Here is a 54,688-nt window from a genome sequence, read left to right on the forward strand (position 1 = left end):
CAGGGCCCGTGCCCCGCGCTTGTTTGCCTTGTTGGTGACCTTCCACAGCGCCGTCTCGCCGACGGTGGCGTCGCCGATCGCGGCGCGCAGCTGATTGTCGACCGCGTCCACAGTCTCTTTGCTCGAAGCCATGGACGACTTGAGCTGCTCCCGTGACTCGAGCAGCGAGTCGAAACTGCCAGGTAGGTCGATTACCTCGCCGGTGTCGTCAGGGTAAAGGGCCCGCAGTGCGGCGGTCGTGGCGCTGGCGCCGTCAGTCTCGGGTGCCTCGTCACCGATCACGTGCTTCTCCCACCACTCGATCAGCAGCGGCTCGATCGTGTCGATGGCCTCTTGGTCCCGCTCTATGCGCTTGTAGCCAAAGGCGTGTCCACCGATCAGATAGGCAAAGTAGACGTATGGCCTGTTGAGCACGTACATGTAGTGCTGCACCTGGAGCTGGTACGGGACCGGCACCTCGTCGTCAGCCCACTCGGCCGACTTGTACTCACTGGCCGTCTTGATCTCCAGGAAGCCGGGCTCCCCAGCGATGTCGCGGTCGATGTTGGCGCGTAGGAAGGGGTGCTCCGGGTCGAAAAACGTCTTGTTCTGGCGGTAGACCTTCTTGCCAGTCGCCGCCTCGAACTCACGGGCCAGGATCGGCTCCATGATGGTGCCCCAGTGCATAAACTCGTTGTCGCCCTCTGTGATTGGCAGGCGGCCCGTCTTGTCGGCCCACACACTGAATGGTGAGCGCCACGGCGACAGCCCCAAAATGGCTGCCACGTCGCTACCGCCGATGCCCTTGCGCCGCTCAAGCAGCCACTGCTCGTGGGTCATGCTGGCGGTGCTGACAAAGTTGCTAGTCTTCATACGCATCCTCCTTCACGCCCCAGCCGTCTCCGTCTTCGGCCTGGTGCTGCTTCTCCAGATCGTGCTGGTCCAGCATCTGATTGATCTCCCAAGGCGTCATGTGTCACACCTCCCCGATCTTCTCGAGATAGTCGATGCAGGCCAGCTTTGCCTGCCAGATAGTCAGACCGTCATCGAAGTCGGTCTCGTCGCCGTCCGAGTAGTCGAAGTACCAGCTGGCGCCCTCGCACTGATTGAGCTCGCCGACTTCGGTGCCGTCGACTTCGACCCGCCAGATGCGATCCTCAGATGAGATGCGAATGAATTTCACGTTGTCTTTCACTGGTCTTCCTCCTCGTCCATGTCTGCGTCTGTGATCACGAAGCAGTCGCGCCAGCTGCGCTTGCCTTTTACTGCGGCGATCAATGCAGCAATGCCTGCGCCAGCCAGAAAACTAATTGGGTCAATCGGAATCATGTGGCCATCCTCCTCTGGTGATCTGGTCTAGGTTGTCTTCGAGCCACTTGCTCATCACGGTTGCGCGGAACAGATACTTGCTACCACCACCCCGCTTACCGTTGGACCAGCTGAGCACAGCGCCGATTGATTCGAGCTCCTGGCGTTTTGGCTTGAGCACATGGTTGGTGAAGTCCGAGATTCGCATACCGCCACCCTTCAGATGGTCGATGCAGTCTTGTCGCGTCCATCGCTGGCCCACTAGGCCATCAGAGGTCAAATGCTCCCACTCGTCACGATCGACCAGCACCTTGTCCGCCGGGATCGTGACACTGAACTTTGCTGTTACGTCGATCGTGTCCATGGCTATGCCTCCACTAAATTCATCTGCTCCGCGATTGGGCGGATGCCTTGCTTCGCGAGCTCGTCGTAGATGAACTTCTCGCCTCGCTGTGTCCACTTGAGTAGCGGGTGAACGGCTTGGTTCTCAATGTCACCCCACTTGTCGTAGCCGGTGTAGCCCTTGGCTGCATACTTCGCTTTGATAACCCACTGCTTGCCCTGCTTGAAGATGATGCCCATCTCACTCAGCTTGGCGTTGAGCCACTTAGCCGACTTACCGTAGGCCTTCTCAATAATCGTTGTGGTCATCAACCCGGGGTTATGCATCTGTGTGTCGAAGTACTCGACCTTTGGCACCATCTTGGCGTTCTCGACCTTGAGCTGCTTGTTCTCGTCCAGCAGCAACGCATAACCGCGCCGGATTACCTCAGCCGGATCGTTCCACTTGCGCTCCACATCGATTAGGTAGGCTCGATACATTGCACCCCGCGCCGTCTTGCTCATCAGTGCTAGGTTCTTCGCCATGTCGATGGTCAGTGCGTAATCTTGAAGCTGCTGTTGCTTGCCTTTCGGGTAGTCCGGATTGAAGGGTGTAGTTTGAACTACGCCCTCGAAGTCTTCGTGTTCATCAAAGCTCTTGAAATTCTGTTCAACCCACAGGCTGAAACGTGTCTTGATCTCGAGCCCCTTGTATAGCTCGCGTGCTGAAACGACCTGCTGGTGCTGATCGTTCTCTGTCACCTGAATCAGCTCGTTCATGACTGGGCCTCCTTCGTCTCCGCTGCGCGCAACTTGACGTAAGTCACCGCACGCTTCCAGCGGTATTGATCCTGGGTAGAAGCCGTTAGACCCTGGCCATCGGTCATCTTCTTGACCAGCTGCGACATCGTTACGTCGCTGACGCCGAGAAACTTCGCGACTTCGGCTTGTTGAAGTTTGATGTGGTTGAGGTAGTTACCCCAGTCACCACGATCAGTAGTCCAGTTGAGTTGAATCGTTACCATGTGTTCACCTTCTTTTGCAGTTAATTAAGTTGTGGGATAATCACCTCAGGAAGGAGGTGATCTAATGTCCAAAACGGATAAGGAACTAGCCGTTGAATTGACAGTTGCTTTGCTCAACCACAATGCCCAACTGCACAACTTGTCCAACACTGAGGGCGCTATTGGTCAAAGCAAGGCCAGCGTTGTCACCGGGAATACGGTTGGCAGTAACTATCAGTACCTACTGGGTGTTATCGAAGGTCGCATTGATGCTCTGAAAGCCCCAGCAAAATCCGATACGAAATAGTTAGATTGTACTTTTCACCGAGAGTTGCTACTTCCGCTAGCAGCTCTTTTAGTTCTTCAAGGTTTTGTGGCGAAGCTGAAATCTCTAACTGGTTCATCACTTGCTCGCCTCCTTCCTTCCGAATTAATCAGGTAATTAAGTGGTTGCATTCTTGTACTGAACTCAGTACAATGTGGGCATAGCAAATAACTTAACCGTCATACTCCTACCGGCCTTCCTCGCCAAAGTCAGCGCCGATATGGGTTTGTTAAGTCGTTGCTTAATTACTTGATGAACCCAGAATAACTGAACTAGATACAAACGTCAAGCTAAAAATATCGACTTCAGTTATTTTGTGTCCTCATGCTCAGGAGAACGTTGATATGGCGCTAGTTGAGCGTATTAAAAAAGTCGCGAAAGAAAAATATGGCTGGAATCTCAAGGAAACTGCCACACATGCCGGAATCGGCATTAATAGTATCTACCGTTGGAAAGATCAGACGCCAACCGCCGATTCATTAAAGGCCGTTGCTAAGGCTCTAAACGTCACCACGGACTATCTGCTTGGCAACACGGACGACCCGAATCCCGCCAAGTCTGACCCGTCCGCCCCGGTTGACCTGGCTGACGATGTCCCAATGACCTTCGAAGGTCGCCCGATCGATAGTGCCACCATCGAGATATTTCGCGCGATCCTGCGCAACCAGGGTGGTGACGATAAGTGAATGAGGACATCGACGAATGTGTCACCCGACTATTGAACTACGCCTACGATCACAATGTAGGCTTTGCGCTAACAGGAGACGTTGAGCCCGACCAGCCCTCGGCAGCTTACCCAAGCCGTCGCTTCATCATCGTCAACACACAGTGGCGAGACCACCAACAGCTCCCCTACACCATCGCACACGAGATTGGCCACGTGATCAACGGCGACCCAGACGTTGCCTACTTCCACCCAGCACGCAACAGCATCGAGGGTGAAGCAAACAGGTTCGCCGTCCGCCTTCTACATAGCCTGTTCGAAGTCGAAGATCCGCAGCGCTTCATGGAAAACTTTCACATACCAGGCTACATGTCGGACTACGTGCACGAGATCTACGCAAAATAAAAAGCCCTCTGGGAGGGCGGGAAAGAAGAATGGTGATTAGATATGGCTAGCGATTTTGAAACGCAACGTAACGATGCAACGATAACAAGGCTTCGACTTTCTCAGCAGGGGAAAGCAGTTCATGTAATTGATATATCCTCAACAAAAACCACCTTTGAATTATCAACCGACATACTTCTTTTAGGCTATGGCCATCCAAATAAGCGAGTGCTTGTGAACCTTTTTTCTCTTGGCGATCAACTTACAGGCCACGAACCAATTCTGTTGGACAGCCGTGGCTCACAGACAATTGACGGACTTGGAACAATCAACTTGGAAACCGAGTTTGAATTCGATTCTTCGAGTGTTGGCCCAGAAACGACCAATCTGCTTGGATTGCAATTCAACTTGGAAGTTGAATCAGGCAAAGACGGAAGCTTTATCCCACATCCTATTTTCAGTACTATAATTCCAGCAAAGCGAGGAAAGTGATTTGTCCGCAGACGTCACAGATATATTTGCATACAAGTCCGAGAAGATGCACCGCGTTCCTCTTGAATCCAGCGATGGTAATTTTCGTGCTACAATCAAGGCGGCGGACCCCGACAATAAAGATGGAGATGGTCCAATGGATCCCAGATACGTAAGCAAAGATGATTTCAATCGCTTCTCCGACAAAGTTGACCGACGTTTCGACAAAATTGACGACAAACTCGAAAGCATCGACAAAACTCTGACGAAATTGTCTGCCCAATTTGATACAAACGCGACGTCGATGGCCGAACTAAAGACTACTACGTCAAACAGCGTAAATTCTTTAACAGTAATTAGCGAGAATACCAAAAACAATACTCGTCGGCTTGACTGGATTTTCGGGATAGTAGCAGCGGTTGTCGCAGCAATTCTACTCAAAGTTTTCTTTCATATCGGCTAGTCGCAAACAAAAAGCACCTACCCCACATCTTGGCGGACCGTGGGTAGGTGCAAGGAACAAATCACACACACGAGGTGCGCTCTTTGCGTGCCTCCAGTATATCACAGGAGGTTCTAATCATGGCAACGGTGAAAAAAACAAACGATGGTAAGTGGTCAGTTCGTAAGCACCCAATAATCGACCGTCTTGCAAACTGAGAAGGGCCGCAATCCTATTTTTGGATTGCGACCCTTCATTGCTTACGCGGTTTCGCTAGTTGCTGGCTTTAGATGCTGATTCCAAGGTAAATAAGCCTCAGCTTGTTCCCTCGTTGGTGAGGCAGACAGTTGTGACAGCCCATGCAGAAGTCGCTCAATGTAACTTCGTGGATCCAGTCCGTTGGCTTTGGCAGTCTCAACGATCGTCATCCAGATCGCATTGGCTTCGGCCCCCTTTGGGCTGGTGGCGAACAGCCAGTTCTTTCGTCCAATCACGAAGGACTTCATGTTCCGCTCTGATGCATTGTTGCTCAAATCAATCTCGCCAAACTCCAAGACTCGATTAAGCATGCACCGCTGATTCAAAGCGTAGGTCAGAGCGACACCCAGTCGCGATTTCGGCGCCGGCGCGGCCTGATCACACCAAGCCCAGAACTGATCAATCAGAGGTTCTAGTTCTGCCTGTCGACATTTCAGACGCTCGGCCGGTGATAAGAGCGCCCATTGTGTCTCAAGGTGGAACATCTGGTTGAGCAGCTCTAGCGGTTTCGTGCTGGTAAATTTACCTTTAACCTTCGCTGCGTCGTCGTAGAATTTACGCCGAACGTGCGCCCAACAACCAACACGGATGACGCTGTCGCCAAGAAGATTATATCCGGCATAGCCATCACACTGCAGGACCCCAGTATAGCCTGAGTATATTCGCTGCGCGAACTTACCAGAGCGGGTGTTGCCATAAGCGTAGTAGACGACCTGCTGGTCGGCGAGGCGAATACTGCGTTCTACCCAGATGTATGATTTACTCTTTGCCGACTTACCCGGTTCTCTCAGCACTTGGAACGGTGTTTCGTCGCCTTGCAGGAACCGCTCTGACAGGAGGTACTCGTGCATCAGGTCATAGACTGGTCTGACGATTTCTGCCGCGTTGATTACCCAGTTTGTCATGGTCGTCTCACTGAGTAGAAGACCCGCTCGGCGCCATTCTAATATCTGACGATAAAGCGGTGTACCCAGCATGTATTTCTGATAGAGCAACTCAGCGACTAGCGACGAGGTCGCGAGACTGTGCGGGAACAACGCCTGCGGCGCTTGTCCTTGATACAGGTGACTCACACCATCCTCGAGCTCACATTCCGGACACTTGTATGTCTCTTCAAAGATACGTTCAACATACAATCTGCCTGGTATGTGTTGGACCACTTCACGCACGAGATGCTTGCCCACTTTAGCCAGCTGATGACCATGATCACACAGCTCACTTTTTCGAGTGATCACGGTTTCTTCGATGGGCAATTTTGGATCGATTGATTCACCGCGACTGCTTTTAGGCTTGCGCTTGGCTTTTACTACGACTATTTCTTCGCTTTGTTGCCCAGTCTGCTCTGGGTCGGTAAAAACACTGTTATCTCCCAGAAGAGACAGCTGATTAGGATCGGTCATCTTCTCCGAATGGGAGCCGTAGAGTTTCCGAGTTAAATACGCGACCTGCTCGGTGAGCGCCTGAACTTGTTTCATGAGTTCTCGATTTTGCTCGAGTGCCTGTTTGAGCAGATCTTCAGTCGTAGTGACCATGGGCGTAGCCCTCGATTCATTGATGTTGGGTTGAGTGTACCACTGGTGCGACGGGCGTTCTACCATTATTTCTTGGACAAAACTGGTTTACCGTCGACTCCAATCCCCAACCAGATAAAAGACGCTCTAATTGCTTAGCGTGGAGTTTCTTAACCTCATTTTGAGTCGTTGGCCACTGTAGCCGGCCGTCCTCAATTCGCTTGTAGAGCAGGATAAATCCATCGCCAGCCCAATATAGGGCCTTAAACCGATCCTTGCGGGTCCCGCAAAATAGAAACAGTGCCCGACTGTACGGATCCAGATGATATTCCTCTTGGATAACTCCAGCCAAGCCTTCAATACCACGACGCAAGTCGGTCTTACCACAAATCAAATAAATGCCGCTGAGCTTGTGGATATCAATGAGCATTGGCGAACACCGCCTTCATCAAGGCATCCAGGATATAGCCCTGGATATGGTTATACACTACAACCGTTTTGTTGGTGTCAATCTTAACTTGAAAGGCCTTGGTGGCAGTGCTCAGTGGCGCCCGCCGCTGGTCATCCTCTAATTTGATCCGAACAATCTCAGGTTTCTCATCCATAAAATTACCTCACCAATTTAGATTTGATGAGGCAATCATACTGCCCGGCAAGGGGCAATCATATCCGGTCTGTTATTGGGTGCTTACGTCAGTTCGTGGCATCGTCGGGACTCGAGCTGCAGGAAACCGCAAAGACGTACGGCGAGTCTTCGACAAAAAGAAGGACGCAGTATCTTTCGCGGCGAACCTGGACCTAGATGATGGGCGCCGCGCCGAGGAAGAGAAGAAGATCACCCTGCCCGCCTACTACGACAAGTGGATCGCCGCCTTCAAGCTAGGGCGTGCGTCAGCTTCCACCGATGAGTGGTATCAGGTCGTAAGCGGCTATCTTCATGAGTGGTTTGATGCAGAGCGCCCGGGCATGATGCTGTCAGAGGTCGATAAGACCACCTATCAGGCGTTTTTGGACTGGTGTGCCACGAATCCCCGGGGCAAGCGTAGAACGCCGCTAACGCGCTCTACGGTCGATAAAATCAACTCGCAGGTGCGCGGTATTATCAGTGACGCTGTGGAAGACGGCTACACGACCCGTGACTTCACCCGACGAGCTATCATTGACGGCGCCGCCAGCAAAGACGAGTCGGAAAAATATGTGTCTGTCAAAGAGTTCAAGGCGATGATCAAGCTGGCCACCAAGTACGCCGACATGGCTCACATGAGTAACTACATCGCGGTCTTCATGGCATACACCGGAGCCCGCTTTGAAGAGGCCCTCGGGGTAACCTGGGAAAATATCGACTTTGAGGCACGCACAGTTACCTTTGAGCACTCTTGGCAGTATAAGACCCGCAAGCAGACAGACAACTTCGGGCCGCTCAAGAACAAGCAGTCTTACCGCACCATCACCGTCCCGCCGAAACTGATCGCGCTACTCAAGCAGCTGCGCCTGCGCCAGCAAGAACTCTTCCTCGCAGATGGGTGGCGCGATCCAGATGACCTGGTCTTCCGAAACGTGCAGCACCGGATCATTGGCAACGAAGCGATGAACAAGACGGTCAAGGGGCTGTGCGCCTCCGTCGGCGCCAAGAACACGATCACCAGTCACGGGCTACGACACTCGCACGGATCCATGCTACTCTTCGAGGGCGTCGAGCTGCTGTCCATCTCCCGACGTCTTGGCCACGGTAGTCTGGCAATCACAATGAAGGTATACCTACACGAGGTCGATGAGCTCAAGCAACGAGACGACAAAAAAATCGCGCGGGCGCTCGAAGCATTGTGAGGTGGCAATGAGGTGGCAGTCAGCCGCGCGAACCCGCGCCACTACGGGAAAGTAGATTTCCGGGCTGCCCATCATATCGGTCGTCAAGGCCGTACATTCAGCAAAAACGCCCCGTTTGGGGCGTTTTTTGTCCCTTTTTTGCCCGCTCAAAGTCATTTTATCGAGAAAATACTAGCTTGTAATGATAAAATGCGCAATAATTTGAATCAACAAGGCTCCCGGGCCTTGAGATTGGAGGAGTTATCAAATGGAAGAACAATCCACTGTTCAGACTTATCAGACCTTATACCTGATCCTCGCCATCTTGGGCGTGATCTCCTGTGTCCCACTGTTCTTGTACGGCACGATCGGCCTCGGGCTGATCGTCATGGGCCTGTCCATCTACCTGCTGGTCAAGCTGCCGAAGGGCAAGCGGCGCACCGGTGCTCTGCTGCTCGTGATCGCCAGTGCCTTAGAGGTCGCCTTCTGGGTGATCCTCGTCGCCACGGTCGGGAGCCTGGCCGCGATGAGCGACTTGGCGAGCGAAGCGAGCAAGCTGACCGACTCGCAGGCGATAACCATGGTCGGCGGGATCCTTGGCGCCTTGCTGGTCGCCTTCGTCTCGTGGGTGATCCGGATCATCGGCGTGATCTTCTCGTTCATCGCTTACGGGCGCGAGAAGCAGCTGGACTTCGATCAACACACGGAAGAATGACCCTTGAGCGCCCGGCCTCGCCGAGCGCTTTTTGCTTACCCAGAGCGAAGCAAGGCCGCACTTAGCGGGACGGCTAGCTTTTCTGCCGCATGTCAGCCTGTAACGCGCAAGCGCGAACAGTCTGATCAGGATAAGCGCGTTGTGCCCACACTTGGCCTTGCGTGGCTCGACGACCCCAGACGCAAGCGCCCGCCTTTCCCCCTGCCCGGTCAGTGTGCTATCCTCTAATCAGAAAAAGATGCGTCAAACCGTTTGACCTTCTTTGACATTAATCGTATACTTAGCACTGTACTTTGAAGAGTGCTAAACTCGCTTATTAGGAGGTCCAGCTATGTTAGTCCCAACAGTCGTTGAACAGACCAGTCGCGGCGAACGCGCCTACGACATTTACTCACGCTTACTCAAAGACCGGATCATCATGCTGTCCGGAGAGATCAATGACCAGGTGGCAAACTCGATCATTGCCCAACTCCTCTTCTTGGACGCACAAGACCCTGACAAAGACATCTACCTGTATATCAACTCTCCCGGTGGCGTGATCACCTCCGGGCTGGCGATCCTCGACACCATGAACCTGATCCACGCCGATGTGCAGACCATTGCCATCGGGATGGCGGCTTCCATGGCCTCCGTGCTGCTCGCCGGCGGGAAGAAAGGCAAGCGCTTCGCCCTGCCGAACTCCGAAGTCTTGATCCACCAGCCGCTGGGCGGCGCCCAGGGTCAGCAGACCGAGATCGAGATCGCGGCCGAACAGATCCTTAAGGCCCGCAAGAAGCTGAACCAGATCCTCTCCGATGCGACCGGCAAGCCGGTCGAAGAGATCAAGTCCGACACCGAGCGTGATCACTACTTGACCGCGCAGGAAGCCAAGGACTACGGGCTGATCGATGACATCCTCGTCTCCAAAGACGACCAGAAGTGATCGAGCCGCAGTGACAACAGGCGCATCACGCGACTGAACTTAGCGTGAACAGACCCAAAAATGCCCCACCTCACCAACTGGTGAAGCGGGGCATTTTTGGGCTTTAGCTCAGCGCTGTATCTGGGATCGCGCTAAGGTGCGCGTCGACGGTGTCGACTTGGAGCTTGATCGCGTTATAGTCTGATTGGCTCAAGTTCATCATCTCGGTGCAGGAGCCAACGTGTTCGAAGATCGCGTCGCGTTCATCAAGCGCCTTTTGCGTCAGCGCCACGTCGACGCGCCGCTCATCTTCCTTAGAGCGGGTGCGGGTGATCCACCCGTCCTTCTCCAGGCGCTTCATCAACGGCGTCAAAGTGCCGCTGTCTAGCGCGAGCGTCTGGCCGACTTCCTTGACGGACATCGTGCCATGCTCGTACAGCGACAGAAGAGTGATGTATTGCGGATAAGTCAGCTTGAACTGGCTCAGGGCCTGCGCGTAAAAGTGGTTGTACTGTTTTTGCGCCTTGTAGATCGAGAAGCAGAGCTGCTCATCCAGCAAGATCGGTTTTACCATTAAGAATCGCCTCCGGTTGTATCGAACCTATTGTACACGATACGTTCACGCAAAGGAAGAATTATTATTATTCTGATGCAGGATTTTGATATCCCTCGGCGATCTGGTTGAGCTTGCGCAGCCGGTGGTTGATGCCGGATTTAGAGATCGCCCCGCTCGGGACCATCTCCCCCAGCTCCTTGAGCGACACATCCGGATGTCCAAGGCGCAGCAGCGCGATCTCGCGTAGCTTCTCCGGCATCGTCTCGAGGATCCCGTGGTCGTTGAGGTAGTGAATATTCTCGATCTGGCGCTGCGCGGCGTCGATGGTCTTGTTCAGATTCGCCGTCTCGCAGTTGACCAACCGGTTGACGGAGTTGCGCATGTCCCGAACGATCCGCACGTCCTCGAACTTCAGCATCGCGTTGGTCGCCCCGATGACTTGAAGAAAATCGGCGATCTTCTCCGCTTCCTTGAGGTAGACGATGTACCCACTGCGTCGCTCGACAGTGCGCGCGTTCAGCCCGAAGTCATTCATCATCTTCAGGATCCCGTCGTTGTGGTCGTGATACAGGGAGTAGATCTCGAGGTGATACCGCGACGTCTCGGGGTTATTCACCGATCCACCCGCGAGAAACGCCCCGCGGAGGTAGGAACGCTCACGCTGTTCCTCGTTGAGGATGCTCGGCGCGACGGCGGTGTCGATGGACATCGTCTCAGCGTCGAGGATCGCCAAGTCTTCCAGCAGTGCATTGACCCCAGTCGTCAGCCGCACCACGTACTGGTTATTCTTCTTCAGCTTCATCTTACGGCGCACGATCAGGTTCGCCTCGTGGTGATAGACTTGGCGGATCAGGCTGTAGATGCGCCGCGCGATCGCCGGGTTCTCGGTCTGCACATTCAGCACGAACTGATGATTCTGGATCCCCAGGCTCCCGTTCATCCGGATCAGGGCGGAGAGCTCCGCCTTCGCGTGTTCGGGGTGCACCTCGAGTTGGGTCAGCTCTTTTTTGACGAGGCTCGCAAAACTGGCCATGCTCAGCGCCTCCTTTTTTTCATCGTGCCGACTTGAAAGGCGAGGTTCATCACTTCGCTGGCGACCTTGTCCCCATCGTGGAAGATCCCCTCATCGCGTAGCTTCAAGAAGTCGGCCGAGATCACACGGCATCCGAGGTCACGCAGAGACTGGTAATCCGAGCGCACGGGCCCGAGGATCTCGTCGTACTTCTGGTGGTTCAGGTAGTGCTCGGGCACCGGCGCGATGTTGACCAGCACGGTATCGACGAAGCTGGCGCCGAGGTGGTCGTGCAAGACGCGGACGTGATCCGCGTCAGTGAACTGCTCGGTCTCGCCTTTTTGCGTCATGATATTGACGATGTAGATCACCTCAGCTTGCGTCTTCAAGACCGCCTCGCCGAGGTTGTGGATCATCAGGTTCGGGAGAATGCTGGTGAACAGGCTCCCGGGGCCGAGCACAACGACATCGGCGGCCATGATCGCGTCGATGACTTCCGGTACGGCCTGCGGGGCGGCGCCGGTCGCCGTATCGGTGACGGAGACCCGGCGGATCAGCCGGCCGGCGGCAGTGATCTCCGCCTCTCCGGCAAGGTGTGAGCCATCCGCGAAGTCCGCGTGAAGCGTCAGCGGCCGGTCCGCCGCCGGGTAGATGTGCCCGTCGACTTTCATCATCTGACTCAGCTGCTGCACCGCGCCGAAGATCCCGTCGCGCATCTCCGACAGCGCCGCAATGATCAAGTTGCCGATCGCATGGCCAGCAAAGAAGGCATCAGAGCTATTGAAGCGGTACTGAAAAATGTCCAGGTAAAGCTGCGGCAGGTCGGACAACGCCGCCAGCACATTGCGGATATCGCCAGGCGGGACAACGTTGATGTAGTCGCGGATCACCCCGCTGGAGCCCCCGTCGTCGGCCACGGTCACGATCGCCGTAACATCAGCGTTTTGCTCGTGCAGGCTCTTGACGATGACCGGCAAGCCAGTCCCGCCGCCGATCACGACGACTTTGGGCCGCCGCCCCTTGATCACCCGGATAAACCGATCGTTGGTCGTGGTCATGAGCGGTTCACCGTCGCTTTCCGTTTGTTCATATCCCGGTGCGTGATATCGACCGGGTAATCCTGGGCGAACGCCTTGCCGATCCGATCGGCGAACGCCACACTGCGGTGCTGCCCGCCAGTGCACCCGATCGCGATGGTCACACTGGACTTCCCTTCTCGCTGGTACTGCGGCATGATCGTCTTCAACAACCCGTAGAACTGCTGGTAAAAGTCCTCGGCTTCCGGCTTACCCATCACGTAATCGTACACTGCCGGCGTCTGACCGGTCTGATCCCGGAACTCGGGGACATAGTACGGGTTCGGCAAAAAGCGCACGTCCATCACGATGTCTGCATCGATCGGTAGCCCGTATTTGAAGCCAAAACTCATCACCTCGATGTGGAAAGTTGGGTGATCAGACGTCTTGAAGTTGACGAACAGTTTTTCCCGCAACTGCCGCGGGCTCAGGTTGGTCGTGTCGATCACGACCTGCGCCCGGTTTCGCAATTCGGTCAGCAGGGCCCGTTCCTTCTTGATCCCGTCCATCAGCCGGCCTTCCATCGCCAGCGGATGGCTGCGCCGCGTCTCCTTGTAGCGCGAGACCAGCTCGGCATCGGTCGCATCCAAGAACAGGATCTTCGTCGTCACGAACGCGGTATTGTCCAGGCTCGCCAGCATATCGAGGATCTGATCATAAAACGCGTGGCTGCGCAGGTCGATGACCAGCGCGATCTTGGAGATCTTACCGCTTTCCTTGACCAGCTCCCAGAACTTCGGGAGCAGCGCCGGGGGCATATTATCCACGCAGAAATACCCGAGGTCCTCAAAGGACTGCATCGCGACGGTCTTGCCCGCACCGGACATCCCCGTGATCACGACTAGGTCTAGTGTCTCTGTCATCTCGTTCCCTCCTCGGCCCCTGCCTCGCAGGGGCCCTACTGCGTTCTAGTATAACATTCCGGGCGTGTCATTCCTACCGCCGGGTTTGCCCCGGTGCGATCACACACCGACTTCGGCCAGCAGACACTCGGCGTGCGTCCGGGCCATGCTTGCGGCGCACCAACTAAACAGGCGCCCCCCGCCCGGCCAAGGCCGAGCAGTGGGCGCCTGTGCGTCATCTCACCGGAGCCAAGCGACGGTCAGACGTTACGCCGGGCGAACGCCATCAAGATGGCGTTGACCCCGAAGATCATGAAGTCAATCGCCAGCAAGGTGACCAGTCCGACGGCCGTGACCACCGGCTGCATCAGCAGCAAGACCCCGACGAGCACGGAGAACAGATCCAGGATCAGATTGAGGATGAACCAACCCGTTCCGGCGCGGCGCAGATGGCCCGCATTGAACAAGTTGGCCAGCGCATCGACCAAAAACCACGCGGCGAACAGGTAAGCCAGCGTCAACGCACCGCTGACGAGGTTGAACAGGAACACCAGCCCCAAGCCGATGTCGAACACCCCAGCGAGGATGGACAGCCAGGACAGCTTGCCGGTGTAATCACGCAGCTTGCTGCTGGCCGCCAGTGTCGCGATCCCGCGAATGATCGCGATGATTGCGAAGATGAAGGTCAACGTCAGGAGTGTTGCCCCGGGGTTGCGGAACATCACGATCGCTGCGATGATCAGCGCGACCCCTGTGATGAACTCACCCCAGTCGAAGCCAAAATGGGATTGACGACTAAACATATTCTCACCACTTTCTTGCTTTCATCATACCGGCTTGTCCACGATTGCACAACTCCCGATCGCACAACCAACGCCCTACCAGGTGGCAGGGCGTTGGTCGGATCATTCACTTGGTCGCTAGCGCCGCGGCGCGCGCCTTATCTCGCTTGAGGATCGGTGCAAGGTACTGGCCGGTGTAGCTGGCAGGTTCCATGGCGATCGCCTCCGGTGTGCCAGTAGCGATGATGGTGCCCCCACCGTCTCCGCCTTCGGGGCCGAGGTCGATCACCCAGTCCGCGGTCTTGATCACGTCAAGGTTGTGTTCGATCACCAGCACCGTGTTGCCGTCGTCGACCAGGCGCTGCAGCACGTTCAACAACCGCCGGATGTCGTCGGTGTGCAGGCCCGTGGTCGGCTCGTCGAGAATGTAGAAGTTCTTGCCAGTCGACAGCTTCTGCAGTTCGGAGGCCAGCTTCATGCGCTGCGCCTCCCCACCAGACAGCGTGGTCGCGCTTTGGCCCAAGCTGACATAACCCAAGCCGACGTCGACGATGGTCTGAAGCTTGCGGGCGATCTTCGGGATCGGTGCGAAGTACTTCACCGCCTCATCGACGGTCATATCGAGCACCTCGGAGATGTTCTTGCCCTTGTAGGTGACTTCGAGCGTTTCGGAGTTGTACCGCTTACCGTGGCAGACCTCACATGGCACATAGACGTCCGGCAGGAAGTTCATCTCGATCTTGATGATCCCGTCACCCTTACAGTTTTCGCAGCGACCGCCTTTGACGTTGAAGGAGAAGCGGCCCTGTGTGTAGCCACGCAACTTAGCCTCATTAGTCATCGCGAACAGCGCTCGGATATCGTTGAAGACACCGGTATATGTCGCAGGGTTGGAGCGGGGGGTGCGGCCGATCGGGCTCTGGTCGATATCGACCAGCTTCTCAATGTTCTCCCAGCCGTAAACGTGGCTGTACTTGCCAGGCTTCGCAGAGTTGCGGTAGAGCTTTTGCGCCAGCACCCGCTTGAGGATCGAGTTGACCAGCGTTGACTTGCCGGAACCAGAGACCCCGGTGACCGCGATGAATTTGCCTAGCGGAAAATCGACGTCGATGCCCTTGAGGTTGTGGTCGGCCGCGCCTTCCAACCGGATGGCCTTGCCGCTACCTGGTCGCCGCGTGGCCGGCACTGGAATGAACTTCTTACCCGCTAGGTACTGACCCGTCAGCGACTTAGCGCTGCGCATCACCTGCTTCGGCGTGCCGGCGGCCATGATGCGCCCGCCGTTATCGCCGGCTCCGGGGCCCACGTCGACGAGGTAATCGGCGGCGAGCATCGTGTCCTCGTCGTGTTCGACGACGACCAGCGTGTTGCCGAGGTCGCGCATCTTCTTGAGCGAGCGGATCAACCGATCGTTGTCCCGCTGATGCAGACCGATCGACGGCTCGTCGAGGATGTAGAGCACCCCGGAGAGGTTCGACCCGATCTGCGTTGCAAGCCGGATCCGTTGGGCCTCACCCCCACTAAGAGTGCCCGCGCTACGGCTCAGGGTCAGGTAATCCAGCCCGACGTTGACCAAGAAGGCCAACCGGTCAGCGACTTCCTTGACGATCGGCTGGGCGATCACTTTTTCGTTCTCGCTCAGGGTCATGTTGCGGTAGAACGGCAAAGCGTCTTTGATCGACATGTCCGACGCCTCAGCGATGTCGCGACCGTCGACTTTGACGGCGAGGGCCTGGCGGTTCAACCGCTTCCCGTGGCAGACCGGGCATTCGAGCTCGGTCATGTACTGGCGCATGGAGTCGCTGCCAAACGCAAAGTTGTTGTTCGCGTTGTAGCGCCGCCAGACATTGTTCACGATGCCCTCGAACGGTGCCTGGACGTCCTTGTGCGGGCCGAATTCGCCTTCACTGAGAAAATGGAACGTCTTGCCCTTGCTCCCGTTGAGCACCAAGTCCTGCTGCGCCTTGGTCAGCTCGCCGAACGGCTTATCCATCGGCACCTTGAAGGCCTTGGCCGCTTGCGCCAGCATGGACGGATAGTACTTAGAGGTCGCGCTGGCCCATGGCGCCAAGGCGCCCTCGGCCAGCGACTTGGTGCGATCGGGCACGATCAGATCGACGTCAACGGTCAGCTTGGCCCCCAGCCCATCGCATTCGGGGCAAGCCCCGAACGGTGCGTTGAAGGAGAACAACCGCGGTTCGAGCACCCCGATGGTGAACCCGCAAATCGGGCAGGCAAAATGCTCCGAGAACACCAGCGGCTCCCCTCCAATGACATCCACTGTCGCGTAGCCCTCGGACAGGCGCAACGCGGCTTCAAAGGAGTCGAACAAGCGTGAGCGCACGTCGGCTTTGACCACGATCCGGTCGATCACGATGTCGATGTCGTGTGCCTTGTTCTTATCGAGTTCCAGCTCGGCGGAGGCATCCATCACCTCGCCGTCGACGCGCATCCGGACGTAGCCTTCTCGCACGATTTTTTCAAGCACCTTCTTGTGGCTGCCCTTCTTGTGGCGCACGATCGGGCTCAAGATCTGCAGGCGGGTGCGCTCCGGGAGCTGCTGAACGCGATCGACCATCTGCTCGACAGACTGGCTCGAGATCGGGGTCCCGTCGTTGGGGCAGATCGGCTTGCCGATGCGTGCCCACAGCAGGCGCAGGTAGTCATTGATCTCGGTGACCGTCCCGACCGTACTGCGCGGGTTCTTCGAGGTGGTTTTTTGGTCGATGGAGATTGCCGGGCTCAGCCCGTCGATCGAATCGACATCCGGCTTATCCATCTGCCCGAGGAATTGCCGTGCGTATGCCGAGAGGCTCTCGACGTAGCGGCGCTGCCCCTCAGCGTACAGGGTATCGAAGGCGAGGCTCGACTTGCCCGAGCCACTCAGACCGGTCATGACGACCAGCTTGTTGCGCGGGATCGTCAGGTCGACGTCCTTCAGGTTGTGGGCGCGAGCGCCGTGGATCACAATTTTATCGTTTGACATGCTTGCCTCAATTCTCTGCTTCCAGTTCTAAGATCGTGTCACGCAGCGTCGCCGCCTGCTCGAAATCGAGCTTCTTGGCTGCCGCCGCCATCTGCGCACGCAAGTTGGTGACCAGCTGCTTTTTCTCCGCCTTGGTCATGTCGTGCAGATCGACTTCGGCGAACGTCTTGTCCACATCGGTCGTGTCCTTGCCGCTGGTGTCCAGGCTGTGGATCGAATCGCGGATCGGCTTGATGATCGTCGTCGGGGTGATCCCGTGTTTGGCGTTGAACGCCTCTTGGATCGTGCGACGCCGGCGCGTCTCAGTGATCGCGGCATCCATCGAATCGGTGATCTTATCAGCGTACATGATCACCTTCCCGTGCGAATTCCGACTCGCGCGGCCGATCGTCTGGATCAGCGAGCGCTCGGCGCGCAGGAACCCTTCCTTATCGGCGTCGAGGATCGCGATCAGCGAGACCTCCGGCACATCGATCCCCTCGCGCAACAGGTTGATCCCGATCAGCACATCGAACTTACCTAACCGCAGGTCGCGGATGATCTCTGTGCGCTCCAGTGTCTTAACGTCCGAGTGCAAGTATTTGACCTTGATGCCGAGCTCCTTGAGGTAATCCGTCAGGTCCTCGGCCATCTTCTTGGTCAGCGTGGTGATGAACACGCGCTCGTGCTTGTCCACCCGGTCGTTGATCTCGCCGACCAAGTCGTCGATCTGACCCATGATCGGGCGCACCTCGATGAGCGGGTCGAGCAGGCCGGTCGGCCGAATGATCTGCTCAGCCACATCGGTCTTCGGGACCCGGTCCATCTCATACGGCCCTGGCGTCGCGGAGACGTAGAGGATCTGGTTGACGTGCTGCTCGAACTCGTTGAGCTTCAGCGGCCGGTTATCCAATGCGCTGGGCAGACGGAACCCGTAGTCGATCAAGGTCTGCTTGCGCGCTCGGTCCCCGTTGTACATCCCGCGCACCTGCGGCATGGTCACGTGACTCTCGTCGACCATGATCATGAAGTCTTTCGGGAAGAAGTCCAGCAACGTATACGGCGGCTCCCCCGCCTGGCGGCCTTCCATGTGACGGGAGTAGTTTTCGATCCCGTTGGTGTACCCCATCTCGCGTAGCATCTCGATGTCATAGTTCGTGCGCTGCTCTAGCCGCTGGGCCTCCAGCAGCTTACCCTGCCCATTCAATTCTTTGAGCCGCGCTTCCAGCTCATTGGCGATACTTTCGATCCCGTGTTCGAGCTGATCGTCTGAGGTCATGAAGTGTGTCGCTGGGAAGATCGCGATATGCTCGCGCTGCCCGATCACCTCGCCGGTCAAGGCGTCGACCTCGACGATGCGATCGATCTCGTCGCCGAAGAACTCGACGCGGATCGCATGATCGTCCCGCGAAGCCGGGAAGATCTCGACCACGTCCCCACGCACGCGGAAGCGGCCACGCTGAAAGTCGATATCATTGCGGTCGAACTGGATGTCGACCAGCTGGCGCAACAGCGTGTTGCGGTCGATCTCCATGCCCACGCGCAGGCTCAGCACGTGGTCGCGGTATTCAGTCGGCGACCCCAACCCGAAGATCGAGGACACCGAGGCGACGACGATCACATCGTTGCGCTCGAGCAACGCGCTGGTCGCGCTGTGGCGCAGCTTATCGATCTCGTCGTTGATCGCCGAGTCTTTTTCGATGTAGGTGTCAGAGCTTGGCACATAGGCCTCTGGCTGGTAGTAGTCATAGTAAGAGACGAAGTACTCGACCGCATTGTGCGGGAAGAACTCCTTGAACTCCCCGTACAGCTGGCCGGCCAGTGTCTTGTTATGCGACAGGATCAGCGTCGGGCGGTTAAGCTTGCTAATGATCTGGGCCATCGTGAACGTCTTCCCCGTCCCGGTCGCGCCGAGCAGAATCTGTTCCTTCTTGCCGGCCTCGAAGCCCTGGGTGAGCTGCGCGATCGCCTCGGGTTGGTCCCCGGCTGGGCCGTATGGGGACACGAGATCGAATTTGCGGTCTGCGATGCGTTCGATCAAGTCTGACACCTCCATTATTGAGTCGTGCTGAACAAAAAAGTCGGAACCGAGATCCCAACTTTTCAACAAGTATGATTATAGCATCCCGAACATACTTTCGCTACCGGTTGCCAGATTGATTCGTCATGATCGCCCGCGTCAGCTTCGTCAACATGTCACGGTCCGCGAACTCCTCGTTCAACATGTCCGGCAGGATCTCTGCCAGGAAGTACTGCACGCTCGGGCGTTGCTCGAATGACATGATCACCGCGAGGCTCTCGGTGTAGATGTTGACGAAGACCCGCTCCGGGTTCCCCTTCTCGATCTCCCCGAAGGATTCATACAGTAAGTCGACTTTGTCGGCGATGCTCAAGAGCTCCCCTTCCAGCGTGTCGTCCTTACCTTCCGACAGGCGCCGGCGGTAGGCCTCTTGGAAGTCCGCCGGGATCTCGTTTTGGATGAAGTTCTCCGTCATCGAGTCCTCGACGTCAGCCAGCATCTCGCGCAGCGCCGGCGTTGCGTACTTGACCGGCGTCTTGATATCACCGATAAAGCGCTCCGTGTAATCGTGATTCAGCGCCTTCTCGTATAGGCTTTGCCAGTTGACCGTGTTCCCCGCGTGTTCTTCGATATCCCCCAGCAACTGCGCAATCTCAGCGACTTTGAAGCTGTGGGCCGCCACGCTGTGCTCCGAGTATTTGAAAAACCCCGGTGCGCGCCGTAGCGTCTCTAAGTTGTTCAGGCCTTGAATGAACTGGTGCATGCCCATGATTGCTATCCCTCCTTGGCTAAATTGCAACAATGGTACCACCCTGTCCTGCCAGATGCAAGGATGTCAGGTTTTCTCCCCCAGACGCTTGCCCTATGCCGCGCCGCGCGCTATGCTGGGCCAAAACCTAGAAAAGAGATGCCCCATGTCCATCACATTCACGACCGCCCAGCTCAGCGACCTGCCGGCGATCACCGCCATCTACAATGCTGCGATCCCCGGCCGCCTCGCCACCGCGGACCTCACGCCGGTCACCGTTGCCAGCAAAGCCGCCTGGTTCGCGCAGTTCGATCCTGCACGTCGTCCGCTGTGGCTGATCCGCAGCGACGATGTCCTGGCCGGCTGGGTCAGCCTTGAGGACTTCTACGGCCGTCCAGCTTACCATCGCACCGCTGAGATCAGCCTTTACCTGGCACCGAGTTTTCAGCACCAGCACCTCGGCCAAGACGCCTTGGACTTTGTGATCGGCGAGCTTCCCCGGCTCGACATCACTACCCTGGTCGCCTTCGTCTTTCACCACAACGGCCCCAGCCAGCACCTGTTCGCCCGCAACGCCTTCACCCAGTGGGCACACCTGCCTCAGGTCGCCGAGATGGACGGCGAGTTGCGTGACCTTGATATCCTCGGCCGCCACTTCGCCTGAGTGCCCTATGGGGGAGCCCGACTCAACGCGCTAGCTTGGCCGCAAAGAACCGGAACGACAGGTTGTCGTTCCGGTTCTTTGCGCGCGCAGCGCGCCGCGTTGGGGTCAGTCACACCGGTCCCAACACGGTAAACGCTGGACTATTCCGTCCGAAACGCAGTCAGTGCCGCCTCGAACTCGGTCAGCTTCGCCTCGGCGGCAGCCTTCGTCGTGGCACTGGTCCCGACGTAGAACTTGACCTTCGGCTCAGTGCCGGATGGCCGGATCGCGATCCAGGTCCCATCCGTCAGCACATACTTCAACACGTCGGACACCGGCATCTCGATCGGTGTCTGGGTCCCATCTGCCGCCGTGGTGGTCTGCGCTTTGTAGTCTTCGACCCGCGCGATCGCCACGCCAGCGAATGCCGCTGGCTGGTGCTCGCGGAACTTGGTCATCAAGGCCGCCATCTGCGCTGGCCCGTCGATCCCTTCAAAGTCAACCCCGACAGTCTTCTCCGCAAAGTAGCCGTAGCGTGCGTAGAGGGCCTGGATCCCGTCCCACAGCGTCATGCCTTTGGCCTTGTAGTACGCCGCCACTTCGGCCAGCAGAACGGTCGACTGGATCGCGTCCTTGTCGCGCACGAACGGCTTGATCAGGTAGCCGTAGCTCTCCTCGAAGCCGAACAAGAACTCGTGGCTACCGGTCTCTTCGTACTGCTTGATCTGATCCCCGATGAACTTGAAGCCGGTCTCAACGTCGATCATCTCGACGCCGTAATCCGCCGCGATCGCGGTGGCCAGCTCCGTGGAGACGATGGATTTGACCACCGCACCGTTGGCCGGCAGCGTGCCGGCCTGCTTGCGCGCTTCGAGGATGTAGTGTAGCAAGAGACTGGCGATCTGATTACCGGACAACAACTGGTAGTGGTCCCCTGCCCAGACCGCGGTCCCAAGCCGATCGGCGTCTGGGTCGGTCGCGATCAGCACATCAGCGTGACTCGCCTTCCCCAGCTCGATCGCCATATCGAAGGCTTGCGGGAACTCGGGGTTCGGGAACGGCACCGTGGCAAACTCCGGATCGGCGACCGCTTGTTTGGCGACAAGCTGGAAGTTGCCGAACCCGGCGTTGCGCAGCGCCATCTGCGCTGGAATGCGGCCGGTCCCGTGCAGCGGGGTGTAGACTAGCGACATGTCCTTACCCGTCGTTGCGATCAAGTCGCGGTCGATCGTAACGGTCGCCACCGCCTGGTAGTAGGCCTCATCGACGTCTTCGCCGATCAGCGTCAGAAGCTTCTGTGCCCGCAGTGCGTGCACATCCAACGACTGGATCGCAAAAAGGTCGTCAACGGCGCGCACGTACTCGGTGATGCGGTCGGATTCTTCGGGCGGCATCTGGCCCCCATCCGGTCCGTAGATCTTGTAGCCGTTATACTGCTTGGGGTTGTGGCTCGCCGTGATCATGATCCCGGCATACGTCTGCAAGTGCCGCACGGCAAACGATAACTCTGGGGTCGGCCGCAGCCCGTCAAACAAGAAGCTCGGGATGCCATGCGCACCCAAGACCCCCGCTGCCGCCTGCGCGAACTCGCCGCTCATGTAGCGGGAGTCGAAACTGATCGCCACCCCGGCGTTTTTTTGTGCCGCCGGCAGTGTGTCCATGAAGCGTGCGAGCCCTTCTGTCGCCTGGCGGACGGTGTAAAGGTTCATCCGCCCGATCCCTGCGCCGATCACCCCGCGCATACCCGCGGTCCCGAACGCCATCGGGGCGGAGAAGGCGGCCTCTTGGGTCTCAGGGTCGTCCGCCATTGCGGCAACTTCCTGCGCCATCGTCGCGTCAAGCGCTGGTGCTGTCACCCACACCGCGTAGTTCTCTTTGTAGCCCATATCGCTCACTCCTGTCCAAAATAGTTGATTGTCTCGCCAACATTGTACACCGAACACGCAGTCAACGGGGCCTGAAGCACTCGAAGAAAGCGATATCCTTACCCATTATCCCACGCGCGGCGCGCGGGTCAATCGCCTGGCCAGAAGTCATACCGAATCGCAAGATTTCTTGAGCTCTCGGGCACCTTGACGATGAGGCCTACGCGCTTTGCTCACAAAAAAAGCGACTGAGCCGTCTCAGTCGCTTGTCTCTCAGTTGGCGCTTGGCACTGCGCCGTTCGCCAAAGCCTCATCTTGCAGGCTCTGGATGTAGTCGAACACGCTTTGGCCGGCCTGACCGCCTTCGCCGACGGCCGTCGTGATCTGACGCAAATGCTTCGCCCGAACGTCACCGATCGCGAAGACGCCAGGGACCCGCGTCGCCATGTTCTCATCCGTTGGGATCCAGCCGTTCTCGTCCAATACCCCAAGGTGCTTGAAGCTATCGGTCAACGGCATGATGCCGACATAGATGAAGACACCAGATGCGGGCTGGACCCGCTCGGCGCCGGTCTCTTTATCCACATAGCGGACCCCCGTCACCTTCGTGCCGTCGCCGAGGATCTCTGACACGCCTGCGTTCCAGACGAAGTCCATCTTCTCGTTGGCAAAGGCGCGCTGCTGGATGATCTTCTGCGCCCGCAACTGATCACGCCGGTGCATCACGGTCACCTTGGCCGCCGGGCCGGTCAGGTAGATGCCTTCTTCGACGGCGGAGTCCCCGCCGCCGATCACCGCAACGTCACGGTTGCGGAAGAAGGCGCCGTCGCAGACGGCACAGTAGGAGACCCCCCGGCCCCCGTATTCTTCCTCGCCAGGGATCCCCAGCTTGCGGTGCTCAGCCCCAGTCGCGATGATCACGGCCTTAGCCTGGTACTCGCCTTCATCCGTCACCACGACCTTCGCCTGACCGTCCACATGCACGTCGGTCACGTTACCATACGCGTATTCAGCCCCGAACTGAGTCGCCCCGTCATACATCTTCTGGCCGAGCTCTGGGCCCAGGATCGAGGTGAACCCTGGGTAGTTCTCGATCGCGGCGGTGTTGTTCATCTGACCACCGTAGATCCCGCGATCCAGCATCAGCACGGACAGGTTAGCGCGCGACGCATACAGCGCCGCCGTCATGCCGCCAGGGCCAGCACCGATCACGATCACATCATACTGCTTAGACATGGGCAAAAACTCCTTTGGTTGGTCTGCTTACGTTTTGTAAGTATACCTGAATTCAGTCGCGTTGTAAAGTCGGATCAAAATCAAACTCCGGCTTGCCGTCACGGGCCATCAGGTCAGTGATCACCGACTGGATCGGTGCATCCTGGTACAACACGTTGTAGATGGCCGTCGAGATCGGCATCTCGACTTCAAGCTCGCTCGCCAGCTCGTGTACGACCTTGGCCGTGGAGACGCCTTCGACGACCATCCCCATGTTCGCGAGCACATCCGCCAGTTTCTCCCCCTGGCCCAGTGCATTACCAGCACGCCAGTTGCGGCTGTGGACACTGGTACAGGTGACGATCAGGTCGCCGACCCCAGAGAGCCCGATGAACGTCAGGGGGGCAGCGCCGAGGCGGACCCCCAGGCGTGTGATTTCTGCCAGACCGCGGGTCATCAACGCCGCCTTGGTGTTGTCCCCATAGCCGAGCCCGTGTAAAGCGCCGGCACCGATCGCGATCACGTTTTTCAGCGCCGCACCGAGCTCGACGCCGATCACATCGTCATTCGTGTAGAGCCGGAAGTAGGCGTTCATGAAGATCGCCTGGACTGCCTTAGCGGCGGCCAGCGACTGAGACGCTGCGGTCAGGGTGGTGATGTCTTTAGTCGCCACGTCTTCGGCGTGACTCGGCCCGGAGATCACCACGATCCCTGCATGCAGGGCCGCCGGTAACGTCGCGTCGAGCACCTGCGACACGCGCAGCTTGCTGCCGACTTCGAGCCCCTTGGCCGCATGTGCGATGATTGGGCGCGTCCCGCTAGCTTCCAGCAGCGGCCGCACTTGCTCGGCCACGCTGCGGACCGCGTTGGTCGGCACGACGAACAGAATCACGTCGGCCCCCGTCAACGCCGCCGCCAGGTCCGTCGTCGCCTGCAAGTTGTCATGCAGGCGAAAATCTGGCAGGTAGTGCTGATTGGTGTGCTGTGTGTTGATCTCCGGGATCTGCCGGGCGTCATGTGTCCACAGCGCGACGTCATGGCCATTTTCGACCAGCAGGTTCGCCAACACCGTTCCCCATGAACCAGCGCCTAATACGGCCACTTTCTTTGTCAAAAGATCACTCCTAGTTGTTTGTCTAAAGGTTCGCGAGCTTGTTCCCGTCCAAGTACCACGGGATATCTTGGCGCCGGCGGTAGACCCACAGGCCGACCGCGGCCACGAAGAGCACGATCGACAGCAGCTGCGAGACGCGCAGGCCAGGCATCAAGTATAAACTATCCGTGCGCATCCCTTCAACGAAGAAACGCCCGAAGCTGTACCACATCACGTAGCTCAACAGGACTTCGCCTTGCTTGAACCAGTCGCGGTGGTGCCGAACACTCATGATCAGAATGAAGCCAGCAACGTTCCAGGCTGATTCGTACAAAAACGTCGGCTGACGGTACGCCCCGGCGATGTTCATCTGCTGAATGATGAACGCCGGCAGGTGTAGGCCCTTCAGGAACGCCAACGTGGTCTTCGCTCCGTACGCTTCCTGATTCATGAAGTTACCCCAGCGGCCGATCGCCTGGGCGATCATCACGGTCGGCGCCGCAATGTCGAGGATCAGCCACGCCGGTAGCCACTTGGCCCGGCAGTAGACCAAAAACACGATCACGCTGGCGATCAGCGCACCGTAGATCGCGATCCCACCGTGCCAGATCGCGATGATCTCCCCGGGGTGCGCGGCGTAGTACGGCCACTCAAAGGCGACGTAATACAGCCGGGCGCCGATCAAGGCAAAAGGCAGTGCCCACAGGACAAGGTTGAGGATATGGTCCTCCGCCACGCCGCGGCGTGCGGCCTCCTTCATCGCCAGGTACACCGCAAGCAAGACACCACAGGCGATGATCACCCCATACCAATGGATCTCAAGCCCGCCGAGGCGCACTGCGATCGGATTCAACGCTGCTAACATATCAGGACCGTCCTTACTCTTCAGAATTCGACTGGATCAGTTTGTTGAGGTTCTGCTCGAACGTCTTCGTCGCGTCGTAACCCATCGATTTGGCGCGGAAGTTCATCGCGGCGACCTCGATGATCGAGGCCAAGTTACGCCCGACCTTGACCGGAATGGTGATCTTCGGGACTGCGACATCAAAGATCGTCTGGGCCTGTTCCCCGGAACCCAGGCGGTCGAACTGCTTGTCCGGCGTCCAGTTCTCCAGGTGCACGATCAGGTCGATGCTCGTCCGTGCCCGCACAGCACCGGCGCCGAACAGGTTCATCACGTCGATGATCCCCAGCCCGCGGATCTCCAGCAGGTGCGAGAGGATTGCCGGCGCCTCGCCGATGATCGTCTGCTCGTCTTGTTGATAGACGTCGACGCGGTCGTCGGCGATCAGCCGGTGGCCGCGCTGGATCAGCTCCAGCGCCGTTTCGGACTTGCCGACACCCGAGTCCCCGGTGATCATCACCCCGAGTCCGTAGAGATCGACCAAGACCCCGTGCATGCTCCGGCGTTCGGCCAGTTGGCCCTCCAGGTAGTCCGTGATCAGGCTCGACAACCGAGTGGTCGGCAGCTTAGAGCCCAACACCGGGATGTGTGCCGACTCCGCCGCTTCGAGCATCTCGGCCAGCGGTTCAATCCCGCGCGACACTAAGAATGCCGGTGTGTCCATGGCAGCCATACGCCGCAAGATCACGAGCCGCTCGGCTGAAGTCATGTTGCGTGCAAAGGCGCTTTCGGTCCGGCCGAACAACTGCACGCGCTCGTGCGGATAATAATTGAAGTACCCAGTCAGCTCCAAGCCCGGCCGGGAGATGTCAGAGACGCTCACCTGGCGCTCATCGAGGTACGCCTCACCGCTGTACACGGTCAGGTGCGTCTCCGTGACCAGTTGGCGCACCGAAACTCTGTCTACCATCGGTTCCACCTGTCTTTCGCCATAATTATCTTTAAGTTTATCATCGTTTGGCTCCAGTTAACAGAGGGACGGCCCGCCGACCGATAGCCACCGTCGCTCAGATACGCAAAAACCCGCTCGGCGTGCGAGCGGGCCATGCGACTCACTGTTTGAACAGCGTCAGAATCTGAAGCGGTGTCGAGGCCGCCTTGAGCCGCTCGACGAACTGCGGATGCGTCAGCAGCTTCGCCGTGTTGCTCAAGTAGCGCAAGTGGTCGCCATCATCGTGTTCCGGGATCAAGAAGCTGATCATCGTGTCGACCGGCTGCTGATCGAAGGTCTGCCACTCGATCGGTCGGGTCAGCCGGACGACGAGCATCGCGGAACGCTTGATCGTCGCATCCTGCGCGTGTGGGATCGCGATCCCCTGCTCCATCCCGGTCGAGCCTTCGCTTTCGCGGTGCAAGTACTTCTGATAGACCGCCTCGGCATCTGTTGCCAAGCCGTTGTGTACCGCGAGTTCGGCGAGCTGATGAAGCGCGTCATCCCGGTCCCGGGCGGTAACGTCCAAGACGATGTTCGCCTCGGTCAGGATCTGTCCCCAATCACTGGTCACACTGTCGCTGTCTTTGTCGGCTGCCGTTGCGGCCGGCGCGATCGCCGTCACCGCTTCGTCACCAGTCAAGCCGGCCATGCTGACCGCGGGTGCGACCGCATTATGCTTCTTCGAGGCACGCCCGGCCACGAGCGCCAGCAGTGCACCGGAGACCAGTGACCCGATCAGGATGTAGAGCACCCACATCACGGGGTGAGTGACCAGCGGCAACACGATGAAGCCACCGTGGGGCGCTGGGACCTGCACCTTACCGACATACGTCAACGCCGCGGCGATCGCAGAGCCGATCATGAAGCAGGGAATGTTGATCAGAGGATTCTTCGCGGCAAACGGAATGGCCCCTTCGGTGATGTGCGTGGACCCCAGCAAGAAGTTGACATAGCCGGCACTGCGCTCATCGCGCGTGTAGGCCTTCTTGTTCATCAGGACGGCAAACCCGGTCGCCAGCGGTGGGGCGATGCAGGCCGCGGAGACCCCAGCCATGAAGAATGCATTGCCTTGGGCCAGCAGCGCTGTCCCGGTCAGATACGCCGCCTTGTTGATCGGCCCACCGAAGTCGAACGCACACATTGCACCGACGACCAACCCTAAGATGATCGGATCTGAGTTCTGCATCCCCTTCAGGAAGTCCATCATGCCAGTGTTGATCGCCGCCATCGGTTTGGTGATCAAAAACATCAGCGTCCCGGCAATGAAGACCCCCAAGACTGGGTAGAGAAAGATCGCCTTGAGGCCGCGGAACTCGCGGTCAGGTAGCGGTGCCAGGAGCCGTTGTAAGAGCAAGACGACCGCCCCGGCGATGTAACCACCGACGATCCCACCCAGGAATCCGGTGCCGCCATTCAAGGCCAGCATCCCGACGGCAAAGCCGACGATCAAGCCGCTACGCTTGGCGATCGCTTCACCGATGTAAGCACACAGGACTGGGACCATCAGCCCCATCGTCGTGCCCCCGATGTTGTTCAGCATCGCTGCGAACGTATTGTACTGCTCGTTCTTCGGATCGGCGGAATAGATCCCCCAGAAGAACGAGATGGCAACGAGGACCCCACCGGCCACGACTAGCGGCAACATGTGAGATACCCCGTTCATCAAGCTGGTGTAGATCAGGTGTCCGATACTTTCGCCACCGCGCTTATCGTCGCCACCCGCCGCTTTGCGCGCCTGGTCAGCCTTATACACCGGCGCGTCGGGTGCTAGCGCCTCATCGATCAGCTTCTTGGGGTCCTTGATCGCTGCAGCGACCGGGACCATCACGACCGGCAACCCAGCGAAGCGATCGGCGTCAACGTCGATATCCGACGCGACCACCACCGCCCGTGCGTTGTCGATCTCTTCTTGAGTCAGCGGATCATCGACCCCGGTCTGTCCGTGCGTTTCGACCTTGATCGTCAAGCCCATTTTCTGCGCTGCTTGTTCCAGTGCTTCCTGTGCCATGTAGGTGTGGGCGATCCCCGTCGCGCAACCCGTGGCACCAATCAGATCATACTTGGCCATTATGCTTCCTCCCTTGTGATGACGATCTGGTCGCGCAAGTCATCCAGATCCTCAAACGTTGTCAGCCAACTGCGCCGGGCCGTATCGCTGCCTGCCGCGATCGCTTCCCTCAGATTATCGGCAACTGGTCTGCCCGCGACCCAACCACCGACGAACGTCCCAAGCATCGTATCCCCGGCGCCTGCGGTATTCAGCACGGCGATCTTCGGGGCGTTGCCGGCAAAGCACCCCGCCTGCCCGACGAAGATCGCGCCATCCTCGCCACACGACAACAAGACGTTCTGTGCGCCCCGGTCGATCAGCTGCTTGGCCATGGCGATCCGCGACGCGGTATCGCGTGGCGGTTCCTCCCCGACCCAGCTCGCCAGCTCGTTATCGTTCGGCTTGATCAAGAGCGGGTGGTACTGCAAGGCGTCGAGGACCTCCGGATAAGAGGTGTCGATCACGAACCCAAAGTGACGCTGTGCACTCAACTGGGCGATCGTGACGATCACCTCGGGTCGGATCCCCTGGGCGAAACTTCCAGACAGGATCAGCGTATCATCCGTGCCGAGGCGCTCGAGCCGCTCCAGCAACTGACGCAACGCCGCCGCCCCGACGGCCGGCCCCGGGTTGACCAGCTTGAACTCTTCGTTAGTCGCCGACACATGGGTGAACACATTGATCCGCGTGATCCCACCCGCGTCGATAAAGTCGTTGGCGATCCCCGCACGCGTCAACTCAGCGACGATGTGGGCGAGCGTGAAGCCCCCGCCGATCCCCAGAGCTTGATTTTCAATGCCCAGTCGGTGAAGAATAAAGGAGACATTCACGCCTTTACCGTTAGCTTGGACGTCGGCACCGGTCGTACGGTTCACGGTGCCTTCTTTCATCTGCGGCGTCGTGATGAACAGGTCGATCGCCGGATTCAGTGTTAATGTATAGATCATAGTCGAGTCCCTCCTACCTTCGACAACTATCATAGCGCCCCTCACGGCGTACATGTTGCCAGGATCGCACGCCGGGACCCACGAATCTGAAAAAGTTTTCAGGAGGCTCATATGACCGTCAAGTTAAGTGCCACCGAGCAATACTTGCGCAACGTGATCGCTAAGAACCGCAGCCAGATCGCGAGCATGTCGATCGTGCAGTTCAGCGAGTTCGCCAATGTCTCGACTGCGACCATCGTGCGCACGATGAAGAAGCTGGGCTACTCCGGCTACACCGACTTTCGCCACTCCCTGCTGAGCGAAGCCAAGGAGGACCAAAAATATGCCGTCTTGCGCGACGCAGACGACAAGATCAAGCAGGTCATCACGATGAACCAGCAGGAGGTCAACCAGACGATCGCCAACCTCGACATCAGCGCGATCGAAGACGGGATCCAACAGTTGCATAGCGCAGACGTGGTCTACGTGTTCGCACGCGGGCTCTCTGAGACGATTGGCGAGGAGATGGCGCTCAAATTGCAGTTGCTGGGCAAGTACGTGCAGTTTTACAGCGACCCCAACATCATCCGCATCATTGCCGGCCGAACGAAGCCTGGGGCGGTCGCGATCATCGTCACCCTGAACGGCAAGACCCCAGAGCTCGTCGAAGCCGCTCAGACGCTCAACGCCCGCAACGTACCGGTGATGACGATCACGACGAACGAAGACTCGCCGATCGTGCAGTACACCGACATCCTCTTCAACGGCTATAAGTCCTCGGTCTCGTATTTTCCCGACTATGAGGTGCGCTCACGCTTGCCGATCCAAGTGATCGGCCGGATCCTGCTCGACTCCTACGTCGTCCGTGAAGGCAACCCAGGCTAACGCAAAAAAATCTGGCCCACTTGGGGTCAGATTTTTTTGCGGGCGCAAGCGCCATGCATCAGTCGTTCGGCTCGCCTAGCGTTGTGTTGACGAGGCTGATGATCAGCGCCAAGAGCATCTGGGCGCCGAAGCCCGAGAAGTAGATGCCGTCAACGAACCAGGTCATCATGGTGAGCATGAAGCCGTTCAAGACTAAAAGGAACAGCCCCAGCGTCAGTAGGGTCAGCGGGAAGGACAAGACCTTGAGGATCGGCTTGATCAGTCCGTTCAACAAGCCTAAGACAACGGCCCCGGTCAGCGCAACTTGCCAGTTCGCGACGCTCAGCTGAACGGGAAAAAGCTGACTGTAGACGATGAAAACGAGAGTGGTCAAAGCGACCTTACGCAGGAATCCCATTAGAAGTCGCTCCAGTCATCGTGGTCTTCACGCGGAGGCTGCTTTGGCCGGGATTCTTCGTGGACGTTATGCGCCACTTTACGCCCCGGCTGCACATAGTCCTGCCAGTCGGTCCGGTGGTGTGCCGGGCGGGCACCATGGTGGTCACTGCGTCGGATCAGCCACCAGATCAGCAGGCCGATGACGACCGGCCAAAACAGGACATGGATCAAGGCGAAGCCGACGAGCAGGACGACCATGATCACGAGCCCGACGATGAATAAGATGATGGGGATCATGAGAAATGGCATACTGTTGTCTCCTTTAGGGCAGACGCGCAGGCCTTCGCCTGCGCGTCGCACTTCATTCAGTTTCGGTGTCTTTGAGCAAAATGTTTCCGCTGGTGGTCGTGACCTTCAGCTGGCCTTCACCGGTCCCCGGGCGATCCAGGGCAACGGACTTGGCCTTGCCGGTCACATCGATGCCGCTCATGCGGCTCTTGACCCCACCGAAGCGCGTGCGTGCCTCACCGGTGACCGCCACGGTGGCCGGCAAGGCGACCTTGACGTTCCCGTTGACAGAGCTTGCCGTCAGCTGCTTGAAGTCGCTCGGTAAGGTCGTGCGGATCGTGCCGTTGACGGTCTGCAACGCCAAGGTCTTCGCATCGTTTTCGACCTTGATGTCGCCGTTGACGGTTTCAAGGACGAGGTCGTGGACCGCGCCATTGGTGACCTTGATCGAGCCGTTGACGTTTTCGGTCTCCAGCATCACTGCGGTCAGATCATTGAACGCCAGCTCACCGTTCGTGCTCTTGACGTACAGATCCTTGCCGTTCAGCCCGTTAAGGGTCAAGCCCCCGTTGAGCAGGCGGACGGTAACATGATCGTAGTCGCGCTTCGGCAGGTGGATCGTCAGATCGGCTTGCACCCGGCGGTTCGGGACCTGGAAGACGAAGTGATCGTCATTGACATCGATGCGGCTACGGTCAAGGAAAGCTTGCAGCGGTGTGTCTGCGGCCATCTTGCCGAACAGCTTGATGTTGGCATCGACCTGGATCCCGGCCTGCGCCCAAGTATCGATCGTGATGTCACCATTGGCGACCTTCAGATCTAGGATCGTCGCTTGACTGTCCGGAAAATCAAAGGTGTGGCTGAAGCGCTCCATTGCCAGCCCCGGTACCCGAACCGTGACATCCTTCCAGTCCACGTTGTCGAGCACGTTGCCCATGGTCTTCTTCAGGAGCGACCCGATCTGGACCGTGGCGTCATTGACGGTCTTGCCGATATCGTTCAGCGCGTCTTTGGCTTGGTCCTGCCAGTCGTCCGGCAAGACCTTATCGGTGAAGTGCTTCTTGTTCAGCAGGTGCTTCTCGCGGTTGAGGTCCGCGATCTGCGCCTTGATCGCCGCTTGCTGTTCCTTCAACTCGCTGAGTTGCTGGGTCAGCTCGAGGTTCTCCTGCTTCAACTGGCCACGCTCTTGATACTTCGCTTCGGTCAGCGTGTCGAGGTCTTCCATTGTGTCCAGCACGATGATCTGCTCGGCATTGGCCGCCAGTTTGGTGTTCACGTTCTTGATCTGGGCTTCCGTTGCGTCCAGTGTGCCGGCCAGTTCGGCCAGCTTCGTGTTCAACCCGGCGAGGGCCTCTTCGGCCACGTCTGGGCTCTTGTCGTCAGGTTCTTCAGGATCGGGAGTTTCGTTCGTCTGGTCAGCTGCGGCATCATCGGGGGCAGCTGGCTTCGGTGCAGCTGCCTTGGCTTTGGCAAGGTTCTCAAGGAGCACCAGCGCTTCTTCGCTCGTGATCACCCCTTGCTTCACTAGATCTAGGATCCGTTCACGTTCATTCATGGTATTACCTCCACGTATTGACTGCCTCTGTAGTTATAGTATGCCAGCCCCTCACCATGAATGCATAGGTCCTAAGGTTGATTTTTGAGTCGGGCGCACGGACACGCCCCGGTCGCCAACGCCGCTGACCCCGAGCGCGTCGTCACCCCGTCAAAAATAGCCGCCATGGGTAATGGCGGCTACGGAGAAAGGATTGGTCGACGAGTGGGTGGCTCGCCGGCGATTTTTACTTTGGAGGAGTAAAAATGAAAAAGTTGGGTATGGGTATGGAAATGAGTGGGTGGCTCATTTCTATGCCTCTGATACTACCCGCCAAATATGACGAAACTGTGATGAAGGCGTGCAAATTCTGCCATCGCACGCGAACACAAAAATAGTCCCGATTTTTGGAAAGATGAGTGTGAAATAACGATCAATCATGCTACTATCAAGGCGAGTGGCAAATCTATTTCTATATGAAAGGAAGTGCAGGCATGTTCACCTGGTTCTCGCACCTCACGGGCCCCTGGCCTTGGCTCGTCGGTCTGATCGGCGTCGTGATCGGCTTAGCGGTCCTGTGGATCTGTATCACGATGCTCCTGCTCCCCCTACTCGCACTGATCCAGCATCTGATCGCACCGGCAGAGAACTCGACCAGCATCAGTGATGACCAGTACCTCTTGGGCACGCTGACGCTGGCGGTCACCGCTGATCACACCGGTGAGGTCATGATCGCGGGGGGCGGGCGAGCCCGGCAGACCTACCCGGCCAAGCTGTGGACCGCCGATGGTCCTGCACTCAAGCTCGGCGAACAAGTCGTCGTGGTCGACGTGGATCACGGCATCGCGTATGTCGAACGCTTCAACGCGGCCACTGCACCACGCGCGTAAGGCACCACCCGCACCGCCATTTTTCATTCAAGGAGGATTCACCTATGGACTTCACCCCGTACATCCCATGGCTGATCGCCGTGGTCGTTTTGATCTTACTGTTCATCTTCCTCGCTACCCACCGCAAGACCGCACTGCCTAACGAAGTGCTGATCATCTCGGGGGCTTTGATCTCCGGCAAGCACAGCTTCAAGGATGTCAACGGCAACCGGGTCAAGCTGATCACCAACGGTGGCTCATTCATCCTGCCGATCCTGCAACGCTGGGACGTGCTCAGCCTGAACACCCGCACAATCGAAGTCGCCACCCCCGAGGTCTACACGCAACAAGGGGTCCCGATCATCGTCAACGGCACCGTCATCCTCAAGATCGGGTCCAGCCAAGAAGAGGTCGCGACTGCCGCCGAGCAGTTCCTGGGCAAGAACGACGAGCAGATCAACTCGGAAGCCACCGAGATCCTCGAAGGCCACTTGCGGGCGATCCTCGGCACGCTGACCGTCGAGGACACCTACCAAAACCGCGATGCCTTCGCCGAGAAGGTCCAAGACGTCGCCTCCTCCGACCTGGCCAAGATGGGCCTGCAGATCATCAGCTTCACGATCAAGGACATCGCCGACAAGAACGGCTACCTCGATTCGTTGGGTAAAAAGCAGATCGCAGAAGTCAAAAAGAACGCTGCGATGGCCGAAGCCGCCGCGAACCGTGATACCCGCATCCAGCAGGCGCAAGCCGACCAGGAAGCCAAGCAACAGGAGATCGAGCGCCAGACCCAAGTTGCCGACGCTCAGCGCGAACAGCAAGTGCGCATGGCCGACTTCAAGAAGCAACAAGAGATCGCCCAAGCGCAAGCTGACCAGGCGGCCATCGTCGAACAGATGAAGGCCAAGCAGGTGCAGAAGGAAAAAGATATCGAACTCGCCCAGCGTGACGCCGAACTGCAGGAGCAGCAGCTGAACGCGACCGTGCGCAAGCAAGCCGATGCGGACCTCTATAAGGCCCAGCGTGCGGCCGATGCGCAAAAAGCGGCGCAGATCGCCGCTGCGGAAGCTTCCGCCAAGCAAGTTGAGCTTGCCGCCGAAGCAGACGCCAAAAAGGTCGAACTCGCCGCGGAAGCCGAGGCCAACAAGGTCAAGCTCGCCGCCAGCGCCGAAGCTGAGCGCACCGAGAAGATCGGGCAGGCGCAAGCCGCCGCGACCTCCGCGACCGGGCAAGCCGAAGCCGACAAGATCAAAGCGATGGGGTTAGCCCAAGCCGAAGCGATCGCCAAGCAGGCCGAAGCGGCCAAGCAACTCGACGAATCCGGGCGCTACAAGATGACGATCGAAGCGATGCCGAAGATCATCGAGGCCGCGATGAGCCCTTACGCGAACGTCGACTCGATCAAGCTCTACGGGGATGGCGACCTGACTGGCCAGACCAACGGTAGCCTGGTCAAGCAGCTGGACATGCTCAATGAAGTCGCCGGCATCGACATTCGTGGCATGCTCAACGGTGCGCTGACTCAGCAAGCCGGCAGCCGGCCAGTCGTTGACGCCCTCAAGGACCACACTGACACGCCGAAGGACTGACTATGGGACTGTCAATCTTCGAGCTGCTCCTCTTCGGCTTCATCGTCTATACGCTCCTCAAGAAGGCCGGATTGTTCACGAACGTCGCCGCCAAACGCCGTAAGCAGCAGTGGCAGCGGCGTCAAGAAGAGGCGCGCCATACCGCCGAGCACCGCACCGCTCGTCCGGCAACTCGGCCCGCGGCGCAGCCCGACCAGACCGTGGCTCAACGGCCGGTGAAGCGGGCTCAGCCCACGAAGAGCGCCGTCCCTGCGCGGTCGTCCTCACCGTCGGCCGCCGCAAAGCAACGTGCCGTAGCGACCCCACCGCGGGCGTCACAACCAGTAGCCCGAACGGCGACCAAGGCCGCGCGGTCACAGCCGCCTTCGGCCCCGCTCAAGTCACCACAAGCCGCTACTCGGCCTGACCGGCGCCAGGCAACGTTGCAGCCCCACGAATCTGCCTTGCAGCGCGATGCGCGCCTACACCGCGTGCCGCTCCGCCCACCGAAGTCGCGGCTGACACCACCGCGCCAACGACTCAAGTGACCTGCTGGCCCGCCAACCCCCAAAGCGCCGCCTTGACTCAACGAACGAGTCAAGGCGGCGCTTTGTCGTGGGTGAGCTAGCCATGCGCACCGAAAATACACAGCGACCCACAAGACCCGGTGATCACGGTGAGGCTGAGTCATCAAAAAAACCGCCACTCGTGAGTGACGGTCTCAAACTTGAGCTGGCCGGTCTCGATCGAGACTGGCCAGCTGACTTTTTCGTCCCGCCGCGATCTGGCACACGTGTGGGTGGCACGCATCCCCGCCTTGGGACCATTACTTTGGAGGAGTAAAAATGAAAAAGTTGGGTATGGGTATGGGTATGGAAATGAGTGGGTGGCTCATTTCTATGTGTTTAAATGTACCCGCAGATTGTGAAGAAAGTGTGACGAAAGCGGCGCAAGTGATGAAGAAAACCTTAATGTCATTTAAATGCTCTTATTTGACGCGTCGAGTCACTTCAGTTGCACTTTGCGACGATCACGACTAAGCTCTCTGTGGAGGTGATCAGAATGGAACTCAACTTTGATCCAGCTGCGACAGCCAAGGTCCAACCGCACCTCGGGCCGCAGAAACAACTGCTTTTGACCTTCGAGGACGGGGTCGGCCCGTACTCTCAGCACGCGATGATCCACATGCAGATCCAGTTCACACTGAACGTCGTCGCTGTGGACGCCGATATTTCGGCGTATGACACCGTGATCGACAGCACGCTTGGCCCGATCCGCATCAAAGGGTACTCAAGCGAAGACCTTGACCCGCACCTGACGATCCATCTGAACCCAACGGCCAACACGATGAGCCTGAGTGGTGACAGCGGGATCATCGACCCCAACCTTGGCTTCATCGATTTCACCACAGTCGGCGGGCCGATCAATCCGGCCCGATAATGCGAATACGCCTTCCTATTTGCGAAGCGGTGGTGTAGAATCATCGTGTTATCGGTGGATAAGTCTACCGTAAAAGCATTTAGGAGGCCTTTTTTTGTTACGCTACACGTTTGAATCTGCGCTCACGATCCATGAGATCAAGGCGCTGTATGGCGCTGCGGGTCTGACCCACTACCTGACCGACGTGGCGGAGACTGCCCGGGGGATCGCGAACTCGACGCTGCTGACCGCCCGTGACGATGACCAGCTAGTCGGCGTGATCCGTGGTGTCTCCGATATGCACACGATCGTCTTCATTCAGGACCTGATCGTACTACCGGACTACCAGCACCAAGGAATCGGTCATGAACTGCTCGCTCAGTTCGACGACTACTTCAAACAAGTCGCGCGGATCGTGGTCGTCTGCGACAGCCCCGAGTTGCGGGCCTTCTACGCACGTGCTGGGTACCTGCCCGGCGATGAGACCGCCGCGACGACCTTCATCCGGCCGCGCCGATTGCTCGAACCCAAATACTGAACGTCATCAGCGGTTTGTACCCGCGCAAAACGTGGCCCCGATCAGACCTATTCTTGGTCTGATCGGGGCCACGTCTGTCTACATCGGCCAACCCGAACTTGGGCAAAAAATATGGACGCGGCTGATCAGCGCCGGCCGCTTATTGACCTCACGCTAATTGCGCTAAGCAGTCCAGCCCGGCCGCCAGCACCCGCAGATGTGAGGCGACCCCAAAGTCACGCGCGTCATAGGCCGCGACAGCCGCCAGCGAGTCGGCGGTGAACAGGAGCTGGGCGAACTGAACGGCACGAAACTCGGCGCAAGCGGCCAGCGCGGCGCACTCCATCTCAACAACCTCACAGCCCGCGGCCAGGCTCGCCGCGATCTTCTGCTCGGTCTCGCGGAAGTAGCCGTCCGTCGTCCACGTCTGGACTGGGCGGACCGCAGTCCCCAGCACGGTCATCAGGTGGGTGGTCAGTGTCTCATCCAAGGCCACCGTTGCCGCCGCCGGAAGGTAGTGAAACGACGTGCCTTCATCGCGCAAGGCCCGGGTGGCGACCATCAACTGGTTCTCCGGGGTCTCGACTAGCACCCCGCAGGAGCCGACAGCAATGATCTGCTTGGCGCCATAGGCGATCAGAAAATCGAGGAGCTGCGTCGCCGCCGGCGCTCCCAGCGGGGCACGGCATAGACCGATCTGCTGGTCCCCCACCGTCAAGGCGTAGACCTCGAAGTGATTCGAGACGGTCACAAACTCCCCGACGACTTTGTGTGGATAACGGGCCACGAAGGTCGCCACGTTCTCCGGCGTGATGAAGGCATAGAGCATCTTGGCCGGAAACGTGAAGCCTTCATCACGAAACGGGTCGAGTACGGCGCGCGGGGTCCCATCATAAGTCAGCAGTGGCAGGGTCATCAGATCACCTCATCGAATTATCATGGGTTCGATGCTACACCGCTTCTCGCACACGCACAAGTGCCAATCAATGAGGATCAGCGTGGCGTGGCGCGATCAGTGCCGCGGTCATCGCCGCCGTCGCCGTACGCACCGCGCGCGGGGCGGGGCTGAACTGGTTGAACTCGGGCCGCGACAACCGCAAGTCCACCACCCCATACTGCGGTATCAGCTGTTGTAGTTGGCGTTCGTCGTCGTCCAGTTGTGTCGCGAGCTGCCACATATACGCCAGCGCCTGGCGTCGCACCCGCCCTCGCCACCAGCTACCGATATCCATGGCAATCGTCGCGGTGACGCCCACCCCAATCAGCCACGGCGACCAGCCCAGCACCATTCCCAGCACTGGCAGGAAGACCCAGCCAGCGACCGTGACCATCCAGTAGCCCCACTTTCTCATCGAATCCCTCCAATCTCGTTCAGTATCGCATAACGCCAAACACGCCCCATCGGTCCGAAACCCGAGGGGCGCGCGATATTGGTTAGGCTTGGCCCGCCAGATCATCGTTGCCGATGGTCATGTGTTTCTTGCGGTGAATGATCTCTTCTTGGCGACCATGGACCATCGGCCGCTTATTCGGGTTGCCGAGGTAGCCACACAGACGCTTGACCACGTCGCACTGCGCCGGATCGTGGTTGCCGCATTCCGGGCACTCATACCCCTTCGCCGTGGCCTTGAACTCACCCTTGAATCCGCAGGCGAAACACTGATCGATCGGCGTGTTGGTCCCGAGGTAGCCGACCCGATCGTACGCATAGTCCCAGACGGCTTCAAGCGCCTTAGGGTTCTGCTTGAGGTTCGGATACTCGCAGTAGTGGATGAACCCACCGGAACAGTACTGCGGGTAGTCTTTTTCAAAGTCCAGCTTCTCAAACGGCGTCGGCGCCTTGCGCACGTCGTAGTGGAAGGAGTTCGTGTAGTACTCCTTGTCTGTGATATCCTTGACGCTACCAAAGCGCAACTTGTCCGCGCGCGCGAACGTGTCCGTCAGCGACTCGCTCGGCGTGGAGTAGACGGAGAAGTGGTAGCCGTATTCCTGCTCCCAATCAACGCAGTGATCGTAGAGCGCCTTGACCACGTCCAGGGTGAACTGCTTGGCGGCCGGGTCTTGCTCCCAAGTCGGGCCGTAGAAGACGGTCCCGACCTCATACAACCCAATGTAGCCAAGGCTGACCGTCGCACGATCGTTCTTGAACAGCTCATCGACTTTCTGATCGTCGGCCAGGCGCTTGCCGAAGGCGCCGTACTTGTAGAGGATCGGCGCAGATTCCGGCGTCGCCTCCTTGGTCCGCTCGACCTTGTAGACCAACCCCTGCTTGCAGATCGCTAGACGTTGTTCCAAGAGGTCCCAGAACTTCGCCTGGTCGCCCTTCGACTCCATCGCGATCCGCGGCAGGTTCAGCGTGATCACGCCGAGGTTCATGCGGCCAGCATTGACCTCTTCGCCAGTCTGCGGATCGCGCCAGCCTTGCAGGAAGGACCGGCAGCCCATCGGCGCCTTGAAGCTCCCCGTCAGGTCCACGATCTTGTCGTAAGACAGCACATCCGGGTACATCCGCTTGGTCGCACACTCGAGGGCGAGCTGCTTGATATCGTAGTTCGGATCAGCCGGGGCGAGGTTCAGTCCGCGCCGAAGCGTGAACACGAGCTTCGGAAAGATCGCGGTGCGCTTCTCTTTGCCCAGCCCATCGATGCGGATCTTCAGGATGTCGCGCTGGATCTCGCGTTCGATCCAGCTCGTCCCCAACCCGAACCCGACGGTGACAAACGGCGTCTGCCCTTGAGTCGAGTACAGCGTGTTGACCTGGTACTCCAGCGTCTGCAGCGCATCATAGATGTCTTTGCGCGTCCGCCGCTTCGCGTAGGCGTCTGCGGTGGCCGGATCGGTGGTCAGCTCCCGGGCTTCCGCCAAGTGCTTCTCGTAGTTCTTCTGGGCAAACGGAGCGAGCACCTCATCCGTCCGGTCGCTCGAGCATCCCCCGTACTGGGAGCTCGCGACGTTGGCGATGATCTGCGTCATCTGCGTCACCGCGACTTGAATCGAATGCGCCGGTTCGACCTCTGCGTTCCCGATGCAAAACCCGTGCGTCAGCATCTCTTTGAAGTCGATCAGGCAACAGTTGGTCTCCGCCATGTATGGTGTGTAATCCAGGTCGTGCCAGTGGATATCGCCGCGCAGATGTGCGTTCGCCACAGCAGGCGGCAACATCTTGAGCCCGATCGCCTTGGCGACTGCACCGGCTGTCAAGTCGCGCTGAGTCGAGAAGACCCGCGAGTCTTTGTTGGCGTTCTCGTGCACCACCGTCGAGTCGCGGTTCAAAAGCTTCTCCACGTTGTAATTGACGTCGGACTTCTGCGCCCGCTCGATGTCGCGCTGCACCCGGTAGTTCGTGTAGGCGCGGCTCCAATCGTACTGGTGCGCGTTCAGGATCGACTCTTCAACGATACTCTGGACCTCCGCAATGCGGACGTCTTTGTCGAAGCGATCGCAGATCGTCGCCACCGCATCGTCTGAGATCGCCTCGATCAGGGTGTAGTCGGTCGGCGCAAGGTCCCCATCGACCGCCTGGGCCGCCTTGGTGATCGCCTTAGTGATCTTCGCTTGGTCGAAATGGACCTTACGGCCGTCGCGTTTCTTCACGTTGATGGTGACTTTGAGATCGATCATGAACGTTCCTCCTCGAAAACTGATACGACTATCATATCACGCGGCACACCAGATATGGGGATGAAAAACCGATTTCGAGCTATTTTCACTATATATTGTGTTGCGAACAATTCAATGTCTCGCGTTGTTCCACAGACTAAGCCCAGCGGCGTGCTGTTTCTCAGCCCTGCGCCGGATTTCCCTCCCCCCTTGCGACACGGTATAATCAAGTCAGAAGCATAGGAGGGACAACACATGGACAAAGCACAGCTCAAACAGCTCGGGATCATCATCGGTATCGTGATCCTGGCAATGATCCTCTTGCCATTCATCACTGGCCTGATCAGCCTGGCGATCAAGGTGATCCTGTTCATCGCGATCGTGTACGGCCTCTACTGGGCCTACGAGACCTATCTCAAGAAGTAGACGCGGGCCAGTGGCGCCAAAATCGGCTCTGGGAGGACGTTCGGTCGTCACGCATGAGCCGCAAATAAACCGGGACGCAGACAAAAGTCTGCGTCCCGGTTTATTTGCGTCCGCCGATGGCGCAGCGGACTAGGCGGAGCGAAGGCACGTGAGCTGTCGCACGATCAGCTGACTCATCAACGTGCGAGCAGGAGGAGGAGAAGCGCCACGATCGCAGGGCCCCCCTGGGTCAACACGATCTGCTTGTTGGCAGTGATCGCACCAAAAATTGCCGCGATCACGACGAACCCAACAAACAACAGCTGAACGTTATGGGCTGGAACGCCATTCAGGCCATATCGCGCGTAAAGCAAGCCGACCCCGACGAATCCATTATAGAGCCCTTGGTTGGCCATCGCCGCCCTGGCCTCGCTAGTCGCAAGGTATTCTGCCGACACCGCAAACGCTTTGCGCGCCATGGCCGTCTGAGTACCAAACATCTCAAGCAGCATGATGAACAAAGCCTCGACCGCGACAATCATGACAAACACGTCTTTCAATACGAGCATCTCGATTCCTCCTGCTGAGCATTAGTAAGTCTCTGCAGTGTACCAGATCTGCGCCCGCACCGAAACAAAAAGGTCTCCAGTCGGCGACCTTCACGCGCCCACGGGTGGTCCCGACCAGCGCGGCATCCTCAAGGCTGAATCTTTATTCAGGAAATATATCAGATCAAGCGTTTCGACCAAAACAGGGTCCGATTGACTTCTGACAAAAAAACACCGCGCAGCCTCTCAGCTCGCGGTGTATCAACGTTTGTGACGCTGTTGTCTGGAGACTAACGGGATCGAACCGTCGACCTCTTGCATGCCATGCAAGCGCTCTCCCAGCTGAGCTAAGCCCCCAAATATAAGCTAATGGATCCGAAGAGATTCGAACTCTCGACCTCTGCCATGCGAAGGCAGCGCTCTCCCAACTGAGCTACGGACCCGAAACACAAGTAATATTGTAGCATATCTGGCCGCGCTGTAAAGCCTTTTTTTGCCAGGGCGTCGCCGGTGCTGACCCAGCAGCAAAGACGCCGCGTCTGCCCCGCCTAGCACAGGCCTACGATTGGCGATCCCGTGCCACCCGCACGGCATCAAAAAAGCCGCTATGGGCAGTAGCGGCCTGAGGAGTAAGGGTTGGCCGAACGTCACCGTCCGGCGATTTTTACTTTGGAGGAGTAAAAATGAAAAAGTTGATATGGGGATCAAGAGAGTGGGCAACTCTTCTTGACTCTCTTATCATATCCATAAGATGTGAAGAAATTGTGAACTTTTCGATAAAAATTTATGAACTACATTAGCTTGGGTTTACCTTCCGTGCTTGCCAGCTGAAGATCGCGATGGCCATGAACAGAACCACCGCCAACCCCGCGAAGAGGATGTGGTAACTCAGCGCTTCGATCAACAAGGCGCCGATCAGCGGGCCGACCGCACGCCCAGCCGACGCAAACATCTGGACGTAGCCTTGGAAGCGGCCCTTCTCGGCGTATGCAGTGTGCAGATCCACGTAGGTCGAAACACTCGGCAACGCGAGGATCTCACCCAGCGTCAGCACCCCCATCGCCAGCATGAACCACCAGTACTGCTTGGCGAGGATCAGGAGCAAGAAGGCGGCCCCGAACAGTGTGAAGCCCACCCCGAGGCGCAGGCGTAGGTGTGCGGTCAACCAATCATCGAAATAGGTCAACACCGGCTGGCCGAGCACGATCAGCACCGCGTTGAAGGTCCACAGGAAGCTGTAGTCGCGCACACTCATGCCCAAGCCTAACATGAACGTCGAGATGTTCGACTGCCACTGCTCGTAAGCGATCCACGTGACGAACAAGGTGATGAGGAGCAAGGCGATCGATCGCTGGTACGGGTTAGCCTGGCGCGCCCCGGCCGCCTGCACCGTCGTTGGGCGCGGCTCGCGTGTTACATTGAAATGCAGCAAGGCCACGATGAAGAAGATGGTAAACAGGGTGAACGCAAGCGCAAAGATGTACTGGATCCCCAGCGGCAGGACGTAACCCACGATCAGCGTACCGATCACCAGTCCGAGGTTGGACATGAAGTACAAGACGTTGAACACATAGCTGGTCCGCCGCGACGTCGCCAGTGTCGCGTAGGAGTTGACCGCCGTGCCCACGATGCCGTTGCCGAAACCCAAGGCGACCAAGAACAGCGGATAGGCCGGCCAGCCATGCCAGACGATCAAGCACCCGCTGGCGGTGACGGCCAGTGCAATGCCAGCCAGGATCGTGCCGTAAGGCTGCCACTTGTCGAAGAGCCGACCGCCGACGTAATTGCCCAGCATCATGGCAACGGAGTTGAAGAACAGCACGATCCCTGAGACCGTCAACGACTCCCCGAGGTATTCGTGCATGTAGATGGTCGTCAGCGGCCAGATGAAGCTGATCCCTGTATTGGTGATCAGTGACCCTAAGAACAGCCATTTCAACGTCAGCGTTTTGCGCGCCATGATGTCCCCTCCATTTTCTGAAAACTCACGTCTTCCATTCTACCGGTCCCCGGTTTTTTTGCATCATTAATGGGCAAATTCTCATTCTCCGTCAGCAGTGCTTAATATTTTGCCGCGATTGCCGGCCTGACGGTTTCGGAACCCTTTTCGTTGCGGTAAACTGAAAGTATTCATTGTACGCTACTAGGAGGTAGACGCCATGACCATCCAGACTAGTCTGAACTACCAAAAACAATTCTTCGACGCCTTCGCACAAGCGTGGCAGGACCGCTCAACGTTCCGCCTGTACAAGGGGATCGATGCGACCGCGACGAACCTGCGCCTCGCGCTGTCCGAGACGCCAGGCTACATCCTCGCCTATGACAAGGACGCCCAGCGCGAGCTGCACGATCACTTGCAAAAAGACCTGATCGCGTTCTTACGCGAACACATCCCCTTTTTCAAGGTCAGCGACGCCGGTGACGTCTTCTTCGGGGACTGGTACCACCGCCGCCAATTCGGGCACATCGACGTTTTTGCTCGGGTGATCACCCAGAACACGGACGCGCAGGCCGCGATCTTGCCACAATTGCAGGCGTTTGCGCAGGATCCAGATAACTTCTTGGCCAACCAGATCGAGGCGATGCGCAAGCAGACCTACGCCGCGGTCGACGACCTGCACAATCAGATCGAAGCGGCCAGCGTGGACGCAACAGATGAACCCGCGCGCGCTAACAGCGGCAGTGCCGGCGGGTTCCGCGGGATGTTGAAGAGCTTCATCGACCCAGATGACGAGCAGACGGCCAAGCCGGTCCGCCGCAGTGCGCCGCAGCCGACTGCCACCAAGCTCAAGGCGCGCTTCGATGCCGCCAAAGAAACCGCCGATGCCGAGTTCGACGCCAACAAGCGCCAGCTCGAAGTCGCTGCAGCGATCACGCGCTACGAGTACCAAGCCGTGACCGCCACGTACAGCTCCGTCGAGCAGTTTCAAAACGTGCTGGCAAACCTGCAGGCCGACTTCATGAAGGCCCAAGAAGCAAAGGAGGCCAAAGCTAATGCTTAATTACAACGACGCAAAGATCCAAGCCCTGGCCACCGGTGAACTGACCGCCCAAGAGGCGCGCACGCAGATCAGTGCCGCCTATGCGAGCGCCCTGGCGACGCTGCGCAACGATCCGCTGTGGGAAGCCAACCTCCCGGCGATGATGACCGTCACCCGGAGCTTCACCGCCTTGCTGGGCGACAAACTGCTCCAGGCCCTCAAGGCCGATCAGCACATCGACCCGGCGTTTGCCGAGCGCCTGTGGGTCGACCTCACTGTGGCGGACGTGGATCACAGCACCCTCACCTTCCACCTGGCCAGCGCCGATCATAACCAAGATCTGCTGGCGATCGAGGCACCGCTTGGTCCAGACGCCAAGCTGGTGGCCAAGAACCTGCCCACACTGCTACAGGTGACCGCTGCGGAACCGGTACTAGATTACACCGATGCGGAAGTCCAAGCCCTGAGCGCAATGATCAAAGTGCTGTACACCGCCGACCTCGGCTTCAAGCGGATCGACGAAACGGTCCTTCAGCCAGTCGACGGGTTGACCTTCAAGACCCGTTACGACAACACCCAGGTGCGCACCGTCGCCGAGACCGCACGTGAGGCCGGTGACCTCGCACTCACCCTGCCGTTGACCGCGGGCGTCGTACTCAGCTACCGCGTGCGCGATAACAACGGTGACGACTGGACCGAGCTGGGCACAGCCGATACTGCTGATCGCACCTTCACGTGGACCTCGGCCACGATCCCCCCTGAACTAGTCGGGCACACCTTGAAGCTCGAAGCGCAGGTCCGTACCGGCGAGAACTCCCCGGCCCTGGACGAACTGTTCGTCATCGCCTCCAGCAACGCGATCTTGATGCGCCAAAGCGAAACGCTAGGCCATTACTCGCTTGACCTGCAGAACCAAAAGACCCTGGCTATCGCGATCGATCCAAGCGCCGACACGATCACCCTGCACTACCCAGAGCCGACGACCCAAGTCCTCGAGCTCAACCACACCTATCCGTTCCTCGGTGACTGGCTCAAGGCGATCTTGCCGATGCGCCGCGCGTTCAACTGATCGAGACCCTGAAGATGGCGGCCACTGGCCCCATCTTTTTTTCTCCCGACTGAGACCCGAACGTTCGCCCGGTTGCTCATGTTGAACACCCCACTTTTTTAGGGACAGATGATTGTATTTTCATCGAAATGCGGTATGATTTGCGTAACTCATCCTAGAGGAGGACAAGACACCATGGCCAATGAATTTCCCCAAGTTTTGACCATCGCCGGCGTTGATAGCGACGGTAGTGCAGGCGCGCAAGCCGACCTGCACAGTTTCTTCATGCGCGGCACTTACGGCACACTGATCCTAACGGCTGCCGTGGCCGGTAACTCGTACGGCATTCACGATGCGGCGCTACTCCCGTTGACGTTCATTGACCATCAATTCGACGCCCTAGCCGACGACTTACAGATCCGCGCCTGCAAGACCGGGATGCTCGCCAATGCCGAGATGATCGACAACGTGGCGGCCAACCTGCAGCGCGTCGACTTCGGCCCACTTGTGCTGGACCCGGTGATCTCCACCAAGCATGGTAACCTGCTGATGGAGGCCGATGCCTTCGAGACGCTCAAAAAAACGCTGATCCCATTGGCGACAGTCATCACCCCCAACTTCTACGAGGCAGAGCACCTGACTGGCATGACGCTGGATTCCGACGCCAAGATCATCGAAGCGGCACATGCGATCCAGGCGATGGGCGCCAAGAACGTGGTGCTCAAAGGCCGCCACGACAGCGATACCCAGACTGAAGTTCGCGATTACGTACTGCTGGCCAGCGGCAAAGCCTTCTGGCTCACCGGCCCGTATTACCCGACCGAGCGTAAGAACGGGACCGGCGATTCCCTGAGCGCAGTGATCACCGCCGAGCTGGGTAAGGGCACCGAGATCGAAGACGCGATCCGCATTGCCAAGCGCTTCGTCGATACAGCGATCGCTAACGAGATCGCCGTCGGCCACAAGTTCGGCCCGATCAATCACTGGGCGAACGCATTGGTCCAACCGCACGACTTATAACCACAACAAAGACCCCGCTTCACGGCGCACCGAGCGTCAGGAAGCCGGGCCTTTTTTTGATGGTCTCGCGTCACGCCTGGGTGCGGTCACGCCAGGCGCCAAGCGCCTCCGAAACACCCATCACGATCAGGAGCGCCCCAACGACTTGGAGCATCACTAACACCGTGCGGAACGGATTGAAGAGTAGGAACAGGCCCGCGGCGGCGACTAGCCCACCGTAGAGGATCGCTGGAAGTGGCGAGACGTTGATGTATTGGCGATCACCGCGAGCGGTTCGGATCCGGTTGATCCCGTAGACCAGTAGTAAGAACCCGAACAAGACAGGTAGCAGGCTCATCGCCCCACGCAACAGTGCGCCCACGAGGGCCGCTGCGATAACCAACCCCACCCCACGCCAGAGCGCCAAATTAGGTTGGGTGCCGCGGTCTTGCCAGGCCTGCAAGAGCGCCGGCACCGCCATGGCGAGCAGTGCGACCATCAGGACGTACTTGACGACCGAATACACGCTGTACGGCGCGATCAGGAACCACACGCCGGCTGCGCCAAGCGCAAGGGCCCGCAACCACGCGATCTGATGAAGTTTCGTTAAGAATCGTTGCATCGAACATTCCGCCTTTCTATGGCTTCAAGATACCATAGATGTGCCCGCGTGGCATCCGTCGCAGGGCCTACCACTGCTGGTGGTCCCACGCCCGGCCGTCAAGCTCCCCTTCCGCCTGCTCGATACGCCGCGCCTGCTGGCGGATATGGTCCTGTAGGCTGGCCCACATGGCCCGCTCAGCGTAGTCTGTTGCGGCTTGTTCAAGGGCCGCCGCCTGTTCGAGCAACCACTCAGTCGTTGCCATCACGGTGACCCCCTTTCATCTCATGTAGCTCATCTTGAAGCGACTGCCACTGTTCCTGGCGTACCGCGAGAGTCTCGGCCAGAAGCGCCGCTTCCGGATAGGCCGCCAAGCGCGCCTGCCACCACTCGGCCTGAGCGGCGAAACGCTGCGGGTCCGCCAGCTGCAGGTACTGCTGATACCGGACGAGCAGTCGCTGGCGCCAGCCCTCCGTCTGATAGGCAAACTGAGGGACTGTCAGCGTCGGGAGCAGGTGCAGCCTGACCTTGCGGGCCAACGCCGCGTATGGGCTGAGCAGCGTGCTCAGGCTGATCCCTTCTCGACCGCCAGCCTGGTAAGCGGCCTCCGGTTGACCGAAGCTGACCACCAGCCCCAGACTTTTGCCCGCCAGTGCTGGGGTCAGCTCGTCCGTCCACACCGTGTCCAGCCACTGCTTCAGGCTGGCCGGTGCTTGGTACCAGTACAGGGGGAACTGCAACACAATGCGATCAGCAGCCCGCAACAGTGCCGCTTCTTCGGTCACCACCGACGTCACGGGGTGCCAGGTCACGTTAGGCAACCCCGCGGCACTGGCCTGGAGGAACGCTTGTGTCTGCGATGTTTCCAGCGTTGGGTGACTCACGACCACCAGCGTCTTCATCTACGCTTCCCCCAATCCCATCGCCGCCAGCAACTTTTTTTGGACCGTCGGTAGCGCCAGCGTGTCCACCTCAGTCGCCGGGACCCAGCGACCAGGTAGGTAATCGAGCGCAAACGCCTCAGTCTCCGCAGTCACGATCGTCATCTGCCACTGTTGGTGGGTGAACGTGTGGCGGACAGGCTTGAACCCACCGTCCGCCAGGTGCAACGCCACCCCGCTGCTGGCCTCGAACTGCGCGGCCGCCGCCTGTAACTGGTGGTCAAGCATCGGGATGTCCGGCGGGCACTCGAATAGCGGAAACATCCACAGGGTCGCCAGCATCCCGGTGCTCGGTCGCTGCACAAAGAGATACCCCGCCGGACTGTGCACCGCCAGCGCAAGGTACGGGACCGGACGCGGACGCGGCTTCTTGGTCTTGACGGGGAAGTCCAGCACCCGCCCAGTGCGCAGGCTCTCATCGAAGGCCGCGACCGGCGAATGCGCGGGGTCGGGGTCCTTCGCGCGCATATAACTAGCGCCTAGGTCCATGATTGCCTGGTTAAAATCCCCAGGGCGCGCCGGGTCGATCACCTGCCGGATCACCCGATCAAACACTGCGCGGGTCTTAGGCTGGGCGATGTCGTCCGGAATGCAGAACAGTCGGGCGAAGACGCGAAAAGCGTTCCCGTCGATCGCTGGCTCCACCTGGCCGAAGGCGATACTTGCGATCGCCCCCGCGGTGTACGGGCCGATCCCGCTGAGCTCACGCAGTGCGGCCGCGGTCTGCGGCCACTGACCGCCGTGATCCGCGACAAGCTGCTTGGCCGCGCGCTGCAGATTCCGGGCACGCGAATAGTAGCCGAGCCCCTCCCACGCTTTGAGCACCGCCGACTCCGGGGCCGCCGCCAGCGCTGCCACCGTCGGAAACAACGTGAGGAAGCGCTCGTAGTACGGGATCACGGTCGCCACCTGCGTCTGCTGCAGCATCGTCTCGCTGATCAAGATGTGGTACGGGTCCTGGTCGCGCCGCCACGGCAAATCGCGCTTCTCCGCATCGTACCAGTCCAGTAGGGCTTTACGAAACGCACGGATCTTATCTTGTGACCAATTCAATCGTCATCCCTCCAATTCTTCCATTATACCGATTCGCCCGCGCCGACACCACCGCCGACGTGGGCCAGCAAGCCGCCGCGCTTCGCGTGGGATGCAAAAACGCCGCGGCTCCCCAGTCGTGGCGTGATCGTGGCTTATTCCCATCTATTCGGAGGCGACAGGGACCTCACCCAAGCATACCTGTACCCAACGACCAGCGGCGTTGGCGCTGGTGTCCGATCATGTCAGGTCCGGCCTTCGCCGGGTGGCATACCAGTCAGGCGACGAACGAGTCACGCCCGCGTCTGACTAGTGCTTTTGACACCGCTATTTGACCATACCACGCAACCCGACGCGTGTAAACCGCGATTGGCCAATCGAGTGGGGTTGGCCAAAAAGCGGGGTATAACGAGGTTGTCATTTCTCACTTAGCGGTCATATAGCTTATTTCCTGGGACTCTATCGCAAAGATGCCCTTGTTTTGATGTTCCACCAGTACTTCACTATTGTTGATTCAAAAAAATCCGATCGCTATCGCCTTGGCCAAAAAATTTAAAAGTAACCGAATCTCCGGCTTTAAAGGTTATCGTTTCTGGTTCGTCTACATTCAATCCATATCCATTTGCTGTGTCACCATTGATGCTGACAAATCCATATGCATAGTCCGGATCAGAGCCATGTAGAAGGCCCGGCATCCACTTCACCGAGTAAGTGCCCGGCTTAATTCCGGAATCGTCGGTGGCAATTTCAACCACAACAACCTCTCCGTCATGCCCAATGAGTGTATTGCTACCAGTCAAGAAAATTTCGTTTTTCTCACGTCTTGAAGTCAGCGCGTACGCCAGCTTTGCAGTGGATGAACTACTTGTTTTAGCTGTAGACATCGCTGAGCTTGAGGACGAGTTATCACTCGAAGACGTTGATGGAGTTTTTTTGGTTGAAGAACTGCGCCCACTACTTGACTCGCTTTTCTTGCTAAATGTGTGATAGGTCACCTTGACCTTTGCGTCCTTAGAAAACCTATCACCCTTTTCTAGATCAGTCTCTCCGTTAATCGAGATTGTCTCTACATCGCCATCCTTGTGAAGTAACCCGGCGATAAGATCGGGATTCTTTATTGTTTTGACGTTCTTAAATCCAGCGTCCTTAAGCTGGGCAACAACCGTCCTGTAGTTACTCCCTTCCATCTCTGAGGAGTCTGTGGGCATGGATAACGGTTTGTTTTTGTCACTGCTACACCCAGCTACCAGGAGTACAAAGGCCATCGCCAACACCGCAAGCAACAACCTACCCTTTTTGTTCACCATTACGCTATCCTCCAACGCCTAGTTTCTGAATTTCACCATGTTCATCAATCACAAGCGCATATTTTCCAGATGCGCTGATACCTCTACCTTCGAACGACTAATTTATTCATCAACTAGCGATACTTTTTATTTACAATTATCGAGACTATTGTCGCACATATTATAGCAAACGCATACCATTTTTATTGCAAAAAAATCCTACCACAACCATTATCTGGCCTAGTAGGATTTTTCATCAGAATGCTATATCTCGCTTCTGCAATACAACTGGCGGAATTCTGCCAGAACAGACAACCAAAGCTCCGATCAGCGCTCACTTTCGAGCTTCTCGGCGTCCTTGTCGATTGTGGCAAACCCTGACTCAGTCTTCTTAACTGGGTGCTCAGCGCGCTTCTTTTCCACTTCTTGGATCAGCGCCTTGCGTTCTTGCTTACTGAGTTTTCCTGCCATGATTCTCGCCTCTTCTTCACTGAATTAGAGTTGAGGGCAATGACTACTCTCGCGACACCTCTGTTATACCACTTTCCGGCGTGAATGGTAAGGGTCATCGGCCCAGCCCGTGGCGTGTGCGCAGGTGACTCTCGCCGGTCCCGGTGGGGATCACCTGAAGCTGGTCGGGAATGCTCTCCCGCAGTTCGGTGACGTGGCTGATGATCCCGATCATGCGGCTTTGGCCCTCCAGGCTCTCCAGCGCGTCCATCGCAGTGGCAAGACTGGTCGAATCGAGCGAGCCGAAGCCCTCATCGACGAACAGCGCATCGATCGAGACACCGCCGCTTTCCTGCTGGATCACCTCACCGAGTGCCAAAGCCAAGGCCAGTGCCGCGATGAAGCTTTCCCCACCGGATAGCGTGTGCACGGAACGCGCCGCACCGATCTGATCGTCGTAGATGTCGATCTCAAGGCCAGAGTCGTTGCGATGACTGCCCGGATCCTGATGTAAGGTAAAAATGTACCGCCCTGCGCTCAGCGTCTGGAGCCGTGTGTTGGCGACCGTCAGCACACGCTGCAGGTAGGCCCGTAGCACGTAACGCTCAAGTGACAGCTTCGCGTCATTATTCCCGTTGACCACTTCGAATAGGTCTGCCATCGCCGCAGCCTCGTCCATCGCCTGCTGGTTCTGCGCGTAGTCGGCCTCGATCGTCGCGACGAGCTGCCGGTTGGTCTCAGCTAGCTGGGTCGCAGCAGCCTGCTGGGCCTGCGCCGCAGCCAGCGTCGCAGCTGCCGCAGACTTAGCCGTCGCCAGTGCCGCGACGTCCGGCTCCGGCTGCGTACCGATCTGGGCGGTCGCGTGCGTCAACAGCGCGGTCTGACGCGTCCGCGCCGTCTGGGCCGCCTCGACTTGGGCCTGCAGCGCCGCGCGCTCAGTCAGACGGGCGCGCAACGCGTCGAACTGTGCGCGTGCATCCGCCCCGAACCGTGTCGTCAGGGCCGCCTCGAATGCCTGTTGGGCCTGCGCATTGGCCGCCAGCGCGTCCGCCTGCTGTTGCCTCAACTCCGCTTGCGTCGTCGTCACACGAGTCAGCTCCGCCTGCGCCGTAGCCAGTGCCTCCTGGTTGGCCGCCTGTGCAGCCACATGGGCCGCCAGCGTCGCGGTCAATGTCGCCAGCGTCGCCTCTAGGTCGGCCAAGGCCGGTGCGTCGGCCGGTACAGCCGCTTCGGCCGCCGTCAGGGCCCCGCGGGCTTGCGCCAGCGCGACTGCGGCCTGCGTTGCCGCCGCAGTCGCCGCTTCCTGTTGGGTCGCTTGAGTCTGCTGCTGCGTCGTCAGGTCGGCCGCGGTCCGTGTCAGTGCCTCACGCTGGGCCACCTCGGTGTTGACCTGAGTCGTCAGCGTGGTCACCGTCGCTTGCAGTTGCGCAGCGACAGCCGGCACATCGCCGTCTGCCGCGCCCGTTAACTGTTGCGCTAGGGCTGCCGCGCCGGCGGCAGCCTCTTGGCGCTGCTGGTGTAGGCGCACGGCCTGGGCCTCAGCAGTCGCCAAGTCGACCTGCGCCGCCTGCCGCGCCGCATCAGCGGTCTCGACCTGCGCATCGGTCACGGTATCGTCCGCTTGCAGGGCCACCACGGGATGCGGATGCGCTCGGCTACCGCACACCGGACACGGCTGACCCGGGGTCAGCTGGGCGGCCAAGCGCGCGATCTGCTGGGTCAGCTGGGCATCGTGCAGTCGCGCATACGCCTGCTGAGCCGCTTCTGCTGCCTTCGTGGCGGATGCAACGACTTGAGTCGCCTCAGTGTGTGCCTGTGCAAGGTGCGCCTGCTCAGCCTGGCGTTGCTGCCACTGCTCAACGCGCGGCAGCGTGGCGGCCTGCTCAGTTCGCGCCTCAGTCAGCGCCGCCTGGTGATCAGGGACTGCTGCCAGTGCCGCAGCCGTTGTGGCCTGCTGATCAGCCAACGCGGCCGTGGCCACGGCTTGCTGGTCGACTGCTGCTTGGGCGCGCGTCTGTACGGCGCGCGCCCGGTCGACGGCCGCGCGCTGGGTGACCAGTGCCTCTAGCTGCGGGCGCAACGCTTCTAGGGCGTCTGCGCGCCGCTGCGTCGCCGCGATCTCGTCCGCCTGCGCCGCCAGTTCCTGTCGCGTCTGCTGCGCCGCAGCCAGCGCCTGTTCGGCGACTGGGCGCGCCTGCGCGAGTGCGGTCAAGCGCGCTGCCCGCTGGTCCAGGGCCGCTTGCGCACTGGCCAGTTGGGTCGCCTGGGCCTGATGCGCAGCCACCCACGTCAGTTGGTCCAACGTCTCGCGGGCCTGAGTTAGGGCCGGCGCCGCCTCATCCATCGCCGCCAGCTCGGCCTCAGCCGCCCGCCGGTCAGCATACGCCGCCTGCAGGGCCAAGCCAGCCGCTTCAGCCGTCACGGCAGCGTCGAAGTGTTGCTGCGCCTGGGCCTGGGCCGTCGTGCTCGTCGCCACCGCCTCGGCCAGCTCGTCGAGCCGTGCATGCATCACCTTGAGTTGATCGGGTAGCGGGGCGCCAGCCGCCGGGGCGGTCGCCCCAAAGGCGAACTGACTGGCTAGCGCCGCCAAGCGCGCTGTCTGCTCCTGAACGAACGCGGACTTCGCGCGCGCGGCCTGACGCAATCGCTGCTGCCAGGCCTCAAACAGCCCGGTACCAAACAAATGGCGCAAAAGCGCCTCCTTGTCGTCGCTCTTAGCGTCTAGGAACTGGCGAAACTTCCCTTGTGGCAACAGGATCATCTGGCGGAACTGATCCGCATCGAGGTGCAGTAGCGTCTCGATACGCGGTGCAACATCGCGGACCTTCGTCCATTCATGCAGCTCCACGCCGGCCTGGCGTTCCGTCAGGCTTAGACGCATCGGGGCATTGGTCAAACCAGCCCCACGCTTTTTGGCCAACAACTGATCGGGCTCCCGCCAGATCGTGTACTGCTTGCCCCCGTGGCTGAACGTCAGTGTGACTCGAGTCGGCGCATCGGGCGCTGCGAACGTCGCGCGCATCTCACGGCCACTGCGGTCGTCGCCGGTGGTGGTACCGTACAGTGCAAAGACCAGCGCATCGAAGATCGTTGTCTTCCCGCTCCCCGTCTTGCCGCTGATCAGAAACAGCGGCGTGTGCGCGAACTCGCTGAAGTCGACGACCGCATCGCGGTACGGCCCGAAGTTACGCATCACTAAGCGTTCTAGCTGCATTACTCCGCCTCCTTCACTTGGCTCAGGGCCGCTGCCGCCCATGCCTGCTGCGTCTCGCTCAGCGTCCGGCCGGTCACTTGCGCGTAAAAATCCGCCAGCATCGGCATCGGGGCGAGGTGCGTGTCGACCTGGTCCGCCGCGGTGTCCAAGGTGACGTGTGACTCGCGGTCGAGGCTGATCACCCGCGGAAAAACCTGACGCAGCGCTGCCATCACGTTGGGGATCACCGCCAGATCCGTCAGTGTGATCGCCGTGTACGCGTCACGGTCATACGCCGCATACTGCGCCGGGTCCGTCAGCGCCGCAAAGCTCGCCGTCAAGTGCTGCACCTCATGGCGCGGTGGCAGCGCAACGAATTTCCGCGTCATCGTCTCGGTGTCAAGGATGTACACGCCCTTCTCCTGC

Annotated in this window: 60 protein-coding genes and 2 tRNA genes (1 of these 62 cut by a window edge); 20 read left to right on the forward strand and 42 right to left on the reverse strand. The window is 58.7% G+C overall.

What is annotated here, in order from left to right; translation table 11 throughout:
- The 6 genes from HII33_RS12850 to HII33_RS12875 form a co-directional block, all read right to left on the reverse strand.
- The coding region (locus HII33_RS12850) for a YqaJ viral recombinase family nuclease (protein WP_179396222.1) at positions 1-852 on the reverse strand (852 nt) is incomplete at its 3' end.
- 103 nt (positions 853-955) lie between these two features.
- A complete protein-coding gene (locus tag HII33_RS12855) occupies positions 956-1,174 on the reverse strand; it encodes a hypothetical protein (RefSeq protein ID WP_179396223.1) in 219 nt (72 codons plus the stop codon).
- A complete protein-coding gene (locus tag HII33_RS12860; protein WP_179396224.1) occupies positions 1,171-1,308 on the reverse strand; it encodes a hypothetical protein in 138 nt (45 codons plus the stop codon). Before HII33_RS12860 ends, HII33_RS12855 begins: the two co-directional genes overlap by 4 nt.
- Positions 1,295-1,651 (reverse strand): DUF771 domain-containing protein, encoded by a 357-nt coding sequence (locus HII33_RS12865; RefSeq protein WP_179396225.1) that lies wholly within the window; start codon positions 1,649-1,651, stop codon positions 1,295-1,297. Before HII33_RS12865 ends, HII33_RS12860 begins: the two co-directional genes overlap by 14 nt.
- Before the next feature lie 2 nt (positions 1,652-1,653).
- Complete coding sequence (locus HII33_RS12870) at positions 1,654-2,388, reverse strand: antA/AntB antirepressor family protein (protein ID WP_179396226.1); 735 nt, start codon at positions 2,386-2,388, stop codon at positions 1,654-1,656.
- A complete protein-coding gene (locus HII33_RS12875) occupies positions 2,385-2,633 on the reverse strand; it encodes a hypothetical protein (protein ID WP_179396227.1) in 249 nt (82 codons plus the stop codon). Before HII33_RS12875 ends, HII33_RS12870 begins: the two co-directional genes overlap by 4 nt.
- A 64-nt stretch (positions 2,634-2,697) precedes the next feature.
- On the opposite strand from HII33_RS12875, the gene HII33_RS12880 reads away from it, so the two are divergent.
- The 5 genes from HII33_RS12880 (at position 2,698) to HII33_RS12900 (ending at position 4,919) form a co-directional block, all read left to right on the forward strand.
- Positions 2,698-2,919, forward strand: a complete 222-nt coding sequence (locus tag HII33_RS12880) for a hypothetical protein (protein ID WP_179396228.1) — start codon at positions 2,698-2,700, stop codon at positions 2,917-2,919.
- 362 nt (positions 2,920-3,281) lie between these two features.
- A complete protein-coding gene (locus HII33_RS12885; RefSeq protein ID WP_179396229.1) occupies positions 3,282-3,623 on the forward strand; it encodes a helix-turn-helix domain-containing protein in 342 nt (113 codons plus the stop codon).
- Positions 3,620-4,006 carry an ImmA/IrrE family metallo-endopeptidase gene (locus HII33_RS12890; RefSeq protein WP_179396230.1) on the forward strand — a complete coding sequence of 129 codons (387 nt, stop codon included), beginning with the start codon at positions 3,620-3,622 and terminating at the stop codon, positions 4,004-4,006. The genes HII33_RS12885 and HII33_RS12890 overlap by 4 nt, the downstream gene beginning before the upstream one ends.
- Positions 4,007-4,048: 42 nt before the next feature.
- A complete protein-coding gene (locus tag HII33_RS12895; RefSeq protein WP_179396231.1) occupies positions 4,049-4,477 on the forward strand; it encodes a hypothetical protein in 429 nt (142 codons plus the stop codon).
- Position 4,478: 1 nt separating this feature from the next.
- On the forward strand, positions 4,479-4,919 hold the full coding sequence (locus HII33_RS12900; protein WP_179396232.1) for a guided entry of tail-anchored proteins factor 1: 441 nt from the start codon (positions 4,479-4,481) through the stop codon (positions 4,917-4,919).
- Between the two features lie 239 nt (positions 4,920-5,158).
- Here the strand turns inward: HII33_RS12900 and tnpC are convergent, their stop codons facing one another.
- Genes tnpC through HII33_RS12915 form a run of 3 tightly spaced genes read right to left on the reverse strand, consistent with a single transcriptional unit; the run spans position 5,159 to position 7,272 of the window.
- The gene (gene tnpC / locus HII33_RS12905) at positions 5,159-6,688 is read right to left on the reverse strand and encodes an IS66 family transposase (RefSeq protein WP_179394270.1); all 1,530 of its coding nucleotides are present in this window, start codon (positions 6,686-6,688) and stop codon (positions 5,159-5,161) included.
- 16 nt (positions 6,689-6,704) lie between these two features.
- Positions 6,705-7,097 (reverse strand): IS66 family insertion sequence element accessory protein TnpB, encoded by a 393-nt coding sequence (tnpB, locus tag HII33_RS12910; RefSeq protein WP_179396233.1) that lies wholly within the window; start codon positions 7,095-7,097, stop codon positions 6,705-6,707.
- Positions 7,087-7,272, reverse strand: a complete 186-nt coding sequence (locus HII33_RS12915) for a hypothetical protein (RefSeq protein ID WP_179394268.1) — start codon at positions 7,270-7,272, stop codon at positions 7,087-7,089. The genes tnpB and HII33_RS12915 overlap by 11 nt, the downstream gene beginning before the upstream one ends.
- A 79-nt stretch (positions 7,273-7,351) precedes the next feature.
- Here HII33_RS12915 and HII33_RS12920 point away from each other — a divergent pair, with 79 nt between their 5' ends.
- The 3 genes from HII33_RS12920 to clpP all read left to right on the forward strand — a co-directional run bounded on the left by HII33_RS12920 (position 7,352) and on the right by clpP (position 10,110).
- Positions 7,352-8,494: a tyrosine-type recombinase/integrase gene (locus HII33_RS12920; protein ID WP_179396234.1), complete on the forward strand. Its 1,143-nt coding sequence runs from the start codon at positions 7,352-7,354 to the stop codon at positions 8,492-8,494.
- Positions 8,495-8,741: 247 nt separating this feature from the next.
- Positions 8,742-9,188 (forward strand): hypothetical protein, encoded by a 447-nt coding sequence (locus HII33_RS12925; RefSeq protein WP_179396235.1) that lies wholly within the window; start codon positions 8,742-8,744, stop codon positions 9,186-9,188.
- 331 nt (positions 9,189-9,519) lie between these two features.
- Positions 9,520-10,110, forward strand: coding sequence for an ATP-dependent Clp endopeptidase proteolytic subunit ClpP (clpP, locus tag HII33_RS12930; RefSeq protein WP_179396236.1), 591 nt, complete (start codon positions 9,520-9,522; stop codon positions 10,108-10,110).
- A gap of 103 nt (positions 10,111-10,213) precedes the next feature.
- On the opposite strand, the gene HII33_RS12935 is transcribed toward clpP, so the two are convergent.
- From HII33_RS12935 to HII33_RS12970, 8 genes are all read right to left on the reverse strand, one after another.
- A complete protein-coding gene (locus HII33_RS12935) occupies positions 10,214-10,663 on the reverse strand; it encodes a MarR family winged helix-turn-helix transcriptional regulator (protein ID WP_179396237.1) in 450 nt (149 codons plus the stop codon).
- A gap of 67 nt (positions 10,664-10,730) precedes the next feature.
- Complete coding sequence (whiA, locus tag HII33_RS12940) at positions 10,731-11,678, reverse strand: DNA-binding protein WhiA (protein ID WP_179396238.1); 948 nt, start codon at positions 11,676-11,678, stop codon at positions 10,731-10,733.
- A 2-nt stretch (positions 11,679-11,680) separates the two neighbouring features.
- Positions 11,681-12,715, reverse strand: coding sequence for a gluconeogenesis factor YvcK family protein (locus HII33_RS12945; RefSeq protein ID WP_179396239.1), 1,035 nt, complete (start codon positions 12,713-12,715; stop codon positions 11,681-11,683).
- Positions 12,712-13,596 (reverse strand): RNase adapter RapZ, encoded by an 885-nt coding sequence (gene rapZ / locus HII33_RS12950; RefSeq protein ID WP_179396240.1) that lies wholly within the window; start codon positions 13,594-13,596, stop codon positions 12,712-12,714. The genes HII33_RS12945 and rapZ overlap by 4 nt, the downstream gene beginning before the upstream one ends.
- 239 nt (positions 13,597-13,835) lie before the next feature.
- Entirely contained in the window at positions 13,836-14,378 is a 543-nt protein-coding gene (locus HII33_RS12955) for an HdeD family acid-resistance protein (protein ID WP_179396241.1), read from the reverse strand.
- 106 nt (positions 14,379-14,484) lie between these two features.
- A complete protein-coding gene (uvrA, locus tag HII33_RS12960) occupies positions 14,485-17,343 on the reverse strand; it encodes an excinuclease ABC subunit UvrA (RefSeq protein WP_179396242.1) in 2,859 nt (952 codons plus the stop codon).
- Positions 17,344-17,350: 7 nt separating this feature from the next.
- On the reverse strand, positions 17,351-19,363 hold the full coding sequence (uvrB, locus tag HII33_RS12965; protein WP_179396243.1) for an excinuclease ABC subunit UvrB: 2,013 nt from the start codon (positions 19,361-19,363) through the stop codon (positions 17,351-17,353).
- 100 nt (positions 19,364-19,463) lie between these two features.
- Positions 19,464-20,111, reverse strand: a complete 648-nt coding sequence (locus HII33_RS12970; RefSeq protein WP_179396244.1) for a YfbR-like 5'-deoxynucleotidase — start codon at positions 20,109-20,111, stop codon at positions 19,464-19,466.
- A gap of 145 nt (positions 20,112-20,256) precedes the next feature.
- Between HII33_RS12970 and HII33_RS12975 the strand changes: the two genes are divergently transcribed.
- Positions 20,257-20,754, forward strand: coding sequence for a GNAT family N-acetyltransferase (locus HII33_RS12975; protein WP_179396245.1), 498 nt, complete (start codon positions 20,257-20,259; stop codon positions 20,752-20,754).
- 140 nt (positions 20,755-20,894) lie between these two features.
- On the opposite strand, the gene HII33_RS12980 is transcribed toward HII33_RS12975, so the two are convergent.
- The 7 genes from HII33_RS12980 to pfkB all read right to left on the reverse strand — a co-directional run bounded on the left by HII33_RS12980 (position 20,895) and on the right by pfkB (position 29,741).
- Entirely contained in the window at positions 20,895-22,619 is a 1,725-nt protein-coding gene (locus HII33_RS12980; protein WP_179396246.1) for a phospho-sugar mutase, read from the reverse strand.
- Positions 22,620-22,871: 252 nt separating this feature from the next.
- Positions 22,872-23,834, reverse strand: coding sequence for a thioredoxin-disulfide reductase (trxB, locus tag HII33_RS12985; RefSeq protein WP_179396247.1), 963 nt, complete (start codon positions 23,832-23,834; stop codon positions 22,872-22,874).
- A gap of 52 nt (positions 23,835-23,886) precedes the next feature.
- The gene (locus HII33_RS12990; protein ID WP_179396248.1) at positions 23,887-24,927 is read right to left on the reverse strand and encodes an NAD(P)H-dependent glycerol-3-phosphate dehydrogenase; all 1,041 of its coding nucleotides are present in this window, start codon (positions 24,925-24,927) and stop codon (positions 23,887-23,889) included.
- Positions 24,928-24,949: 22 nt separating this feature from the next.
- Complete coding sequence (gene lgt, locus HII33_RS12995) at positions 24,950-25,771, reverse strand: prolipoprotein diacylglyceryl transferase (RefSeq protein WP_179396249.1); 822 nt, start codon at positions 25,769-25,771, stop codon at positions 24,950-24,952.
- A 13-nt stretch (positions 25,772-25,784) separates the two neighbouring features.
- Positions 25,785-26,720, reverse strand: coding sequence for an HPr(Ser) kinase/phosphatase (hprK, locus tag HII33_RS13000; RefSeq protein ID WP_179396250.1), 936 nt, complete (start codon positions 26,718-26,720; stop codon positions 25,785-25,787).
- A gap of 142 nt (positions 26,721-26,862) precedes the next feature.
- Positions 26,863-28,812: a fructose-specific PTS transporter subunit EIIC gene (locus HII33_RS13005; RefSeq protein ID WP_179396251.1), complete on the reverse strand. Its 1,950-nt coding sequence runs from the start codon at positions 28,810-28,812 to the stop codon at positions 26,863-26,865.
- Positions 28,812-29,741: a 1-phosphofructokinase gene (pfkB, locus tag HII33_RS13010; protein WP_179396252.1), complete on the reverse strand. Its 930-nt coding sequence runs from the start codon at positions 29,739-29,741 to the stop codon at positions 28,812-28,814. Before pfkB ends, HII33_RS13005 begins: the two co-directional genes overlap by 1 nt.
- Positions 29,742-29,852: 111 nt before the next feature.
- Between pfkB and HII33_RS13015 the strand changes: the two genes are divergently transcribed.
- Positions 29,853-30,605 (forward strand): MurR/RpiR family transcriptional regulator, encoded by a 753-nt coding sequence (locus HII33_RS13015; RefSeq protein ID WP_179396253.1) that lies wholly within the window; start codon positions 29,853-29,855, stop codon positions 30,603-30,605.
- A 58-nt stretch (positions 30,606-30,663) separates the two neighbouring features.
- Here HII33_RS13015 and HII33_RS13020 read toward each other — a convergent pair whose 3' ends face one another.
- Genes HII33_RS13020 through liaX form a run of 3 tightly spaced genes read right to left on the reverse strand, consistent with a single transcriptional unit; the run spans position 30,664 to position 32,826 of the window.
- Positions 30,664-31,002 (reverse strand): phage holin family protein, encoded by a 339-nt coding sequence (locus HII33_RS13020; protein WP_179396254.1) that lies wholly within the window; start codon positions 31,000-31,002, stop codon positions 30,664-30,666.
- Complete coding sequence (locus HII33_RS13025) at positions 31,002-31,292, reverse strand: hypothetical protein (protein WP_179396255.1); 291 nt, start codon at positions 31,290-31,292, stop codon at positions 31,002-31,004. The genes HII33_RS13020 and HII33_RS13025 overlap by 1 nt, the downstream gene beginning before the upstream one ends.
- Before the next feature lie 52 nt (positions 31,293-31,344).
- Complete coding sequence (liaX, locus tag HII33_RS13030) at positions 31,345-32,826, reverse strand: daptomycin-sensing surface protein LiaX (protein WP_179396256.1); 1,482 nt, start codon at positions 32,824-32,826, stop codon at positions 31,345-31,347.
- 473 nt (positions 32,827-33,299) lie between these two features.
- On the opposite strand from liaX, the gene HII33_RS13035 reads away from it, so the two are divergent.
- The 6 genes from HII33_RS13035 to HII33_RS13060 all read left to right on the forward strand — a co-directional run bounded on the left by HII33_RS13035 (position 33,300) and on the right by HII33_RS13060 (position 37,199).
- The gene (locus HII33_RS13035; RefSeq protein WP_179396257.1) at positions 33,300-33,695 is read left to right on the forward strand and encodes an NfeD family protein; all 396 of its coding nucleotides are present in this window, start codon (positions 33,300-33,302) and stop codon (positions 33,693-33,695) included.
- Positions 33,696-33,739: 44 nt separating this feature from the next.
- On the forward strand, positions 33,740-35,263 hold the full coding sequence (locus HII33_RS13040) for a flotillin family protein (RefSeq protein WP_425483995.1): 1,524 nt from the start codon (positions 33,740-33,742) through the stop codon (positions 35,261-35,263).
- A 2-nt stretch (positions 35,264-35,265) separates the two neighbouring features.
- Positions 35,266-35,790: a hypothetical protein gene (locus HII33_RS13045; RefSeq protein WP_179396258.1), complete on the forward strand. Its 525-nt coding sequence runs from the start codon at positions 35,266-35,268 to the stop codon at positions 35,788-35,790.
- Between the two features lie 297 nt (positions 35,791-36,087).
- Positions 36,088-36,282, forward strand: a complete 195-nt coding sequence (locus HII33_RS13050) for a hypothetical protein (RefSeq protein WP_179396259.1) — start codon at positions 36,088-36,090, stop codon at positions 36,280-36,282.
- Positions 36,283-36,304: 22 nt separating this feature from the next.
- Entirely contained in the window at positions 36,305-36,682 is a 378-nt protein-coding gene (locus tag HII33_RS13055; RefSeq protein WP_179396260.1) for an iron-sulfur cluster biosynthesis family protein, read from the forward strand.
- A 94-nt stretch (positions 36,683-36,776) separates the two neighbouring features.
- Entirely contained in the window at positions 36,777-37,199 is a 423-nt protein-coding gene (locus HII33_RS13060) for a GNAT family N-acetyltransferase (RefSeq protein WP_179396261.1), read from the forward strand.
- Between the two features lie 148 nt (positions 37,200-37,347).
- Here the strand turns inward: HII33_RS13060 and HII33_RS13065 are convergent, their stop codons facing one another.
- From HII33_RS13065 to nrdD, 3 genes are all read right to left on the reverse strand, one after another.
- A complete protein-coding gene (locus tag HII33_RS13065; protein ID WP_179396262.1) occupies positions 37,348-38,094 on the reverse strand; it encodes a nucleoside phosphorylase in 747 nt (248 codons plus the stop codon).
- 67 nt (positions 38,095-38,161) lie between these two features.
- Entirely contained in the window at positions 38,162-38,530 is a 369-nt protein-coding gene (locus tag HII33_RS13070) for a hypothetical protein (RefSeq protein ID WP_179396263.1), read from the reverse strand.
- Between the two features lie 82 nt (positions 38,531-38,612).
- Positions 38,613-40,799 carry an anaerobic ribonucleoside-triphosphate reductase gene (nrdD, locus tag HII33_RS13075; protein WP_179396264.1) on the reverse strand — a complete coding sequence of 729 codons (2,187 nt, stop codon included), beginning with the start codon at positions 40,797-40,799 and terminating at the stop codon, positions 38,613-38,615.
- Positions 40,800-41,033: 234 nt separating this feature from the next.
- Here nrdD and HII33_RS13080 point away from each other — a divergent pair, with 234 nt between their 5' ends.
- A complete protein-coding gene (locus tag HII33_RS13080) occupies positions 41,034-41,204 on the forward strand; it encodes a hypothetical protein (RefSeq protein ID WP_179396265.1) in 171 nt (56 codons plus the stop codon).
- 176 nt (positions 41,205-41,380) lie between these two features.
- On the opposite strand, the gene HII33_RS13085 is transcribed toward HII33_RS13080, so the two are convergent.
- The 4 genes from HII33_RS13085 to HII33_RS13100 form a co-directional block, all read right to left on the reverse strand.
- Positions 41,381-41,752 carry a DUF1304 domain-containing protein gene (locus HII33_RS13085; protein ID WP_179396266.1) on the reverse strand — a complete coding sequence of 124 codons (372 nt, stop codon included), beginning with the start codon at positions 41,750-41,752 and terminating at the stop codon, positions 41,381-41,383.
- 263 nt (positions 41,753-42,015) lie between these two features.
- A tRNA-Ala gene (locus HII33_RS13090) sits at positions 42,016-42,088 on the reverse strand.
- Between the two features lie 13 nt (positions 42,089-42,101).
- A tRNA-Ala gene (locus tag HII33_RS13095) sits at positions 42,102-42,174 on the reverse strand.
- A 353-nt stretch (positions 42,175-42,527) separates the two neighbouring features.
- Complete coding sequence (locus HII33_RS13100; protein ID WP_179396267.1) at positions 42,528-43,691, reverse strand: MDR family MFS transporter; 1,164 nt, start codon at positions 43,689-43,691, stop codon at positions 42,528-42,530.
- A 199-nt stretch (positions 43,692-43,890) separates the two neighbouring features.
- Between HII33_RS13100 and HII33_RS13105 the strand changes: the two genes are divergently transcribed.
- From HII33_RS13105 to thiD, 3 genes are all read left to right on the forward strand, one after another.
- The gene (locus HII33_RS13105; protein WP_179396268.1) at positions 43,891-44,733 is read left to right on the forward strand and encodes an SbcC family exonuclease; all 843 of its coding nucleotides are present in this window, start codon (positions 43,891-43,893) and stop codon (positions 44,731-44,733) included.
- A complete protein-coding gene (locus HII33_RS13110; RefSeq protein ID WP_179396269.1) occupies positions 44,726-45,781 on the forward strand; it encodes a hypothetical protein in 1,056 nt (351 codons plus the stop codon). Before HII33_RS13105 ends, HII33_RS13110 begins: the two co-directional genes overlap by 8 nt.
- A 174-nt stretch (positions 45,782-45,955) precedes the next feature.
- The gene (thiD, locus tag HII33_RS13115) at positions 45,956-46,780 is read left to right on the forward strand and encodes a bifunctional hydroxymethylpyrimidine kinase/phosphomethylpyrimidine kinase (protein ID WP_179396270.1); all 825 of its coding nucleotides are present in this window, start codon (positions 45,956-45,958) and stop codon (positions 46,778-46,780) included.
- A 70-nt stretch (positions 46,781-46,850) separates the two neighbouring features.
- On the opposite strand, the gene HII33_RS13120 is transcribed toward thiD, so the two are convergent.
- The 8 genes from HII33_RS13120 to HII33_RS13155 form a co-directional block, all read right to left on the reverse strand.
- Positions 46,851-47,381, reverse strand: coding sequence for a DUF308 domain-containing protein (locus tag HII33_RS13120; RefSeq protein WP_179396271.1), 531 nt, complete (start codon positions 47,379-47,381; stop codon positions 46,851-46,853).
- A 67-nt stretch (positions 47,382-47,448) separates the two neighbouring features.
- Entirely contained in the window at positions 47,449-47,625 is a 177-nt protein-coding gene (locus HII33_RS13125) for a hypothetical protein (RefSeq protein ID WP_179396272.1), read from the reverse strand.
- Complete coding sequence (locus HII33_RS13130; protein ID WP_179396273.1) at positions 47,612-48,262, reverse strand: NAD(P)H-dependent oxidoreductase; 651 nt, start codon at positions 48,260-48,262, stop codon at positions 47,612-47,614. The genes HII33_RS13125 and HII33_RS13130 overlap by 14 nt, the downstream gene beginning before the upstream one ends.
- Positions 48,263-49,354: an A/G-specific adenine glycosylase gene (mutY, locus tag HII33_RS13135; protein WP_179396274.1), complete on the reverse strand. Its 1,092-nt coding sequence runs from the start codon at positions 49,352-49,354 to the stop codon at positions 48,263-48,265. It lies immediately after the preceding gene.
- A 482-nt stretch (positions 49,355-49,836) separates the two neighbouring features.
- A complete protein-coding gene (locus tag HII33_RS13140; protein WP_179396275.1) occupies positions 49,837-50,640 on the reverse strand; it encodes a hypothetical protein in 804 nt (267 codons plus the stop codon).
- 306 nt (positions 50,641-50,946) lie between these two features.
- Positions 50,947-51,090: a hypothetical protein gene (locus HII33_RS13145; protein ID WP_179396276.1), complete on the reverse strand. Its 144-nt coding sequence runs from the start codon at positions 51,088-51,090 to the stop codon at positions 50,947-50,949.
- A 94-nt stretch (positions 51,091-51,184) separates the two neighbouring features.
- Complete coding sequence (locus HII33_RS13150; RefSeq protein ID WP_179396277.1) at positions 51,185-54,283, reverse strand: AAA family ATPase; 3,099 nt, start codon at positions 54,281-54,283, stop codon at positions 51,185-51,187.
- Positions 54,283-54,688 carry the 3' end of an exonuclease SbcCD subunit D gene (locus tag HII33_RS13155; protein WP_179396278.1) on the reverse strand. The gene runs 710 nt beyond the window's last position, so 406 of the gene's 1,116 nt are visible here — the last part of the coding sequence; its start codon lies beyond the right edge, outside the window; the stop codon is at positions 54,283-54,285. Before HII33_RS13155 ends, HII33_RS13150 begins: the two co-directional genes overlap by 1 nt.

The organism is Lacticaseibacillus absianus (assembly GCF_013407595.1).
GTDB lineage: Bacteria > Bacillota > Bacilli > Lactobacillales > Lactobacillaceae > Lacticaseibacillus > Lacticaseibacillus absianus.

What these genes read in the sequence shown, in the direction of transcription:
- HII33_RS12860 (WP_179396224.1), bottom strand. Translation starts at nt 1,308, where the DNA reads ATGATTCCGATTGACCCAATTAGTTTTCTGGCTGGCGCAGGCATTGCT.
- HII33_RS12865 (WP_179396225.1), bottom strand. Translation starts at nt 1,651, where the DNA reads ATGGACACGATCGACGTAACAGCAAAGTTCAGTGTCACGATCCCGGCG.
- HII33_RS12870 (WP_179396226.1), bottom strand. Translation starts at nt 2,388, where the DNA reads ATGAACGAGCTGATTCAGGTGACAGAGAACGATCAGCACCAGCAGGTC.
- HII33_RS12875 (WP_179396227.1), bottom strand. Translation starts at nt 2,633, where the DNA reads ATGGTAACGATTCAACTCAACTGGACTACTGATCGTGGTGACTGGGGT.
- HII33_RS12880 (WP_179396228.1), top strand. Translation starts at nt 2,698, where the DNA reads ATGTCCAAAACGGATAAGGAACTAGCCGTTGAATTGACAGTTGCTTTG.
- HII33_RS12885 (WP_179396229.1), top strand. Translation starts at nt 3,282, where the DNA reads ATGGCGCTAGTTGAGCGTATTAAAAAAGTCGCGAAAGAAAAATATGGC.
- HII33_RS12895 (WP_179396231.1), top strand. Translation starts at nt 4,049, where the DNA reads ATGGCTAGCGATTTTGAAACGCAACGTAACGATGCAACGATAACAAGG.
- tnpC (WP_179394270.1), bottom strand. Translation starts at nt 6,688, where the DNA reads ATGGTCACTACGACTGAAGATCTGCTCAAACAGGCACTCGAGCAAAAT.
- tnpB (WP_179396233.1), bottom strand. Translation starts at nt 7,097, where the DNA reads ATGCTCATTGATATCCACAAGCTCAGCGGCATTTATTTGATTTGTGGT.
- HII33_RS12915 (WP_179394268.1), bottom strand. Translation starts at nt 7,272, where the DNA reads ATGGATGAGAAACCTGAGATTGTTCGGATCAAATTAGAGGATGACCAG.
- HII33_RS12925 (WP_179396235.1), top strand. Translation starts at nt 8,742, where the DNA reads ATGGAAGAACAATCCACTGTTCAGACTTATCAGACCTTATACCTGATC.
- clpP (WP_179396236.1), top strand. Translation starts at nt 9,520, where the DNA reads ATGTTAGTCCCAACAGTCGTTGAACAGACCAGTCGCGGCGAACGCGCC.
- HII33_RS12935 (WP_179396237.1), bottom strand. Translation starts at nt 10,663, where the DNA reads ATGGTAAAACCGATCTTGCTGGATGAGCAGCTCTGCTTCTCGATCTAC.
- whiA (WP_179396238.1), bottom strand. Translation starts at nt 11,678, where the DNA reads ATGGCCAGTTTTGCGAGCCTCGTCAAAAAAGAGCTGACCCAACTCGAG.
- HII33_RS12945 (WP_179396239.1), bottom strand. Translation starts at nt 12,715, where the DNA reads ATGACCACGACCAACGATCGGTTTATCCGGGTGATCAAGGGGCGGCGG.
- rapZ (WP_179396240.1), bottom strand. Translation starts at nt 13,596, where the DNA reads ATGACAGAGACACTAGACCTAGTCGTGATCACGGGGATGTCCGGTGCG.
- HII33_RS12955 (WP_179396241.1), bottom strand. Translation starts at nt 14,378, where the DNA reads ATGTTTAGTCGTCAATCCCATTTTGGCTTCGACTGGGGTGAGTTCATC.
- uvrA (WP_179396242.1), bottom strand. Translation starts at nt 17,343, where the DNA reads ATGTCAAACGATAAAATTGTGATCCACGGCGCTCGCGCCCACAACCTG.
- HII33_RS12970 (WP_179396244.1), bottom strand. Translation starts at nt 20,111, where the DNA reads ATGGGCATGCACCAGTTCATTCAAGGCCTGAACAACTTAGAGACGCTA.
- HII33_RS12975 (WP_179396245.1), top strand. Translation starts at nt 20,257, where the DNA reads ATGTCCATCACATTCACGACCGCCCAGCTCAGCGACCTGCCGGCGATC.
- HII33_RS12980 (WP_179396246.1), bottom strand. Translation starts at nt 22,619, where the DNA reads ATGGGCTACAAAGAGAACTACGCGGTGTGGGTGACAGCACCAGCGCTT.
- trxB (WP_179396247.1), bottom strand. Translation starts at nt 23,834, where the DNA reads ATGTCTAAGCAGTATGATGTGATCGTGATCGGTGCTGGCCCTGGCGGC.
- lgt (WP_179396249.1), bottom strand. Translation starts at nt 25,771, where the DNA reads ATGTTAGCAGCGTTGAATCCGATCGCAGTGCGCCTCGGCGGGCTTGAG.
- hprK (WP_179396250.1), bottom strand. Translation starts at nt 26,720, where the DNA reads ATGGTAGACAGAGTTTCGGTGCGCCAACTGGTCACGGAGACGCACCTG.
- HII33_RS13005 (WP_179396251.1), bottom strand. Translation starts at nt 28,812, where the DNA reads ATGGCCAAGTATGATCTGATTGGTGCCACGGGTTGCGCGACGGGGATC.
- pfkB (WP_179396252.1), bottom strand. Translation starts at nt 29,741, where the DNA reads ATGATCTATACATTAACACTGAATCCGGCGATCGACCTGTTCATCACG.
- HII33_RS13015 (WP_179396253.1), top strand. Translation starts at nt 29,853, where the DNA reads ATGACCGTCAAGTTAAGTGCCACCGAGCAATACTTGCGCAACGTGATC.
- HII33_RS13020 (WP_179396254.1), bottom strand. Translation starts at nt 31,002, where the DNA reads ATGGGATTCCTGCGTAAGGTCGCTTTGACCACTCTCGTTTTCATCGTC.
- HII33_RS13025 (WP_179396255.1), bottom strand. Translation starts at nt 31,292, where the DNA reads ATGCCATTTCTCATGATCCCCATCATCTTATTCATCGTCGGGCTCGTG.
- liaX (WP_179396256.1), bottom strand. Translation starts at nt 32,826, where the DNA reads ATGAATGAACGTGAACGGATCCTAGATCTAGTGAAGCAAGGGGTGATC.
- HII33_RS13035 (WP_179396257.1), top strand. Translation starts at nt 33,300, where the DNA reads ATGTTCACCTGGTTCTCGCACCTCACGGGCCCCTGGCCTTGGCTCGTC.
- HII33_RS13040 (WP_425483995.1), top strand. Translation starts at nt 33,740, where the DNA reads ATGGACTTCACCCCGTACATCCCATGGCTGATCGCCGTGGTCGTTTTG.
- HII33_RS13045 (WP_179396258.1), top strand. Translation starts at nt 35,266, where the DNA reads ATGGGACTGTCAATCTTCGAGCTGCTCCTCTTCGGCTTCATCGTCTAT.
- HII33_RS13050 (WP_179396259.1), top strand. Translation starts at nt 36,088, where the DNA reads ATGAAAAAGTTGGGTATGGGTATGGGTATGGAAATGAGTGGGTGGCTC.
- HII33_RS13055 (WP_179396260.1), top strand. Translation starts at nt 36,305, where the DNA reads ATGGAACTCAACTTTGATCCAGCTGCGACAGCCAAGGTCCAACCGCAC.
- HII33_RS13065 (WP_179396262.1), bottom strand. Translation starts at nt 38,094, where the DNA reads ATGACCCTGCCACTGCTGACTTATGATGGGACCCCGCGCGCCGTACTC.
- HII33_RS13070 (WP_179396263.1), bottom strand. Translation starts at nt 38,530, where the DNA reads ATGAGAAAGTGGGGCTACTGGATGGTCACGGTCGCTGGCTGGGTCTTC.
- nrdD (WP_179396264.1), bottom strand. Translation starts at nt 40,799, where the DNA reads ATGATCGATCTCAAAGTCACCATCAACGTGAAGAAACGCGACGGCCGT.
- HII33_RS13080 (WP_179396265.1), top strand. Translation starts at nt 41,034, where the DNA reads ATGGACAAAGCACAGCTCAAACAGCTCGGGATCATCATCGGTATCGTG.
- HII33_RS13085 (WP_179396266.1), bottom strand. Translation starts at nt 41,752, where the DNA reads ATGCTCGTATTGAAAGACGTGTTTGTCATGATTGTCGCGGTCGAGGCT.
- HII33_RS13100 (WP_179396267.1), bottom strand. Translation starts at nt 43,691, where the DNA reads ATGGCGCGCAAAACGCTGACGTTGAAATGGCTGTTCTTAGGGTCACTG.
- HII33_RS13105 (WP_179396268.1), top strand. Translation starts at nt 43,891, where the DNA reads ATGACCATCCAGACTAGTCTGAACTACCAAAAACAATTCTTCGACGCC.
- HII33_RS13110 (WP_179396269.1), top strand. Translation starts at nt 44,726, where the DNA reads ATGCTTAATTACAACGACGCAAAGATCCAAGCCCTGGCCACCGGTGAA.
- thiD (WP_179396270.1), top strand. Translation starts at nt 45,956, where the DNA reads ATGGCCAATGAATTTCCCCAAGTTTTGACCATCGCCGGCGTTGATAGC.
- HII33_RS13120 (WP_179396271.1), bottom strand. Translation starts at nt 47,381, where the DNA reads ATGCAACGATTCTTAACGAAACTTCATCAGATCGCGTGGTTGCGGGCC.
- HII33_RS13125 (WP_179396272.1), bottom strand. Translation starts at nt 47,625, where the DNA reads ATGGCAACGACTGAGTGGTTGCTCGAACAGGCGGCGGCCCTTGAACAA.
- HII33_RS13130 (WP_179396273.1), bottom strand. Translation starts at nt 48,262, where the DNA reads ATGAAGACGCTGGTGGTCGTGAGTCACCCAACGCTGGAAACATCGCAG.
- HII33_RS13140 (WP_179396275.1), bottom strand. Translation starts at nt 50,640, where the DNA reads ATGGTGAACAAAAAGGGTAGGTTGTTGCTTGCGGTGTTGGCGATGGCC.
- HII33_RS13145 (WP_179396276.1), bottom strand. Translation starts at nt 51,090, where the DNA reads ATGGCAGGAAAACTCAGTAAGCAAGAACGCAAGGCGCTGATCCAAGAA.
- HII33_RS13150 (WP_179396277.1), bottom strand. Translation starts at nt 54,283, where the DNA reads ATGCAGCTAGAACGCTTAGTGATGCGTAACTTCGGGCCGTACCGCGAT.